The sequence below is a fragment of the Paenibacillus oryziterrae genome (assembly GCF_042610485.1).
In the GTDB taxonomy this organism is placed as follows: Bacteria; Bacillota; Bacilli; order Paenibacillales; family Paenibacillaceae; genus Paenibacillus_AQ.
Genome location: NZ_JBGJZO010000010.1, coordinates 126,509 through 171,181 on the forward strand (window position 1 = coordinate 126,509; position 44,673 = coordinate 171,181).

At 49.5% G+C, this 44,673-nt stretch carries 35 protein-coding genes and 1 other annotated feature (1 of these 36 running past the window's edge); of the genes, 8 read left to right on the forward strand and 27 right to left on the reverse strand.

The window, feature by feature from the left end; genetic code table 11:
• Positions 1 to 792: the start of an endonuclease MutS2 gene (locus ACAN55_RS13125; protein ID WP_379133191.1), read on the reverse strand. 1,575 nt of this gene lie to the left of the window's left edge; the window shows 792 of its 2,367 coding nt (coding positions 1-792); the start codon lies at positions 790 to 792; the stop codon falls past the left edge of the window.
• Positions 793 to 988: 196 nt separating this feature from the next.
• Here ACAN55_RS13125 and ACAN55_RS13130 point away from each other — a divergent pair, with 196 nt between their 5' ends.
• Entirely contained in the window at positions 989 to 1,336 is a 348-nt protein-coding gene (locus ACAN55_RS13130; RefSeq protein WP_379133194.1) for a phage holin family protein, read from the forward strand.
• 73 nt (positions 1,337 to 1,409) lie between these two features.
• Here the strand turns inward: ACAN55_RS13130 and ACAN55_RS13135 are convergent, their stop codons facing one another.
• A complete protein-coding gene (locus ACAN55_RS13135; RefSeq protein WP_379133197.1) occupies positions 1,410 to 2,546 on the reverse strand; it encodes a GGDEF domain-containing protein in 1,137 nt (378 codons plus the stop codon).
• A 194-nt stretch (positions 2,547 to 2,740) separates the two neighbouring features.
• Between ACAN55_RS13135 and ACAN55_RS13140 the strand changes: the two genes are divergently transcribed.
• Positions 2,741 to 3,133, forward strand: coding sequence for a cytochrome C oxidase subunit II (locus ACAN55_RS13140; RefSeq protein ID WP_379133200.1), 393 nt, complete (start codon positions 2,741 to 2,743; stop codon positions 3,131 to 3,133).
• Between the two features lie 93 nt (positions 3,134 to 3,226).
• Here the strand turns inward: ACAN55_RS13140 and ACAN55_RS13145 are convergent, their stop codons facing one another.
• From ACAN55_RS13145 to ACAN55_RS13190, 10 genes are all read right to left on the reverse strand, one after another.
• Complete coding sequence (locus ACAN55_RS13145; protein WP_379133203.1) at positions 3,227 to 4,420, reverse strand: sugar ABC transporter permease; 1,194 nt, start codon at positions 4,418 to 4,420, stop codon at positions 3,227 to 3,229.
• A gap of 2 nt (positions 4,421 to 4,422) precedes the next feature.
• Positions 4,423 to 5,934, reverse strand: a complete 1,512-nt coding sequence (locus ACAN55_RS13150) for a xylose ABC transporter ATP-binding protein (RefSeq protein ID WP_379133205.1) — start codon at positions 5,932 to 5,934, stop codon at positions 4,423 to 4,425.
• 79 nt (positions 5,935 to 6,013) lie between these two features.
• Positions 6,014 to 7,078, reverse strand: a complete 1,065-nt coding sequence (xylF, locus tag ACAN55_RS13155) for a D-xylose ABC transporter substrate-binding protein (protein ID WP_379133306.1) — start codon at positions 7,076 to 7,078, stop codon at positions 6,014 to 6,016.
• Positions 7,079 to 7,316: 238 nt separating this feature from the next.
• Complete coding sequence (locus tag ACAN55_RS13160) at positions 7,317 to 8,894, reverse strand: helix-turn-helix domain-containing protein (protein WP_379133208.1); 1,578 nt, start codon at positions 8,892 to 8,894, stop codon at positions 7,317 to 7,319.
• Positions 8,895 to 8,908: 14 nt separating this feature from the next.
• A complete protein-coding gene (locus ACAN55_RS13165; protein WP_379133211.1) occupies positions 8,909 to 10,354 on the reverse strand; it encodes a sensor histidine kinase in 1,446 nt (481 codons plus the stop codon).
• Positions 10,351 to 11,334, reverse strand: coding sequence for a sugar-binding protein (locus ACAN55_RS13170; RefSeq protein WP_379133214.1), 984 nt, complete (start codon positions 11,332 to 11,334; stop codon positions 10,351 to 10,353). Before ACAN55_RS13170 ends, ACAN55_RS13165 begins: the two co-directional genes overlap by 4 nt.
• Positions 11,335 to 11,484: 150 nt before the next feature.
• Positions 11,485 to 13,569, reverse strand: a complete 2,085-nt coding sequence (gene zapA / locus ACAN55_RS13175) for a cell division protein ZapA (protein ID WP_379133308.1) — start codon at positions 13,567 to 13,569, stop codon at positions 11,485 to 11,487.
• 154 nt (positions 13,570 to 13,723) lie between these two features.
• Positions 13,724 to 16,168 (reverse strand): phenylalanine--tRNA ligase subunit beta, encoded by a 2,445-nt coding sequence (gene pheT, locus ACAN55_RS13180; protein ID WP_379133217.1) that lies wholly within the window; start codon positions 16,166 to 16,168, stop codon positions 13,724 to 13,726.
• A gap of 307 nt (positions 16,169 to 16,475) precedes the next feature.
• Complete coding sequence (gene pheS / locus ACAN55_RS13185; protein WP_379133220.1) at positions 16,476 to 17,510, reverse strand: phenylalanine--tRNA ligase subunit alpha; 1,035 nt, start codon at positions 17,508 to 17,510, stop codon at positions 16,476 to 16,478.
• Positions 17,511 to 17,589: 79 nt separating this feature from the next.
• Positions 17,590 to 17,875: a binding site (T-box leader), on the reverse strand.
• A 175-nt stretch (positions 17,876 to 18,050) separates the two neighbouring features.
• Positions 18,051 to 18,185: a hypothetical protein gene (locus ACAN55_RS13190; protein WP_379133224.1), complete on the reverse strand. Its 135-nt coding sequence runs from the start codon at positions 18,183 to 18,185 to the stop codon at positions 18,051 to 18,053.
• Between the two features lie 20 nt (positions 18,186 to 18,205).
• Between ACAN55_RS13190 and ACAN55_RS13195 the strand changes: the two genes are divergently transcribed.
• The 3 genes from ACAN55_RS13195 to ACAN55_RS13205 all read left to right on the forward strand — a co-directional run bounded on the left by ACAN55_RS13195 (position 18,206) and on the right by ACAN55_RS13205 (position 21,029).
• On the forward strand, positions 18,206 to 18,466 hold the full coding sequence (locus ACAN55_RS13195) for an ABC transporter permease (RefSeq protein WP_379133227.1): 261 nt from the start codon (positions 18,206 to 18,208) through the stop codon (positions 18,464 to 18,466).
• A gap of 45 nt (positions 18,467 to 18,511) precedes the next feature.
• On the forward strand, positions 18,512 to 18,928 hold the full coding sequence (locus tag ACAN55_RS13200) for an ABC transporter permease (RefSeq protein WP_379133230.1): 417 nt from the start codon (positions 18,512 to 18,514) through the stop codon (positions 18,926 to 18,928).
• A gap of 487 nt (positions 18,929 to 19,415) precedes the next feature.
• Positions 19,416 to 21,029, forward strand: coding sequence for a diguanylate cyclase domain-containing protein (locus ACAN55_RS13205; protein ID WP_379133233.1), 1,614 nt, complete (start codon positions 19,416 to 19,418; stop codon positions 21,027 to 21,029).
• A 99-nt stretch (positions 21,030 to 21,128) separates the two neighbouring features.
• On the opposite strand, the gene pulA is transcribed toward ACAN55_RS13205, so the two are convergent.
• The 12 genes from pulA to ACAN55_RS13265 all read right to left on the reverse strand — a co-directional run bounded on the left by pulA (position 21,129) and on the right by ACAN55_RS13265 (position 37,774).
• Positions 21,129 to 23,531 carry a type I pullulanase gene (gene pulA, locus ACAN55_RS13210; RefSeq protein WP_379133235.1) on the reverse strand — a complete coding sequence of 801 codons (2,403 nt, stop codon included), beginning with the start codon at positions 23,529 to 23,531 and terminating at the stop codon, positions 21,129 to 21,131.
• A 319-nt stretch (positions 23,532 to 23,850) separates the two neighbouring features.
• Positions 23,851 to 25,563, reverse strand: a complete 1,713-nt coding sequence (gene ptsP / locus ACAN55_RS13215; RefSeq protein WP_379133238.1) for a phosphoenolpyruvate--protein phosphotransferase — start codon at positions 25,561 to 25,563, stop codon at positions 23,851 to 23,853.
• The gene (locus ACAN55_RS13220) at positions 25,556 to 25,831 is read right to left on the reverse strand and encodes an HPr family phosphocarrier protein (protein ID WP_379133240.1); all 276 of its coding nucleotides are present in this window, start codon (positions 25,829 to 25,831) and stop codon (positions 25,556 to 25,558) included. Before ACAN55_RS13220 ends, ptsP begins: the two co-directional genes overlap by 8 nt.
• 95 nt (positions 25,832 to 25,926) lie before the next feature.
• Positions 25,927 to 27,984 (reverse strand): glucose-specific PTS transporter subunit IIBC, encoded by a 2,058-nt coding sequence (gene ptsG / locus ACAN55_RS13225; RefSeq protein ID WP_379133242.1) that lies wholly within the window; start codon positions 27,982 to 27,984, stop codon positions 25,927 to 25,929.
• A 254-nt stretch (positions 27,985 to 28,238) separates the two neighbouring features.
• A complete protein-coding gene (gene glcT, locus ACAN55_RS13230) occupies positions 28,239 to 29,135 on the reverse strand; it encodes a glucose PTS transporter transcription antiterminator GlcT (protein ID WP_379133245.1) in 897 nt (298 codons plus the stop codon).
• A gap of 128 nt (positions 29,136 to 29,263) precedes the next feature.
• Positions 29,264 to 29,890: a YIP1 family protein gene (locus ACAN55_RS13235; RefSeq protein WP_379133247.1), complete on the reverse strand. Its 627-nt coding sequence runs from the start codon at positions 29,888 to 29,890 to the stop codon at positions 29,264 to 29,266.
• A 153-nt stretch (positions 29,891 to 30,043) separates the two neighbouring features.
• Positions 30,044 to 31,519 (reverse strand): flotillin lipid rafts scaffold protein FloT, encoded by a 1,476-nt coding sequence (floT, locus tag ACAN55_RS13240; protein ID WP_379133250.1) that lies wholly within the window; start codon positions 31,517 to 31,519, stop codon positions 30,044 to 30,046.
• The gene (locus ACAN55_RS13245; protein ID WP_379133254.1) at positions 31,519 to 32,055 is read right to left on the reverse strand and encodes an NfeD family membrane protein; all 537 of its coding nucleotides are present in this window, start codon (positions 32,053 to 32,055) and stop codon (positions 31,519 to 31,521) included. The genes floT and ACAN55_RS13245 overlap by 1 nt, the downstream gene beginning before the upstream one ends.
• A 169-nt stretch (positions 32,056 to 32,224) precedes the next feature.
• The gene (locus ACAN55_RS13250) at positions 32,225 to 33,388 is read right to left on the reverse strand and encodes an iron-containing alcohol dehydrogenase (protein WP_379133257.1); all 1,164 of its coding nucleotides are present in this window, start codon (positions 33,386 to 33,388) and stop codon (positions 32,225 to 32,227) included.
• A gap of 590 nt (positions 33,389 to 33,978) precedes the next feature.
• Positions 33,979 to 35,559 (reverse strand): UDP-glucose--hexose-1-phosphate uridylyltransferase, encoded by a 1,581-nt coding sequence (locus ACAN55_RS13255; RefSeq protein WP_379133260.1) that lies wholly within the window; start codon positions 35,557 to 35,559, stop codon positions 33,979 to 33,981.
• 48 nt (positions 35,560 to 35,607) lie between these two features.
• The gene (gene galE / locus ACAN55_RS13260) at positions 35,608 to 36,594 is read right to left on the reverse strand and encodes a UDP-glucose 4-epimerase GalE (protein WP_379133263.1); all 987 of its coding nucleotides are present in this window, start codon (positions 36,592 to 36,594) and stop codon (positions 35,608 to 35,610) included.
• Position 36,595: 1 nt separating this feature from the next.
• Positions 36,596 to 37,774, reverse strand: a complete 1,179-nt coding sequence (locus ACAN55_RS13265; protein ID WP_379133265.1) for a galactokinase — start codon at positions 37,772 to 37,774, stop codon at positions 36,596 to 36,598.
• 217 nt (positions 37,775 to 37,991) lie between these two features.
• Here ACAN55_RS13265 and ACAN55_RS13270 point away from each other — a divergent pair, with 217 nt between their 5' ends.
• A complete protein-coding gene (locus ACAN55_RS13270; protein WP_379133269.1) occupies positions 37,992 to 38,876 on the forward strand; it encodes an AraC family transcriptional regulator in 885 nt (294 codons plus the stop codon).
• A gap of 175 nt (positions 38,877 to 39,051) precedes the next feature.
• On the opposite strand, the gene ACAN55_RS13275 is transcribed toward ACAN55_RS13270, so the two are convergent.
• From ACAN55_RS13275 to ACAN55_RS13285, 3 genes are read right to left on the reverse strand one after another with little or no spacing between them, the layout of a single operon-like run.
• Positions 39,052 to 39,789 carry an NAD-dependent protein deacylase gene (locus ACAN55_RS13275; protein ID WP_379133271.1) on the reverse strand — a complete coding sequence of 246 codons (738 nt, stop codon included), beginning with the start codon at positions 39,787 to 39,789 and terminating at the stop codon, positions 39,052 to 39,054.
• Positions 39,790 to 39,822: 33 nt separating this feature from the next.
• The gene (locus ACAN55_RS13280) at positions 39,823 to 40,590 is read right to left on the reverse strand and encodes an HAD family hydrolase (protein WP_379133274.1); all 768 of its coding nucleotides are present in this window, start codon (positions 40,588 to 40,590) and stop codon (positions 39,823 to 39,825) included.
• 27 nt (positions 40,591 to 40,617) lie between these two features.
• On the reverse strand, positions 40,618 to 41,358 hold the full coding sequence (locus ACAN55_RS13285) for an alpha/beta hydrolase (protein ID WP_379133277.1): 741 nt from the start codon (positions 41,356 to 41,358) through the stop codon (positions 40,618 to 40,620).
• Positions 41,359 to 41,574: 216 nt separating this feature from the next.
• On the opposite strand from ACAN55_RS13285, the gene ACAN55_RS13290 reads away from it, so the two are divergent.
• Both ACAN55_RS13290 and ilvD read left to right on the forward strand, forming a co-directional pair.
• The gene (locus ACAN55_RS13290) at positions 41,575 to 42,594 is read left to right on the forward strand and encodes an acyltransferase family protein (RefSeq protein ID WP_379133311.1); all 1,020 of its coding nucleotides are present in this window, start codon (positions 41,575 to 41,577) and stop codon (positions 42,592 to 42,594) included.
• Between the two features lie 260 nt (positions 42,595 to 42,854).
• Positions 42,855 to 44,540 carry a dihydroxy-acid dehydratase gene (ilvD, locus tag ACAN55_RS13295; RefSeq protein ID WP_379133280.1) on the forward strand — a complete coding sequence of 562 codons (1,686 nt, stop codon included), beginning with the start codon at positions 42,855 to 42,857 and terminating at the stop codon, positions 44,538 to 44,540.
• Positions 44,541 to 44,673 lie beyond the last annotated feature (133 nt).

The following is a 44,673-nucleotide window of genomic DNA, read 5'->3' on the forward strand; positions in this document are numbered from 1 at the left end:
TTCTTCGGCAATATCGCCCACAAGCGCTGTCAGCCTGTGAAGGATAATTTCAATTTCCCGTTCTTCCCGCAGCCGCGTTTCGCGAAGTTTATTATTCATATTGACGATGGATTCCGGCTCGATAAACAGCGTTGCTCCAGAGCCAGACTGGTCATGAACGATACCGCCGAAATGTGCACGGTATTCCGCTTTAACGGGTATTACGAACCGGTCTCCGCGAATCGTTACCAGCTGATCCTGCAGCATCTTAGCCACAGAGGTGGAACGGATCATGGAGTCCAGCTTCTCGCGGATACGTGCTTCCCCTGTCCGCAGCTCGCGGCGGATAGCAGCAAGCTCCGGGCTTGCCGAATCCATGATATCCGCATTCTCGTCGATACAGGCACGAATGGCGTCCTCGACATGTTTCTGCTCAGAGACCAGGTCACTTAACGCGAACAGAATTTCGATCTTCTCCTCATCATGCAGCGCCGCCACAAAACGCTTCACTCTTCTCCCACCGCCGATCGTATTGCCGACTGCCAGAAGCTCCTGTGTACTCAAGATTCCGCCGATGGAAGCCCGTTTCAGGGCCGCTCCCACATCGGTGACACCACTAAAGGATGGGATGCCTTTCAGACGGTCCACAGTCGCTCCTTCATCCGTTGCCTGCAGAAGTTTCTTGACTCCCTCGAAATCTGCAGAAGGTCTAAGTGTTTCGGCCCGTTCCCGTCCCATCGGGGTTTGAGTATACTGCATCAATTTATTTAAAATCTTGCGATATTCAAGCGTATGCAAAATTTTGTCGTCCAATTACTGTCCAGCTCCCTTCATAGATGAAACCATTATACCGAATTTGTCCGTTTTTCGCTATTTGGATCCCCCAAGCCTTAATCACTTCAAATAACAGGTAATATGCTCAGTTATTATATATTGTCCAGAATAATAATCGATCGGTATTCCGGCTACAATAACAACTGCACATACTTGACTAAAGGAGGTTATTTCAGTGAGATTCTTAGGTCATGTAGTCCGCTTTATTGTAGCGGCAATCGTACTTATGGTTGTTGGCTGGATCGTTCCGCAGTTTACGGTCGGCGGCTTTGGAAGCGCACTGCTCCTGGCCCTTGTGATTGCTCTGCTGGGCTGGGTGGTGGAGGGAATCTTCGGTAAAAAAGCAACACCGTTTGGCCGTGGGATTGTCGGCTTCCTGGTCAGTGCCCTTGTCATCTGGATTGCCCAATTTATTGTGTCAGGGGTCAGCGTATCCATCCTTGGAGCCCTTCTGGCCGCTCTGGTTATCGGGATCATCGATCTCTTCCTGCCTGTCTCAACACCTTTTGAAGCCGCAAAATAACTGGTTGCGGTATGATCCGAAAGTAAAGGCCCTTGCTGCTTCGGATTTCCCGAAGGCAAGGGCCTTTGTCTTGTTAACCACAGGAAATAACTTGAGCTTCTCCACGGGAGGTCAAAGCGGTAACGACAGTGTTTTTGCCATTTTTTTTAGCAGTATACAGCGCATCATCCGCTTTGCGGAACAACGTTTCTTTGCCCATACCCGGCTCGTAGTTACATAACCCTGTACTGACCGTGACGGGTTTCTCCCCTGCATACGAATGCTCCATTCGTTCAATGCTTGTCCTGAGCTCCTCTGCACACATATAAGCCTCTGTCAGGCTTTTATCTGTAAAGATAATTGCAAATTCCTCACCGCCATAACGCGCCGCGAAATCATTCGCCCCGATCATCGGGCTGATTGTCGCCGCAACCTCTTTCAGTACGAGATCACCCACCCAATGTCCGTATGTATCGTTAACCCGCTTGAAATTGTCAATATCCAGAATAGCAATCTGCAATCGCAGACCATTGCTCTCTCCCTGCTCCAGCAGCAGATCCAGGTACTCATGAAAGGTTTTATGATTATACAGTCCTGTAAGGGCATCAATCTTCAAAAGCTTATCTGAAATAGCCCGCTCCACCATAAGCCCCTGCTCAGACTTGGTCAGTTGCTCCAGATGCTCCCGAGCCTCCCGTGCGCGGAGAATTACGGCCTGAGTCATCACAACAAATACGACGAACACACACTCAATGATCAGGAACTCTAGCAGCGGCTTGTGCAATAGAACACGTTCCAGGGTGAAATAAATCCCGGCATAAAAAAACAAACTGAATAATCCCATAATGTACAGCAATATGCGGTCAAAATAAATAAGCGCGACCATGATTGGCATCAAAAGTGTCATTTGCGCTCCGTCCACAAACGGTTCAATCACAAAGCACATCATATAGGATACCAAGAACCCGCAGCATACAACCGCCTGCTTGTGGTATTTCTTTTTAAACCGCAGCCATAACTCCGTTGAGAACATGCCGAAGAGGATCAGAAGATTAGAAGCAGAGAATAAGTACTTTTTATCAAATAGCAAGTTGTGGTCCATTTCACGATGGTGAAGCCCCAGTACAAATAACACCTCAAAAACCAGAAAAAAAGCCACAAGGACCCAGTACCCGTTCAAAATTCTCCGGTGCCATATTTCCGTGTTCAGCGTATCGCTAGTTAAGATCAAGTGGGTCCCCTACTTTTTCACCAAAATATAATAGCTCTAATTATAATGAATTTGAACTACTTGTGCATCATTTATTTCTTCACCAATATTTCATAATCTGCCGGGTCAGCCCTATTATTTATGAGGTATAGTGTTAACTGAATTGTCACATTTCACTTTACTGTATGATCAGCACAATGTGAAGGAGGATGAAGATGAAAAAAATATTCGCAATACTATTCTGTACCGTATTTGTTCTCATTCTCTCAGCCTGCGGAGGTAACGCGGGAAGCAATGGCAACGCCGGAACGAACGCCGGTATCACCGATCCGGAGATCACACCAGAAGCTGAACTCGTAATAAAAGCAACCAACTACAGCTTTGACCAGCAGGAATACCATTTGAAGAAGGGCGTGCCCGTTAAGATTGTTTTTGAGAATGAAAGCGGCAACCACGGTGTTCTGATTCCTGAATTCAAGCTCCAGCTAACACGTAAAGATAATTCCCAGGTGATTGTACCTGAGGAAGCGGGAACCTACGAAATGACCTGCGCCATCATGTGCGGCTCGGGACACAGCAGCATGGTGGCTAAGATCATCGTGGAATAATGAAATAACCTATTCATAGACAAACAGCCGGCAGTTGGGATGATCCCAACTGCCGGCTGTTTGTTTAATATCGGATGGTTCATTTCAACTCTATTATTTCAGCCCTTTGCTGCGGTTCGAAATATCCAGCCATACCGCGATGACGAGGATGGAACCTTTAACAACATACTGCCAGAAGGATTCCAGACCCATCAGAGACATACCGTTGTCCAGCGAGGTCATGACCAAGGCCCCAATCAAAGCGCCGATTACCGTTCCGGCTCCGCCCATCAACGACGTACCGCCGATGACGCAGGCTGCGATGGCATCCATCTCTGCCATGTTGCCGGCAGTAATGGTAGCAGAGGCCAGACGTGAGGTCAGAACAATCGAAGCAATGGAAGCGAGCAGTCCGCTGAGCACGAAGATCAGCATCGTTTTGCGTTTGATGTTAATCCCGGAAAGACGGGCAGCTTCAATGTTGCCGCCAATGGCATAAATATGACGCCCGAACGTTGTTTTGGTAGAGAGGAAATAGAAGATTGCCGCAAGAACGATAACGAAGATAATCGGAAACGGAATACCTTTATAATTGTTCATAACCATGATAAATGTGACAACTAGCAGCGCCAGAACGGCAACCTTCACGATATCTACGGCCAGCGGCGCTACCTCGAAGCCGTATTTCAGCCGGGAGCGGCGCTTGCTGAAGGAAGTCCAGAGAAGCAGAGCAACGGCCAGTACACCAAGAATGATACCAAAGGCCTGCGCGAAATACGCGTTACCCAGCAGCGCAATCACAGGGTCAGATACCGGAATTGTCATCGACTCGGTTACACCCATCAGTACCCCGCGGAATACCATCATGCCCCCGAGTGTAACGATAAAGGCGGGAATCATTTTATAAGCAACCAGCCAGCCCTGAAGCAGACCAAGTACAGCACCCGCAGCCAGTGTTCCCACAATAACGATAATCGCCGGGAGCTCCAGCCAGTTGCTGAGAATGGCTGCGATCCCTCCGGTAAGGCCCACGATCGAACCTACGGAAAGGTCAATATGTCCGGCTACGATAACCAGGACCATGCCGATGGCAAGGATCGAGGTCACCGACATTTGTGTAAAGAGGTTGGATAGATTCCGGGAAGTCAGAAAGGTCGGACTCAGAAAGCCGAACAGTACCCAGATTAATATTAAAGCGCCTACCATTGTATACGCACGCACGTCCATTTTGCCGAACAGGCTGCTCCACAGCGATGTCCGCGCAGCAGGGATATTCCCTTGTTCTTGAAGTTCCTTTTGAAGCTGCATAATTATTTCCCTCCTGTAGCGGCTAGCATAATATTTTCTTGGGTTGCCTCTTGCCATGTGAATTCGCGCACGAACGATCCCTCACTCATAACCAGAATCCGATCGCTCATCCCGAGTACCTCCGGCAGCTCCGAGGAGATCATAATAATGGCTACGCCCTGCTCTACCAGCTGATTCATTAAGTTATATATCTCATATTTCGCCCCAACGTCGATGCCACGGGTAGGTTCGTCCATAATCAGAATTTTCGGATCGGACATGAGCCATTTACCGATGACGACCTTCTGCTGGTTCCCCCCTGATAGTGTGCCGACCAACGTTTCCAGCGAAGCCGTTTTCGTCTTCAGATCCTGCACGTACCGGCGTCCCCATTTAATCTCTTCGTTCTCATTGATCACACCAAGCTTAGAAATTTTGCCCATTGCAGCCATCGTTGTGTTCCGTTTGACGTCCATCCCCATCACAAGTCCTTGCCGCTTGCGGTCTTCGCTTACCAGGGCAATACCCGCCTGAATCGCATCTGCAACAGAGCGGATCCGGACCGGCTTCCCTTCAATGCGGACTTCACCTTCCGCCCGGCCGCCGTAAGCTCCAAACAGGCTGCTGACCAGCTCTGTGCGTCCCGCGCCCATAAGCCCGGCGATGCCCAGAATTTCACCTTTACGAACTGAAAAGTTAATATCTCGGATGACTTTGTGCATACGCTTCTCAGGATGCCACACATTGTAATTACTGACCTCCAGCACAGCCTCACCCGGCGTATGCGGAACCCGCGGATAACGCTCGGTAAGCTCACGGCCTACCATGAGGGACACGACCTTGTCGTCATCTGTATCCTTCCGGTCGAGAGTTGCTACAGTACGTCCATCCCGCAGAACAGTGATGGAATCTGCAAGCGCAAAGACCTCCGGCATTTTATGCGAAATATAAACACAAGACACGCCTTCACTGCGAAGCTGATTTAAAATGCCCATCAGAATGGCAACTTCACTTTCAGTCAAAGCGGCTGTCGGCTCATCCAGAATAAGAATTTTAGTATGCTTTGATAAAGCCTTGGCAATTTCCACCAGCTGCTGCTGGCCGATACCGAGATTGCCGATTTTAACATCCGGGGAAATTTTCAGGCCAACTTTTTTCAGCCAGACAGAGGCATTATGATAGAGCTCATCCCACTGGATTACGCCTCTCTTGCGGGGTTCAGCTCCCAGAAAGATGTTCTCGCCTACCGTCATTTCCTTAACAAGCGCCAGCTCCTGATGGATAATGGCAATTCCGGCCTTTTCCGCGTCTGTAATTTTATGAAACTGCTTATTTTCGCCGCCGATGACGATTTCACCGCTGTATGTGCCTGCCGGATACAATCCGCTCAGTACTTTCATCAGTGTGGATTTACCGGCGCCATTCTCTCCGCACAAGGCATGAATTTCTCCCTGGCGAACCTTAAAGCTTACATGATCCAGTGCCTTCACACCCGGAAACTCCTTGCTGATATCTACCATTTCCAATACATGCATGATTTCCGCTTCCCTCCTGGCCTTTAAATCGGCGAAGCGGGGAATCCTCCGGGATTCCCCGTCCGCCATACTGACCGGTTTATTGTTTCGGCCATTGGTCCTTCGGAACGTTTTTGTACACATCCTCAAGCTTATGGAAGCCGTCTTTGATCAGAATATCCAGGTTATCCTTGTTCACAGCCATAGGATCTAGCAATACGGACGGAACATCAATTTTACCGTTGTTAACGGTTTTTTCGGTCGAAATAGTTTCGCCTTTAGCAGCAGCAACGGCCATTTCAGCAGCCTTAGTTGCAATGGCATTAATCGGTTTGTAGACCGTCATCAGCTGGGTTCCTTCCGCGATGCGCTGTACGGCAGCGAGGTCAGCATCTTGTCCGGATACTGGAATTTTTCCAGCCATGCCTTGTGCAGTCAACGCTTGAATCGAACCGCCTGCAGTACCATCGTTCGCAGCAACTACACCTTGAACATCATTGTTGTTCGCAGTCAGGGCATTCTCCATGTTCTTCAGCGCTTCTTCAGGCTTCCAGTCCTTGGAGAACTGATCGTAGACAATCTTGATGTCGCCTTTCTCTTCAAGCGGCTTCAGAATGTTCATAGCACCTTCTTTGAACATGTGAGCATTGTTGTCCGTGTCAGCACCACCAATGTAGACGATGTTGCCCTTTGGTGCTTTTTCGATTACGGCCTGGGCTTGGAATTCACCGACACGCACATTATCGAAAGAAATATAATAATCGACATCGGCATTGTTAATCAGCCGGTCATAAGCAATGACCTTGATGCCTTCTTTATGGGCTTTCTCTACGATCGGGGCGGTGGCTTCCGCATTGTGGGCGATAACGACTAGCACATCTACACCCTGAGAGATTAACTGCTCCGCCTGGCTCATTTGTGTAGCATCATCACCGTTTGCAGCCAGTACCTTAACTTCGCCGCCGAGTTCTTCCACTTTAGCTGTGAAAATATCGCGGTCTTTCTGCCAGCGTTCTTCCTTCAGCGTATCCATGGACATCCCGATCACAATTTTCTTGTCTCCATCTTTAGCACCCGTTGATTCCGAGTTCTTTGCGCTGTTGCTGTTACCGTTCGATACTACGCTACAGCCTGCAAGCGTTGATGTCAGCAGCAATGCTGCCATTCCCAGACGAATTACATTTCCGTATTTTCTCACTCTTTCTTCGCCCCTTTTCCCCAGTTAAGATGAATTGATTGCGCTTACAAACAAAGCTTAACATGAGGTGATGAGCTTCAGGGTGCCCATTGCCTGCATTTCCTTGTTCTCTGACCGCACTACATTGCCGCTTCTTGTAATGAAACTCATAACCGGGTTTTTCACAGGACGAATTGGTCATTAAACACAAAAAAGTCCTTGTCGGTTAACAAGGACTTTGCTTCTCCAGCTGCTGCCGGTATTCGCTGGGGGTCACGCCTGTTGCTTTTTTGAACACCCGGCTGAAATAATTCGGATCTTTATACCCTACCTCGTAGCAGATCTCTTTGAGACTCAGGCGTTCCTCGGCGATCAGCAGCTTCGCTTCGTTCATCCTCAGCCGGGTGACATAATCAATAAAGGTCTCTCCGGCATGCTGTTTGAACAATTTACTGAAATAGTGGGGACTCAAATTCACATATTCCGCGCTTTGTTCCATGGAGAGTTCTTCCTTGTATTTCTGGCCGATGTAGAGCAGTGCCCGCTTCATGACATGGGAACGGCTCTGCTCCCGCTCCTCCTTCAGCCCGTCAATCATGGACTCCAGTCTCGCCTGGGCTGCGTTTCTCAGTGACTCCGGGTCTCCCAGAAGGTTCAGGCTTGTAATCAGCTCAGCTCCTTCTCCCGACTGAATGCCGCGGGACAGGAACAGCAAGAGTCCAATGACCTCTCCGCGCAGACTGGTGAATGTTTGATTCCCTGACTCCAGCTGCGTATAGAGGACATCAAAACGTTCCGCAGTCTCTTGTTTATTGTGCCGCAGCAGCGCATCGAGCAGCTTCTTCTCCTCATCCAAAGAGATCATGGTTTGGCCTGAGCTTTGTATAATATCATCATAATGCCGGACGCCGGCCATTTCATGCTCATCCGCACAAGCCCTGACAGCCTCTTTGTACGAACGGCTCATCCCGTCCCAGCCTTCTCGGACCGAACCAATACCCACTGAAATCGGCAACTGGAACCGCTCCTCTACAAACAGCCGCAGACGTTCGCCCCAATCGAGGGAGTTGACCCGTTGGGAGTAGCCCGGTCTTCCCGGCGGTAGCGGAATAAAGAGCGCCATCTGATGCCCTACCACGGGGCCGGCGATACAGCCAAGACCCGGTTTGGCGAAATGCTTGACAGATTCATAGATCTCACGTTTGACCAGTTGAAGCTCTTCCCATTTCTTGATAGAGCTCCCCGCAAAAGATATTACCAACGCATAACCCTTGCTCCACTGCAGATCAAGCAGTCCGGCAAGCTGCGAAAGCTCCACCTCCTGGACGCTTTCCAGCATCAGCATCAGCGATAGCTCGTTCTCCGCCAGCGGCAGAAGCTGGGCCAGCTTCTCCTGCATCTCCAGACGTTCGTTCCGTTGCCGCCGTTCTTCTTCCTTCTCGGCAATAAGCACCTTAAGGACGTCGTGCACTTCATCACGCCGGGCTGGCTTGAGCAAATAATCACGCACCCCAAGCGCCAGACCTTCCTTGGCATAGGAGAAATAATCATGCGCTGTGATCATAACGATCTTAGCTGAAGGATGCTTTCCGGATATTTGCCGCACTGCCTCGAGACCCTGGATTCCCGGCATTTTGATATCCATGAAGATGAAATCCGGCCGCTCCTCCTCAGCAATTTGAATCGCCTTCCGCCCGTTCTCCGCATGCATAAAAGTAAAGGTATCCGGAAGGATATGCCGGATCATCAGCTCCAACCCTTCACGTTCCAGCGCTTCATCATCCGCAATCAGCAAGCTGTACATTGGTATTCCCCCGATTATCCTGATATTTGATGGACGGTGTGGTACGGAAGCCTAAACAATACCGCCGTCCCTTTGCCTTCCGTGCTTTCAATCTCAATGGCCTGTTCACCATCAAAAAATAAATGCAGCCTTTTAAATACATTATGTGTTCCAAGTCCTGTCGATTGACCCTTGCCCGCGAAGCGGGGAGTGTCTTCCCGGAACGACTCCAGCAGCACCATCACGGTCTCCCGGGACATACCCGCTCCATTATCTCTGATCTCAATCTCTATCGTATCACCGCGGTATCCGATGCTCAGCTGTAGTACAGCCCCTTCCTCCAGCTGCTCAATGCCGTGAACGAACGCATTTTCCAGAATTGGTTGAAGGGTCAGGCAGGGGATCATCCCGTCAAGCGCCCGTTCATCAATATCCATGACGAAGGAGATCCGGTCACGGAACCGCGCTTTCTGTATATTGATGTACTCCGTAACATGCGCCACTTCCTCACGCAGAGGTACGGCCTGATCCAGCTTTTGCAGATTATATCTGAGCAGCCGCGAGACAGAAACCGTAAGATCGCTGGTTCTCGCCGCCCCTTCGAGATAGGCCAGCTTGGCGATGGAATTCAGTGTGTTGAACAGAAAGTGCGGATTAATCTGACTTTGCAGCATCTTCAGCTCCAGCTCCTTGACGAGACGGTCTTTCTCCAGGCTTTTGATATTCTCAGCCATCAAGCTCTGGATATTGTCGATCATCCCGTTAAAGGCTCTACACAGAATGCTGATCTCGTCGTTATTAATGCTCTCCGGCGCCTTAGTGTCCATTCTGCCTTTCGATATTTGCTTGGCTGTGGCGACAAGGCGGCGGATAGGCCCGGTAATACTGCCCGATAGCCACACTGCCAGCAGAATACTAAGAACGGCAACGGTCACAACCAGAAGTGTGCCCAGCCGGTTCAGCTTCTCTGTAGTAGCCATAATCTCCTGGTAGATCGGCTTGTACTGTTCCAGCTCGATATCGACCAGCGCCTGGGCCTCTTCCCGGATAAAGCGTTCGGTCTGCTCAGCTTCAATATAGGCCCCTGCCATCGTATTGGAATCCTGGTCATCGATATCGGCAATCATCCGGTCCGCCTGCTCCAGAAAGGTATCAATGATATTCCGGTAATTCACCAGAGGAAGATCCGTCCCGCCAATCGTCTCCAGGCCATCCAGCTCCCGGCGTAGCTCACGGACTGCCTTCAAGTGCTTCTCCACCTCCGGGAAGCTGTCCTCGTCCACCTGCATGATGAACCGGTTCATCGAGCGCATATTTTCACCGACCTCATAGGAGACTTCCTTGTACAGCAGAATCCGGTTCATCATCAGGTGGTAGCTTTCCTGCACATTCTTACCGCTTTCGAACAGAAAGAAGGAGACCGAGCTCATCAGCAGCACAAGCAGCGGGATGCCGAGCAGCAATTTTCTGCGGATACTCATAAACTCTCTCCTTCCCGGGCGTTGCTCTGGTCAAGCACTTTTACCTCTGTATAATATTCCGGATTAAGGACTTGCCCTTGAAAATGCTCATTCAGCAGCCTTACAGCCATCTCTCCCATTAGAAAGGGCTGCTGGGCTACAGTAGCCTTAATCTCGCCTCTACCGATCGCCGCAAGCATGTCCGCCTGATTGTCAAAACCTATGATGGTGAGCGGCCCTCGTTTAAGGCTTTTGGCCGCCTGCAGAACGCCCAGCGCATCGGTGGAACTTGTACCCACCATGATGTTGATCTCCGGATGGAGACGCAGCATGTCAGCCGCTTGCTGGATCGCTTCCATATGCGAAATGTTGGAGCTGCGCACATCCACAATATGCAACCCGTTGTACTGCTTCACGATATTCTTCAATCCATCCAGACGTTGAAGCTGATTCTCAGCCACATCACTGCCAATAATCACACCGATGTTCCCGGTAGCCCCGGATGTCTGCACGACTAATCTTCCCAGCCGCTCTCCTGCAGCCAAATTATCAGTCCCCACGTAGGCCAGCCGTTTGCTGGAAGGAGCATCCGTATCAATCGTCACCACAGGTATTCCGCGGGTCACGGCCTTATCGATAATGGGCGTGAATCTTTCTTCGTTCAGCCCTTGAACGATGATGGCATCCACTCGTGCAGCAATCGCTTTTTCCAGCAGATTAATCTGTTCGTCGATGTTATTACGCACCGGACCTGCGAATTCCATGTCTATTCCGTATTTCTCAGCAGCTTCTTTCGCACCTTTCTCAACCATTTCCCAGTAAGGATGGTATCGTTCCTGTTCAATAAGCACAATATGATAACGGTGGCCGGTATTCCCGGAATGTCCACGCAGCTCCTGTACAATATTCCCCATCTTACTGGACTGATGGGCAAAACCAATAAACAGATAAGCCAGCAGCCCGAATAATACAGCCACCAGGGACAGCCATTTTTTATCCATCCTTCATTCACCTCAATACTCATCCTACCTTTAAACTGAAAACGGTTGCAATATTATTTTGTTGGGAGTCTCATAATGGACACAAATACAGGGCTGTCCCCAGGCGGATTTCTCCGTCTGAGGGCAGCCCTGCGGCTAACTCTCCGTTATTCAGCTGTCCTGTTCGATCAACTGAATCCATTCATTATATTCCACCTGAAGCTTGGCATATTCCGATTGAAGCTTGCCGTGTTCTTTAGTTAACCGTTCCAGCTCTTCCTGCCGCTGATCGAACTGTGCTTGAAGCAAACGCAGTTGTCCGACAACCATCTCATAATTCTCGCCGATGTCGGCTAGCTGTCGGAGTGCATCGCCGTGTTCGCGGTCCATTGCAGTACGGGATTGTTCAGATTCCCCAACTTCTTGCTGCCACAGCTCAATCTCCTCACGCAACTTGCCTTCGGCTTCTTTCCATTCCTGCTGCAGCGCTGCAAGCTCTTCGTATTTCCGCTTCCAGTCTGCTCCGTATTCCTCAGCTTCTCTCACAGCTTCACGCTGATCTGTTACAGCGGCTGCTGCTTCACGGGCCGACTCTGCCAGCTCTTCCAGACGCATCGCTGAGGTTTCACTTTCTTCCACCAGCAAGTTGTAACGCTCCTGAAGCTGTTCTCCGTTCTGAAGTACCTCGTCATATTGCATAATTAAGGCCTCATAACGTTCTTGCAGGGCAGACAGCTCTCTACCCGCTTCGTTCCCATTCGCCTTTAGTGTTTGACTCTCTTGCTCCGCTTTATAACGCAGCTCTGACTCCTGCTCCAGCTTCTGCACCAGGCCGTCCGCCTGCCCGTGTAGGATATTAATCTCCTGCTGCAGGGCGGAGGAACGGTCTTCCGCCTCCAGCAGATTCATCTCCAGCTCATTGATATCCTCCATGCGCTTGCCGGCTAGTTCCTGCCAGGAAGCGGCCTCGGATGCCAGCCGTTTGAGTTCAGTCTGAGCCTCTTGAAGACTGCTGCTGCTGTCTTCAAGAGAATTCCGCAGGAGTGTTGCCTCATTCTGTGTTTCCTCCAAGCGCTGCCGAACAACTTCGAGTTCACTGCTAAACCGTGTACTCTGATCCAGAGCTATCCGCAGCTCAGTTTCAAGCTGCTCTTCGCGTCCCACCACAGACTCGTATTGGGACAGGAGCGTTTGGTGTGCTTCCCGTTCCGTCTTGAGTGCCGCTTCAGCTGCACGCAGCCTGGATTGAAGCTGCCCGGTGCCTCCGCGCAGCTCAGAGAGCTGCTTCTCAAGCTCTTGCATCTGCTGCTTGTGCCGGTGCTCTTGTGAACCCTGGGACTGCCGCAGCTCCTTGTTTCGGGCCAGCTCCCGCTGCAACGCCTCACGTTCTTCTTCAAGCTCCTGGCTCAAAGAAGAACGGGTCTCCGTTAGTTCCTGCTCCAGTGCAGATTTAGTCGAAGCAAGCTCATGCTCCATAGAAGACCGGGTTTCAGCGAGTTCCTGCTCCAAGATTGTCCGCGTCTCTTCCAGTTCCTTGCCCAGCGACTCCTTCGTCCGGGCAAGTGTGAGTTCGAGTGCTGCCAGAGAATTCATCTTCTCCTCGGTCAGTGCTTCGCGGAGACTCTCCAGTTCCTGAAGATGCGCGGCCTTCAGCTCTTCTACTTGCTGGATTCGGGCTGCTTCGGCATCTGCCAGCACCTGACGGTGATTCTCCCGGCTGGCTTCCTGCTCATGGGCATGAAGACTCTGCTGCTCTTGAATCTCCCGGGCGCGCAACTGAAGCTCGGATTCCAACTCCAATCGCAGCGCAGCCCCGGCCTGCTCGGATTGCTGCAGCTGTTCCATATGCTGGAGCTGCTTCTGCTCCATCTCTTCCGTATGAAGCTTACGTTCTTCCTCAACAAGCCTGATGAGACGCTCTGCCTCTGCTTTAGCTGCAGCATCCAGACGCTCATATTCCTCCTGACGCTCCCGCTGCACATCCAGCAGGCGTGCGACTTCTACCCTCAGTTCACTGCGTTCTCCGGTCAGCATGTTCAGCTCGTTCTTCATATCCTGAACCTGAAGAGCCTGCTCCGCCATGTGCACGGCTGCAAGCACAGCAATCCTAGGGGTATCAAGTCTCGCATGGGATTTGGAGATCGTCCGCATATGCTCATCCACGTAACGGGCGACTTGTTTCATATATTCAGTACTGCTTCCAACTAGTTTATAGGAAGTGCCGTAGATCTCAACGGCGACACGTGTCCGGTCCATAGCCACAGTTGTGTCCTCCTTTATATGTGTGCGGATTCTAAGCTGGTTTCCCTGCTTGCATTATCTTCACTCGCAGAACTTCTTCACTTGAGAGAAAAAGCCGCGGCGAATCTCTGTTTCTAAAGGGATTCGCTGCGGCTTTACACAATTCCTGCTATTTTCTTAATTCCGCGCCAAAACTTTGCTGGAGGGCTGCCAGAACCTTATTATGAACTTCTCCAACTTCTTCATCGGTCAGCGTATGCTCTGCATGGCGGTACAGCAGGGAGATAGCGATGCTCTTCTTGCCGCTCTCCATCTTGCCGCCCGTATAAACATCGAATACCTGAACCGACTGCAGCAGACTGCCGCCATTCTCACGGATAGAATTCAACAAGTCTCCGGCTTGTACTGTAGTGTCGACTACAACAGCGATGTCACGTTCCATACCCGGGAAACGCGGCAGCTCATTGTACTGCAACCGGCTCCGGGCTGCTTCATAGAGCGGCAGCAGTGCAATTTCGGCTGCATACGTATCCTCAAGATCCTGTACACGCTGCAGATCCGGATGAATCTGACCCATCGTACCGATCTTGACGCGTCCGTTCTCACCGTGCAAGTACAGGGAAGCGGAACGTCCCGGATGGAATCCCTCTGGACTATCACCTTCATAACTTACAACGTCTGCAAGTCCCAGATGTGCAAAGACCGTCTCCAGCGCACCCTTCAGATCAAAGAAATCGACCGGCTGCGGATCAACATTCCACTGCTTGGTTGCACGGCTACCGCTAAGCAGCAGGCCCAGCACCGGAAGTTCATGCGGCTGGCGGGTCAACTGCTCTTCTTCGGTATAGAAAATATTACCGATTTCAAACAGCGCCAAATCACTCTGGCGGCGGTTCGAATTGTACTGGGCAATATCCAGAAGCTGCGGCACCAGACTCGTGCGAAGGATACTCCGGTCTTCACTCATCGGCAAGGCCAGTTTCACTGCTGTTCCGCCTGCAGTAAGGGCACGGAAACGTTCACCTTGTTCAGGCTGGATGAAGGAATAACCGAGCACTTCCTGATAACCGCCATGTGACAGCAGACGGCGCAGCTCACGGCGCAGTGTTTGCGGTCTGGTCAGGGCTCCCGGTGTGGTAGGACCTTCAATTGGTGTAGTCGGAATATTATCATATCCGAACAGTCGCGCAATCTCTTCAATTAGATCAACATCATAGCTGATATCGCCGCGTCTTGTCGGCACTTTTACTTCAAGATGACCATGCGCTCCATCTCCGCACGGGAAGTGCAGACGTGCGAACAAGGTTTTTACTTCCAGCATAGACAAATCCGTTCCCAGATAACGGTTAAGCTTGTCGAGTGACAAGGTGAGAACCTTCTCGTCTACCGCATCGGTTCCCGCTTGAACGATACCTTGCTGAACAGCTCCGCCGGCATAACGGGCTATTAGTGCTGCAGCACGGTTCAATGCCGGAATTACGGAACGCGGGTCCACTTCTTTCTCGAAGCGCAGGGACGCTTCGGAGCGCAAACCCAGTTGACGTGAAGTCTTACGAACGGTTCCTCCGTCAAATCGGGCGGATTCCAGCACCAGATTTACCGTTCCATCCGTTACCTCTGTAGCCAGTCCGCCCATGACTCCGGCTAAAGCTACTGGTTTCACAGAATCGGCAATGACGAGCATTTCCGGTTCAAGCTTACGTTCCTGGCCGTCGAGTGTCGTCAGCGATTCACCCGTACGAGCGAGACGAACCGACAAATGGCCACCTTCAATGGTGTCCGCATCAAACGCGTGAAGGGGTTGCCCATATTCCAGCATGACATAATTCGTAATGTCTACAATATTGTTGATCGGGCGGACACCCGCCGCCATCAGGCGGTTCTGGATCCACAGTGGAGATGCCGCAGGCTTCACATTCGTAATATAGCGGGCCGCGTAATGTCCGCAGTACGCTTCATCCACAATCTTGACGGAGATAGTATCTGCAGCAGCACCATGAACCTCCATAATGTCATTTTCCGGTTTCGGCAAGGAGAGTTCACGTGCAAGAATCGCACTGACTTCATACGCCGCACCGATCATGCTGAGACAATCCGAACGGTTAGGAGTGAGGTCAAATTCAAGTACCTCGTCACTGAGTCCCAATACTTTCAGGATATCCTGGCCGATCTCAGTACCTTCAGGCAGAACTAGAATCCCTTCCTGCAGCTCTTTCGGCAGCAGCTTGTCGTTCATGCCCAGTTCTTTGGCCGAGCAGATCATCCCTTGGGACAATACACCGCGCAGCTTCGCTTTTTTGATCTCCAGGCCTGGCAGTTTGGCTCCCACGAGCGCTACCGGAACCGTCTGTCCGACAGCCACATTTTTAGCACCGCACACGATCTGCAGGTCTTCACCTTGACCGGCATCCACGATGCATACATTCAATTTATCCGCATCCGGGTGTTTCTCCTTGGATTTCACATACCCGGTCACAACTCCGGTAATCCCCTTGTCCCGGCGCTCCACGCCATCGATCTCGATGCCCGCAGCGGTAATCTTATCCGCCAACTCCTCAGCGGTTACTCCATCTATTGATATATAATCAGCCAGCCATCCAGTTGATACTTTCACTTCCGCTCACTTCCTTTTCGTAAAAGGTCTCTATTATGTGCAGCCACTACAAGAAATGTTTGGACTTCCGGCCGCTGTTGTCTCCCGATTTCTTGATTTAAACCGCTGTTCGCGGTTGAAATCGTGCGACAGCTTATGCTTCCGATGCTAGTTTTCCTACGGAAAACTTTCGGGCGGACGCTACTGCTCCTCCAGCTCCAAAATTTCTCTTCGTTCCTACATTCATATTCTTTGAACATTCTCAAATCCAAAACTCTATTTCCGACCCTAACCCCTACCGGAAATTTTGTTCCGCCGATTAACTATCCTAAACTCCCTTAAACTGCTTCACGAAGCTCATATCGTTGATATAGAAATTACGGATGTCGTCGATGCCGTATTTCAGCATTGCGATCCGCTCTACGCCCATACCGAAGGCGAATCCGCTGTATTCAGCCGGATCATATCCGCCCATCTCAAGCACGTTCGGATGAACCATACCGGCACCGAGGATTTCCAGCCAGCCGCTTTGTTTGCACAATCTGCAGCCATGGCCTCCGCATTTGAAGCAGCTTACGTCAACTTCAACACTTGGCTCAGTGAACGGGAAGAAGCTTGGACGAAGGCGAATGCCGGTGTTCGGCCCGAACATTTCCTGTACAAATTGCTGAAGTGTGCCTTTCAAATCACTCATGCGGATATTTCGTCCGATGACGAGGCCCTCAATCTGATGGAACTGGAAGGAGTGAGTCGCATCGTCGTCATCCCGCCGGAATACCTTGCCGGGGCAGATGATTTTAACAGGCGCTTCGCCAGCCATCGCCTGCATGGTGCGGATTTGTACCGGTGAGGTTTGGGTGCGCATCAGCAGATCCTCAGTCAAATAGAAGGAATCCTGCATGTCACGGGCCGGATGGTTTTTTGGCAAATTCAGAGCTTCGAAGTTGTAATAATCCGTCTCCACTTCCGGACCTTCAGCCACACGATAACCCATACCCACGAAGATGTCTTCAATCTCCTGTACCACTCGGGTCAACGGATGAATTCCGCCCTGCGCCATACGGCGGCCCGGCAAGGTAACATCCACTTTCTCTGCCTGCAGGCGGTTCAATGTCTCCTGCTGCTGGAAGGCTTCCTGCAGCCCGCTGATCACAGTCTCAATCGCAGCACGCACATCGTTTGCCACCTGACCAATAACTGGACGCTCTTCAGCGGATAGTCCGCCCATTCCTCGCAGTACCTCTGTCAGATCGCCTTTTTTACCAAGATATTTCACACGTAAATCATTTAGTGTCTGCTGATCTTTCACGTCCTCCAGCTTCGCCAATGCCTCGATCTTCAACGCTTCTAATTTCTCTTTCATGGCCGTGTACAGCCTCCTTCAACTCGTTGTCAATTCATTAAGAAACCCTGCTAAAAACAAAAAAGGCCCTTCCTCCCGGTAAAGGGACGAAAAGACCGTGGTACCACCCTTGTTAGACAGCTATGTCATCATCTTCAGCAACTAAATCACTGAGTCACGACAGAATAAACCATCTCACTTTATGCAGAACTAACGGTCTGCTGCCGTTACCCCCTACTCATCCACCTGAAACTGTCTTAGGAGGACTTCAGAGAACTGCTCCGGAGTGAACTTCAGCAGCTCTGATTCGTAGAAACGCTCTCAATCAACGGCGTCTCCTCCCTGTAAGTCAGGCCCTGCTTACTCTTCTCCATCATTGCATTTTATCAATAAAAACATGTCTGTCTATTATATGCAAAAAATGAATCTTTGGCAAGACGGACAACATTTTAAGCAGAATTTATCTGTCTATATGCTGGTTTTAAGCTTCATCGTCGTTTAAAGGGCAAACGTTCAGCTTGCGTTTAGAGATCTTTGCTATTTTTCAGATTAATGCGTTTTTTATTCAAGGAGGTCATTTCCTTCTACCGGTGCATCACCAGTCAAATCAGTAGCGGCATCAACTGCCACATTCACACTGGAGAAGTTGGGGTCCATCACCCTGAGGAGCAATGTCAGCGTAAAGCTGGCGGACATCAACCTGATCTCCCAGGCAAATGGTAATATATTTGTTTGGAACAGATGACCCTATCGGCCAGAAGGTTCAGCTAAACGGAATCAGTTACAAAGTCGTCGGTCTGCTTGAGACCAAAGGTTCCAGCCTCGGAGGCTCCAACGACGATAAAATCCTGATCCCGATCTCCACTGCCGAACGCCAGCTGCAGAGTAAAGGAGTCCGCTCTATTACGGTCGCTACCACTTCAGCCGACACTGGAGCGTCTGCTAATGAGAAGCTGGAGAGCAATTTGAATGCCTAATTCAATAATGCGGATAATGCTTTCACCGTATTTGATTCGCAGGAGATGCTGTATACCGTCAACTCTTCTACAGACACATTGTCCCTCGCACTTGCAAGCATTGCCGGCATTTCTCAGTTCGTAGGAGGTATCGGCATTATGAATATCATAATCGTATCCGTTAATGAAAGAACGAGGGAAATCGGCGTCCGTGAGGCGATCGGTCCCAAAAAGTTCGATATCCTGACCCATTTTATAATAGAATCCTTGGTGCTTAGCGGTCTGGGAGGAATTATTGGCGTAGGCATCGGGGTGGGAGGAAGCTGGCTGCTAGGCAAATACTCACCTCATACCGTATCCATCGCCTGGGACATAGTATTTGTATCTTTTATCTTTTCATTGCTGATCGGTATTATCTTTGGTATGATGCCTCCCAATATAGCAGCGCGTCTGCGTCCGATTTATGCCCTTAGTAATGACTAGCAGTACCTTATCTTGATTTATCAGATCATTCGACTGTTCAGAAACTGCCCTTTTATAGCCTTTTGACTGAGAAAAGGGTAGTTTTTTATGCTTCATACCGTAAAAGATAAAAATTTTTATTTCAATATTGCTATTTTAGGAATAAAGACGGTATCGTTTGTTTCAAGAGTGGGTAATAGGTTTTAAGGTTTTGAAATAGAATAAAGATGTAACCATACATAACTATTAAATAAATCTTTACTTATGCAGTTGTTCACCTGTCTCCTTTATCGGATTTCCGGGCGGCTTAGGCCTTATTCACCCGTGTTTCCGCTTATAGGAGTCTGTTCCGGTTAGGGGCCGGAATGGATCCACGGCTGATAGTTATTATTCTAGCAGTAGGCAATACGGGAGAAATACCTTCATATCTGATTAGCAAACTCCTCCATTATCTTTGCAACTGTGGGCTGAGAAATCCTAATTTGTTTTTCATGGGGAGAGGATGGCAGTGGCTGTTTTTTCTGAAGTTAAAGTAACACGCAGATTAATCCTTTTATTCGCAGTAATATCCGTTTTACTTATCGCAATCAGTGTTGCTTCATTACTCTACCTGAATTACACGATCAACAAATTATCCCATTCCCTCTACAACGATGTATATCAAAACTCTGAACTGATACTAAATGCGGACCGGGATCTTTATCAATCTTCCTTGGCACTTCACGCGGTAATGAATACATCCAGCACTGAACAGGAACGGGATCAGTTCGCACTCACATACGAGGACAACATCTCTCAGGCGAAGGAACGCGTTCAAACTGCACAGGACAATCTGTCGCTCTTAGCACAACCTTATTCACAAAGTGAACGTGCCGGATTACTGCTGAAAGAGTTGAAGAATGAGCTGGCGACATTTGATAGCACATTCACCGATTGGCATAGTATGGGACGAAATTTAATTACAGAACGAACAAAGAGCGACTGGAACCCTGAGAAGTTCTCAAGCACATTGTTTGATGCACAGTTGAATGAAACCCGGGGGAGTCTCGACCGGTCAGAGGAACTGATTGACGACTACGCCAAACAAGTTACCTCGGTATTTAAAGATCAAAAAAGCGCATTGTTCGCCCTTTACTCCCTGCTTTTATTCCTGCTTATCCTGTTGATTATTTACCTGGGACGCAAGATTATTGTTCTGCAAAGTGAAATGCTGGAAGAGCAATCCTTGTATCAGTTAATTGGTGAAACCATGTCCGACTTTATCGTGCTCACCGATCTCAACGGTCTAATTCTGTACGCATCGCCTTCGCATTCTACAGTTCTGGGATATGTTCCTAAAAAAGGGGATCCGCTGTCGAATTACATCCGCGAACCGGAAATCGCCTGGGCGAAGCTGAAAAGTGTGGTCAAAGGCACCCCGCGCATGTCCGAGCTTCGAATGCGTGGAGGGGATGGTCAATGGGTCTGGCTGGAGACCAGAGTCTCCCCTATTAAAGGAAGCCGGTCATTCCCGGCACAGTTCATGCTTGTGTCCCGTGAAATTACGCAGCGTAAGCAATATGAGGAGCGCCTGCATAAGCTGGCCTTCTATGACCATTTGACCGCAATTCCCAACAGAGCCCATTTCAAAATGTACATGGAGAACCTGATTACACAGCCGGAAGAACGGCGTCAGGATATCGCCCTTGCTCTCCTCGACTGCGATAGATTCAAACAGTTGAACGATACGCTGGGCCATCTGGCGGGTGACGAATTCCTCCAGTTACTCTCCCGGGAATTGCAGCAGACAGTGAAAGGAGCCGGCCAAGCATTCCGGATTGGAGGCGATGAGTTCGCTGTCGTATTACACCGCTTCACCACACCGGAAATGCTAGATGAGATGTTGAATCGTCTGCTCCAGCTCTTTAACAAATCCTGGTCTGTCGATAAGGGGGCAAGCTTCCACACATCCGCAAGTATCGGTGTCGCCTTGTATCCACAGCATGGACAGACGATTAATGATCTCCTCCGTGCTGCCGACCTTGCCATGTACCGTTCAAAGAGCCAAGGAGGAAATGAATTCAATCTCTACGACCAGAGGATTGATGAAGGGTTTCCGAGCCAGAAGAGCAGCCGTTCCTGAATCAAAAGCGTTTAAATCCTTCACACTTGACCGGTAAAAAAGGCTGTTCCCGTTCATCAGTTGGTATTCTGATGCCGGGAGCAGCCTTTTTAGATGCCATCAACTTGTTAATTGCCAGTGATCTTCAGGTGTTTGACCTGTAAGAGAATCCTTATCACGAATGAGAAACTTTATATTTTCTTGATCCGGAGGGCAATGAATATAGCAGTCACCGCTCCCTTCCTTCTCTTCCCAATCGTTCAGCCGGAGAATATATCCGACCGATGTTATTTCCGGCAGAACTTCTATGTTGGCAACCGCTCGGCCGTCTAACATATACCGGAAATCATATTGTCCATCCTGGATTCCCGTCCCCCAAATCCATAAATTCCAGCCACGATATTCTCCGTCGGTGCGCTCATAATGAACTTCAATCGTCTTAGCACGAGGTTCCGGTTGACTACAGGTATCGTATAGCACCATCATCGACAGCGCTTCAACTTGGACCTGTGCTCCTTCCACAGACCTGAACGCCTCTGTTCCCGCACGGCTGTGATCTACAACGACATGCCAGCGGTTCGCATTCAACGGAAGATCCACGGATACCGGCCAGGTATTGGCATTGAATATCACAAGGATATTATTCCAGGCATCACTGCCTGCATTGTTCTTCAAGATATAAGAAACTACTCCTCCATCACAGCGGAGAAACTCCAGAGAACGCTCAATTACCAGCCGACCATGAAGCCGGAATGCCGGGTGACTTCTCCGTAGTTCAATCAAACCCTGATAATAGTCGAATACAGGTCTAAATAGCTTTTTATTATTCCAACGGATAGCATTAATGACATCACTGCTCCGGTAGCTGTTATGGTCACCATATTTACTGCGCAGCAGTTCATCCCCGGCATGAATGAAAGGGATACCTTGAGAGGTCAACACAATTCCGTTAGCGAGCAGGGAACGTCTTACCGTTTCGTTATTCAGGATATCTTTTTCCAGATGAACATATGGATTCGCACGTGCAATTGCCTCCTCCACAGTACCGCCATCACGTAGTGATCCATTCTCCAGCTCAGGGAATCCTGCTTCCTGGCGCAGGCCACCGGCAGTCATTATTTTATCCCACAGATTCAAATTATCATGAGCCGTAACATAGTTGACAGTCTCTACAGGGGAATCCGCGAAATCATGTATGGCTCCTTTGATCCCGGCGGCAACTGCACTCTCTTTGCCAGGTTCGCCCGTCACAAATCCTCTTCCCCAGCCGTCGCTGTCACCCTTAATGGCAGAACGGAAGTTGTCATTAAACACAGCATATCCTTTGCCCCGCTGAACTCCCTTCAGCGTCTTGTTGATCAGCGGAGAATCCCCTCCTGTCCAGGGCTCACCGTACAGAAGGAGTCTCGGATTGACCTCAAGTCTCAATTCTTCCGCAATCTCCTGCATGGTTACCTGATCGATCAGGCCCATAAGGTCAAATCGGAAACCATCAACATGGTACTCTTTGGCCCAATGGCGAAGCGAGTCCTTAATATATTTGCGTACCATCGGACGTTCTGTAGCCAGTTCATTCCCGACTCCGGACCCGTTAGATAGCTGTCCACTCCAATCATGGCGGTAGAAGTAACCGGGAACCAGCTGTTCAAAAGGGCCTTTCTCAACGGAGAAGGTATGGTTGTACACCACATCCATAATTACGGATAATCCATGACGGTGTAAGCTCTGAACCATTTCCTTAAACTCAACAATGCGGACGCACGGATCAGCCGGGTTGGTGCTATATGAACCCTCAGGCACATTATAATGCTGCGGATCATAACCCCAGTTGTAGCCTGTGAAATAAGGTTGATCCGGCGTTTCTCCCTCAACCTCATCTTTCATCTCATCTACTGTCTGATAATCGAATACAGGAAGCAGATGCACATGAGTTACTCCAAGCTGGGCCAAATGGTCAATGCCTAGCGGGTTACCATCCTCATCTTTAATCCCTGTCTCAGTGAATGCTTTATACTTCCCTTTATGAAGCATACCTGAGCTCTCATGAATGGAGAAATCACGTACATGCAGTTCATACAGCAGAACATCTGCCGGATGCAGCGGAGCCGGTGAAGAATCCTCTGCCCATCCTTTCGGATCGGTCTCCCGAAGGTCCACTATTGCCATCCGTACACCATTGGCAGATACAGCAGTTGCATAAGGGTCGGAAGCTTCGGTTACTGTCCCGTCGCCAAAGGTCACGCGAAACATATAATATTTGCCGGCCAAATTCTCATTAAGCTCAATCTGCCATACTCCGCCTTCTGCAGGCAGCATATGCACGTTACGACCTCTTTCCGTAATTCCAATGGATTTCACCGCATCATCATTGTTACCGCCATTCTCATAGAGCACAAGAGACATCGCCATTGCGGTAGGTGCCCATACTTTAAATAAGCTGCGCTGTGGTGTATAGGTCAAACCGAGATCGCTGCCTTCATAAACTTGAATTGCATATTCAGCATTTATATAATTGTTGCTCATTTATAATCACCATCCTATCATTTCCGGCGAAAAGCCCGAGAAACTATTAGATTCATATATTCCCATACGGTCAGGTATTCATACTCTCTGCTACCATAATATGTAACAATTTGTTCGCAGGATTGGGTTCTTTTATGAATAAAAGTCCCCTCTCATACTTATTATCGGCTTGCAATCACAAGCATTTTAGACTTATGAACAGAAAGTTGCTTTTTTTTAGAAAGTATATTCAGCAAAAAAAACCGGTTCCCTAAGGGAACCGGTAATAAATAGTTGGAAAAGTGGATTGCCGAAAAACGGTTTGGTGCTAAATGAAGAACTATTGACCGATGCTTTGCACCAGTGCAGCTACTTCTTCAGCAGTACCCATTTGAAGAGCCTTGGCAGCAAGTTCCTTCATGTCGGCAGCCGAAAGTTTAGAAATTTGACTGCGCGCCGGCAGAATCGAAGTGGCACTCATACTGAATTCATCCAGACCCAGACCGAGTAAAAGAGGAATAGCTGTCGAATCTCCAGCCATTTCACCGCACATCCCTGTCCATTTGCCTTCGGCATGAGCCGCGTCGATAACAATCTTGACCAGACGAAGGATTGCAGGATTATATGGCTGATACAGGTAGGATACTCGCTCATTCATACGGTCTGCAGCCATGGTATATTGAATAAGATCGTTGGTTCCGATACTGAAGAAATCAACCTCTTTGGCGAATTGATCGGCCAATACGGCTGTAGAAGGAATCTCTACCATAATTCCAAGCTGGATATGGTCGGAAACTTCTTTACCTTCAGCAATAAGATTAGCTTTCTCTTCCAGCAGCAAATCGCGGGCTGCACGGAATTCTCCAAGCGTTGCGATCATTGGGAACATAATACGCAGATCGCCATGTACACTCGCTCTGAGCAATGCACGCAGCTGTGTGCGGAAAATGTCCTGACGTTCCAGACAAAGGCGAACCGCACGGAAGCCCAGGAATGGATTCATCTCTTTTGGCAGATCAAGATAAGGCAACTCTTTGTCGCCGCCAATATCAAGCGTACGTACTACAACCGGTTTGCCGCCCATATTCTCGATAACGGAACGGTAAGCGTTGTATTGAACTTCTTCTGAAGGAAGCTTGTCGCGTCCCATGTACAGGAACTCGGTACGGTATAGGCCTACGCCTTCCCCGCCGTTCTCGATTACACCATTCACATCGTTAGGTGTACCGATATTTGCAGCCAGTTCCACGTGCTTGCCATCAGCGGATACGGTTGGCAGATCGCGAAGTTTTTTCCACTCAGCAATTTGCAGGTCGTACGCCGCGCGCTTTTGCGTGTACTCCGCAACAACCTCTTCGCTTGGATTAACAAGAACTTCACCGCTCAGACCGTCAACGATAACCAGATCGCCTGATTTCACTTCGGACAGAACGTTCTTAGTACCAACAACCGCCGGGATTTCCAGAGAGCGGGCCATAATGGCCGAATGGGAAGTACGTCCGCCGATATTTGTAGTAAAGCCTTTTACATATTGACGGTTCAGTTGTGCTGTGTCCGATGGAGTCAAGTCCTCAGCAATAACGATCACTTCTTCACTGATTTCCGCAGGGCTCACGTATTGAATGCCTAACAGGTGATTCATTACCCGCTTGGTCACATCGCGCATATCTGCAGCGCGCTCTTGCAAGTAGGCGCTCTTCATATTTTCGAACATTTCGATAAATTGAGCAGCTACTACATTAAGCGCATAGTCCGCATTAACAGACTCATCACGGATTTTATCAACCACAGGGCTAATCAATTCCGGATCTTCGAGAATAAGCAGATGGGATTCAAAAATCTCAGCTTTCTTCTCACCAAGTTCGGCTAATGTACGTTCTTTGATGGCCTGCAGCTCAAGCTTAGATTTAGCAAGTGCGTCATTCAGCTTCGCTACTTCCGCTTCAACGTCACCAACCGCAGTCTTCGAGATCGTATAATCCGGGTGTTCCAGGATAAAGGCACGGGCAACCGCAATCCCTGCCGAAGCCGCGATTCCTGAAATTTTAGTCATTCAGCTCTCCCAGCCCTTCTTTGATCATGATCTCTTGAAGTGCTGCAAGTGCGTCTGCTTCTTCACTGCCTTCAGTAATCAAAGTCAATGTGTCGCCAGCTTCAAGACCCAGGGAAAGAACGCCCAAAATGGACTTCAAAGTAACTTTTTTACCTTTTGCTTCTGCAAAAGATTCAGTTCCTTTGAACTTTGTAGCTGTGTTAACCAATGCTGTTGCCGGACGTGCGTGGATTCCATCTTCGTCAATAATTTTGAAAGTTTTTTGCATAATATCCAACCCGCTTTCTATTCGTATTATTTGTTTAAGGTAAAAGTTTTGCGCTCCCTATTTATTATAAAGGAAGCGCATCACCTTTGCACTTTTTACCGAATTTCAATGATATCCTTGTCACCGATAACTACTTTTCCCGGTTTCTTCAAAGTAACGGAAGAACCTTCTGGAAGATTGGAGAAGATCACAGGTGAGATTACCGATGGGGCATGAGCTTTCACATACTCCAGATCAACTTCCATAATCGGTTGACCGGCTGCTACCAGATCGCCTTCTTCAACAAGGACATTAAAACCTTGGCCTTTCAGCTTAACCGTGTTAACCCCGATATGCACAAGCACTTCTTTGCCGCCGTCAGACATAATGCCGATGGCATGTTTGCTTGGGAATACGTTGAATACCTTGCCGTATACCGGTGAAGCGATCTTGCCGTCATCTGACAGGAATGCGAAGCCGTCGCCTGTCATCTTCTGCGAGAATACTGCATCCGGAACCTGAGTGATATCAAGCAGCTCACCGTTCACCGGCGAAACGATATCTTCAGGGATAATCGCTGTCTTTTCTTCTCCAGCGTGTTTCTCTTCAACAGGGGAAGGGATTGGGGTTGGAGCTGGAGTTCTGCCGTTCATAACATCTTGAATCTGCGACTTAATGGTATCGGAACGTGTGCCGAAGATCGCCTGAACATTGTTGCCGACTTCCAGTACGCCGGAAGCACCTAGCTTCTTCAGACGGTTCTTATCCACATGCGCTTTATCTTTAACCTCAACCCGAAGACGTGTAATACATGCATCCAGGTGGGCGATATTGTCCTTGCCGCCAAGAGCGGACAGAATGTTGCGTGGAAGATCGTTGTCAGTAGCAGAAGCAATACCTGTGCTACCATTGTCATCGTCATCATCGGATGGATCTTCACGACCCGGTGTTTTAAGGTTGAATTTCCGGATAACAAAGCGGAATCCGAAGTAGTAAATAACCGCGATTACCAAACCTACCGGAATTACCAGCCACCATGCTGTACGGTTCGGAATGATACCGAAGAGCACATAGTCGATAAAACCACCGGAGAAGGTCATACCGATTTTTACGTTTAGAAGGTGCATTGTCATAAACGACAAACCTGCGAACACCGCATGCACTGCGAAGAGCAGCGGAGCCACGAACAGGAAGGAGAATTCCAGCGGCTCAGTGATACCTGTCAGGAACGAGGTAAGAGCTGCGGATATCATCAAACTGCCGACGAACTTTTTATTCTCGGGTCTGGATTCATGGTAAATCGCCAAAGCTGCTGCCGGAAGACCGAACATCATGAACGGATATTTACCAGTTGTAAATGTTCCCGCTGTGAATTCAGCACCGTCGCGAAGCTGCTGCATGAAGATCCGTTGGTCACCGCGTACAAGCTCGCCCGCTTTGTCTACATACGTTCCGAACTCATACCAGAACGGGGAGTAGAAAATATGGTGCAGACCGAATGGAATTAGTGAACGCTCGATCAGACCGAAGATAAAGGCTGCCAGCGTCTTGTTCGTATCGATCATACTTTGAGACACATAGTTCAAGCCATGTTGAATTGGCGGCCAAACAATTGTCAATGCAAGACCGAGAAGCAGTGAAGTTACAGCAGTCATGATCGGTACAAAACGTTTACCCGCGAAGAAGCCAAGGTAAGACGGCAGTTCGATTTTGAAGAACCGCTTGTACATGGCTGCTGCCAGGATACCGACCAAGATACCGCCGAACACACCGGTCTGGAGTGTTGGAATACCCAGTACTCTGGAATAAGAGAAATCCCCTTGGCTAAGTACGTAGTTGTTGACACCGACTACAGTTCCCATGGTTACGTTCATTACCAGGAAACCGATGATCGCCGCAAGTCCAGCTACGCCTTCTCCGCCTGCCAAACCAATCGCTACCCCAACTGCGAACAGCAGGGCCAAATTATCAAATACCACTTGTCCTGAATTCATCAAGACATTGGCAATCGCCTGTACGGTATTATTCTCCAACGCCGGCACGTACTGCAAAAAGTCCGGGTTGACGAACATGTTCCCGATTCCTAGTAGAAGCCCCGCCGCCGGGAGGATTGCCACCGGAAGCATCAAGGCCTTACCTACTCTTTGCAAAACGCCAAAAAGCTTTTTGAACATTCATGTCACTTCCTTAACTTTGATGTGATTACAAAACAGTCAACAAAAAAAGCATGAGCAATTTACAGTATGTGTTGTAGTCTAACGCTAACGTTAGATTACCCCGAGATAGGGGAATACAACCAAAATACTGTAAAACACTCATGCCTGATCGAATCAGTTACACGTTGATATTCTGTTCTGCTAATTTACAGAGCCCATTGTATCATCGTTTTTTTTATGTTGCAAGCCTGTTTTCAAAAAATATTCAAAGGCTATACATTCTCTTCCGGATTTGCTTTCGCCAGGGCTTCTTTCATGTCTTCCTCGTCTTCCTTCTTCTGCGCTAGGCGCTGCAGATGCACCGTCAGATAGCTGACTTCTGCCGGATACACAGGAATATGCAGACGCTGTTCCATTACCTTCGTCAGCTTCCATGCCAGCGTATACATTTCGGGATACTCTCGTTTCATCAGGTTATCCAGTGAAGAAATTTCTCTGACTGCTTCTCCCCGCCGGAGCCGTTCGAGAACAAACCTCAGATGGGTAACCAGGCGTGAATAATCAATGGAGTCCCTTGGAATCCGGTATTCCAGATTATTTTCTACGAGACCGACCATATCACCGATCAGTACCGAATGCTCTTTCACCTCAGTGATGTGGCGGTTGCTGAGCGCACTGACAATATGCAGTGCCACAAAACCAATCTCATCTATGGGCAGGGACACCCCCATAACCTCATCGATCCGCTTGATTGCATATTCGGCCATTGCATACTCTTCGGGGTAGATCTCCTTAGTCTCATATAAAAAAGGATTATGGATCGGAATATTCTGCTCCTGCCGCCGGATCGCGAACGATATATGATCGGTAAGTGCGGTATGGATATGTTCATTCAGCGTCTCACGGCTGTGCTGCAGAATATAGAGAACAATCTCCTGAACAGCCTCAATCAGCTTCTCATCCACCTGCGGAACCAGCTGTTTGTATTGCTCCTGCTCTTCCTGGCTGCGGAGGATAAACATTTTCTCCACGGAGGACAGTTTTATACGATCACGCATTTTGCGGTTAAATCCTATTCCCTTACCGATCACGACAACCTCGGCATACTGGGGATGCTGAGCGATGATTACGTTATTGTTAAGTACTTTGGCTACTGTTATGCTGCTCACTTTTGACACCTCTTTGATTTTCGAATTCCTGATTCCGGGCAGCAAGCCCTAAAGCGAAGCGGCACGAATAGATTATACATGGGCGACTACCCGGACAGCAAGAATTCAAAAATAAAGATGTTTGTTTTTTAGAAAAATAATCCGATAAGCACCACTAGCACAACCATCAGCACAACTAACATCAATGCTGGAAGAATCATGCAAATAAGGGCTTTCCATGCCGAGAAACGGTGAGCTTCACCTATTGCCTTGAGACCAACCACCATCGCCCACACGCCAAATACCAATTCTACAAAGATACAAAGCAAATATAGAACCAGGATCAGTATATTTGAGTCCATATTCGGAGTCTCGGCTGTAAAGAGTTCTTTGCCCACCAGCAGAAGTTCCGGAATCCACATCAGGGCAATAAGAACGGACGGCATAAATACTCCTCTTGCCAAGGCCACCTTGATTTCAGGTGTAGTTCCTTTACCACCCAACCAGCTGCCGGTAATCCGGAGCAAAGGACTTCCAAGATAGAACATCAGCAACCCGCCGATACCTCCGCCTATCAATGACACCAGCAGTATCATTAATAACGACATATCATCACCAGTATTATTGGATGATGCCCGGTTCAGTGAATAGCTAAAGCCTGCAATAATACTTAACCATAAGGCATTGCGCCCCGGATCGGAAGATTCCAGATAGCTTCTGATGGTTCTTCGCGGCGCGGTCCAAACCGTCAGCCAGGGTGATGTTTTGTTCTCCATAACTTAAACCTCCCGATAATCTCTTGAGGAAATGATTTCCTATTAAAGAGTATACCGGAAAAAGTCTGGTTAAGAATAGTCTGAAAATGCAAAATATTGCCTAAACAGCCCGGCATTCGTCGCTGCCGGGCTGTTTATGTCATAGAACCTCGATTATTGGCTGGTTTTTTCCGAGAAATCGCGCGTGAGTCCCTTGATCATACCCTCCACATCAATGCCCGACACATTCTTCAGCATGGCTGGAGCGGTAGACATCAATTGGGTTACATAATTGCTAACCCGTGCCGCACCTTCACCATTCCCAGTATCCACCACTGTCAGTTTATCAATCGATGCGAGCGGCTGGGCGATACGTCCGGCAAGCTCAGGCAGCATTTTCACAATGATATCGAGTACCGCTGCCTCCCCGAACTTCTGGAATGCTTCTGCCAGCTTCTCTTTAGCCTCGGCTTCCGCCAAACCGCGCAGGCGTATAACTTCAGCATCTGCACTACCTTTTGCCAGCTCCGCATCAGCCACCGCCTTGCCCTCCAGCCGTTTTTGCTCCGAAGTCGCTTTGGCCTGAGTTTCAATGCTGTACTGGAGTGCATCCGCTTCCCGCATTCTTCTGGCTTTGTCTGCCTCCGCCGCCTGTTCGACCGCATAACGGTCCGCTTCTGCTTTCTTCTTCACTTCTGCGTCGTATTGCTTCTCACGAACCTGGATTTCTTTATCCTGCAGGTCAATCTCCCGCATTTTGCGGACAAGCTCCACCTTCATCTGTTCCTCGACGACCATCTGCTTGCCTTTGGCTTCTTGAATAAAGTATGCCTGGTCCGCTTCTGCCTTCGCCGTGTCCTGATCACGCTTGAACGCAGCCACCTTCAATTGATTGTCTTTAGACGCCTCCGCGATATTCGTATCCCGCAGCAGCTCAGCTTTCTGCCCCTGTTCCTCTGCTGCCGCTTTCTGAATGCGAGCATCGCGCATCGCTTCAGCTTCGGCGATCTCCGCATCCCTCTTGACGGCGGCAATCCGTGGCTTACCAAGCGCCTCCAGATAACCGTGTTTGTCACGCACATCCTTAATGGTGAAGGATACGATTTGCAGCCCCATTTTCTTAAGATCCCTTGCGGCTACACCCTGTACCTCCTGCGCAAAACGGTCGCGGTTTCGATATACTTCCTCAACGGTCATTGTACCCAGAATCGCTCTAAGATGCCCTTCGAGCACCTCCTGCGCCTCACTTTTCAAAGATTCAATCGGTTTGCCCATAAACTGCTCGGCTGCAGTAGCCACATCCTCAGTGGAACTGCCCACTTTGATAATGGCAACTCCGTCTGCAATAACTGGAACCCCCTGCTCCGTGTACACTTCAGGAGTAGTTACATCCAGCTTGTGTGACAGCAGTGACATAAACTCGGCTTTTTGAAAAACCGGAAGAATAAACGCACCACCTCCGCGGACAATTTTGATTTTACGGCCGGAACCATCATCGGAAATATGATTATTACCCAGGAATGATCCCGTAACAATCATGCCTTCGTCCGGTCCTACCGTCTTAAAGCGAGCCCAGAAAGCGAGCCCCAGAACAAACAGAACGGCTACGACAACTGCAGGGATGAATAAAAAATCAGGAAGTTCAAACATCAAATAACCTCTCCTTTTCTCTCTTCGAATTCAGATACGAGCGCGACTCCTTCTTTCACGTCCACGACAACCACCTTACAGCCTGCAGGTATAAGAACTTGATCAAAGCTGGCGGCTGTATGCAGGCTATGCCCTGCACCAAATTTCACCATGATCTCACCGAACCCCATCGCAGGGACGGGCACCATTACCTCTCCGAGCTTGCCTGGCAGATCTGTCATAGAGAAACCTGTAGAGACTTCACTTTTCTCCATGGGTCTTACGAAACCAAGATACATCACCACTCCCATGAAGGAGGCCGTGAGCAGAGATAATACAATAACTGCTCCGTTCTCCAGCTCGGTGTACCGGGTTAGAAGAATCCCTGCTCCGCCAAACACAGTCACTGCCCCCGCTATAACGGTCGGACTCAAAAAATCGATAGATACGATATGGAACATTCCGCCTAGCGCATCTCCAATCAGATCCCCCACCAGCAGGCTGACCACAGCAAAAATAACCCCTAGTGCCAGACAGCCCAGATACAGCGCCTCCATACCTTTGTCCTCCTGTCATTTACTAAAAAATTACCATCCTCTTTATACGAAATGGGTATGTCCTTAGTTTCACAATCTTGGGATATTTCCCCATGGCGCTTACTATTCAAAATAACGCAAAAACAGCACGTTCCCTGAGTATGGGAACGTGCTGTTTGTTATGAATTATTTACAACGACATAGTATAGATTTCTACTACATCCTGGTGGTCCAGCTTCCGGAAGTTGCCGAACGGACCAAAGCGGACAGCTTTATCCGCCATAATGCCAAAGTTTGCGTCATCAATTTCATAGTCACCCAGGCGGCTTGGCGCTCCAATGGAATCCCAGAAGCGGCGCAGCGCCTCGATACCTTCAAGACCGGCCTGTTCATCGGATTTACCGGAAGGATCAACGCCAAATACGTTAACCGCTAGCTTGCGGAATCGCGCAGGGTTGCTATTCAGATTGTATTTCATCCACTGCGGGAAGAGAATCGCAAGTCCTCCGCCATGCGGAATATCGTATACTGCGGATACTGCATGCTCAATATTGTGAGTTGCCCAATCGCCGGCGTAGCCCATGCTTACCATACCGTTCAGCGCCATCGTTCCGCAATAAAGAATCGTCTCACGTAGCTCGTAATTCTCCAAATCCTCCACCAGTTTCGGCGCAGTTTCAATTACAGTACGCAGGAGCCCTTCGCAGAATTCATCCTGAACCGGCGTATTAGTATCCAGGTGGAAGTAATGCTCAAGTACATGAGACATGATGTCTACCATACCGTATACCGTCTGGTCACGCGGCAGAGAGAAGGTATGCTCCGGATCAAGAATGGAGAACGCCGGATAGGAGTACGCGCTTCCCCAGCCCATTTTCTCCTGGGTCACTTCATTCGTAATTACCGACCCGTTATTCATTTCAGAGCCAGTCGCAGCCATTGTAAGAACTGTACCCAGCGGAAGAGCCGCTTTAGCCACCGCTTTGCGCTCTACGAAATCCCACATATCTCCATCATACTTTGCTCCAACGGCCACAGCTTTCGCACAATCCAGCACGCTTCCGCCGCCGACAGCCAGTATCAGGTCAATTTCGTGTTCACGGCATAGCGCTACACCTTTATGTACGGTGGACAAGCGAGGATTCGGCTCCACGCCGGACAGCTCGGTGATATTAACATCGAGCGAACCCAGCAAAGAGACGACTTTATCATAAAGGCCATTGCGCTTAATGCTGCCTCCGCCATACATCAGCAGCACGTTTTTTCCGTATTTAGGCACTTCTTGCTGCAAGGCCGACAAGGTACCTTGTCCGAAGATCAGCTTCGTCGGGTTATAGAATTCAAACTTACGCATAGGTGTAGCCCTCCATCAATCTATATTATATCGCACCTGCTAATTATATCCTGATGGGTGGACGCATTCAAATCGTAAACGAGTGTAAGCTGCGAGGACGGGATGGGGATTCTGGCGGGGGGGACGCTCCGAGGACGGGTATGGGGATTCTAGTGGGGACCCGCTCCGAGGACGGAACGATGCTCCATCGCTGTTGTCTCCGGATTTTCTGAATTTACCTTATCGGTAAAAATCCGTAGACAAAGGCGACCGCTCCGATTTACGCTATCGTTCCGTCCTCTCCGCTAACTGCCTGCGGAATCGTCTTAAAAACACCTAAACCATCGTTCCGGCCTCTCCGCTACTTCCTGCGGAGTCGTCTTAAAACACCTAAACCTTCGTTCTGGCCTCTCCACTATTATCAGCGGAATCGTACATCCTTAAAACCTAAACCATTAAACCGGCATTCTCCCGCATTCCCCTGGGAAATTACCTTTAACCCTTAAACGCTAAGCAAAAAAGCACGCCTCCCAAAATGGAGACGTGCTGGTCTTAAATTATTGATGTTCGCCTTACGTACAAGTCAAATTTGTGTGCTAAGCCTTCGAACTTTATAGCGCTCCGATGCTGGCGACAAAACGGCGGAAGGCGGATTGGCCTTCTGCGGTGCGTTTGTACACGCCGGCATGCTCTAGGATGGCTGTGAATTTGATGCCAACCTCGTTCTGCACGGCTGCTATAGCTTCGTCACGGTTCATGGAGGTGCCAAAGCGCTCTACTAGCTCCTGCACCCAGCTTGCATGTAGTGCAAGGGCGTGGGAAGGATCCCCTTGTACAGCCTCCAGCAGGCTTGTATCTCCGGCAAGAATTCCGGCGATGGCGTCGAGCTCTTCCTTGAGGCGTCCCGGCAGAATCGCCAAGCCCATCACCTCAATCAAGCCGATATTCTCTTTCTTCACATGGTGCATTTCCCGGTGCGGGTGGAAGATCCCTTCCGGGTATTCCTCGCTCGTACGGTTGTTGCGGAGCACCAGATCCATCTCGTAGCCGCCGTCTTCTGCTCTGCGCACAATCGGTGTGACGGTGTTATGAGGCACCTGCTGCCCGTCAATTTCTGAAAAAGCCAGTATATCCACTTCTGGATCATTGTACTGCTTCCAGCTTTCATAGATGGTATTACCGCATTCCAGTAGCACCTCAGGGGATGACGCGTTCATCCGCAGCACGGACATCGGCCATTTCACGATGCTGATTGTAACGCCCGGGTAATCTTTATGGGTAAAGGTATCCTCCTTAGGCGCTTTCTGGATAGGGAAGGTATGACGCCCGCCCTGAAAGTGGTCATGCGTAAGGATCGAACCGCCTACAATCGGAAGATCTGCATTGGAGCCGATGAAATAATGCGGGAACGACTCCACAAAGCCAAGCAGACGTTTTAGCGTATCCTTCGTCAGCTTCATCGGCACATGGTCATGATGGAATACGATGCAATGCTCGTTGTAGTATACATAAGGCGAGTACTGGAAGAACCACTTCTCTTTGTTCAGCTCCAGCGGAATCACGCGCAAATTCTGACGCGGCGGGTGATTGACCCGGCCTGCATACCCTACATTCTCGCGGCACAGCTGGCATTTGGGATACACTGGCGGCGGAAGCAGACGAGCCATAGCAATTTCTTTCGGGCTTTTCTCGGGCTTGGACAAATTGATCGTCATCTCGATATTGCCGTAGGGTGATTCCTGCAGCCAGTAGACGTTCTTGGATATGCGGTCCATCCGGATATAGTTCGAATCAATGCTCAGCTTGTAGAACCGGTCAGTCGCAGCTGCAATGCCTTTCTCGGCGGTTAATCTGGCAAATTCTGCATTAACGTCGGAAGGACGGGCCATTAACAGACCCATGATCTTCGCATCCAGCAGATCGCGGTAGGTGTCGGTATTCTCAGGAATAAGCCCGATTTCGAAACCATAGTCGATCAAAATATCCAAAGGAGCCTGGGGACCCTCAAGCTCGATCTTATCCACTTCTCCGAAAAAAGGCTCGCTGAAGCCAAACTGTTCCAGCAGCACATTACGGCTATAATCCACATCCGCGGCTTCAATCAATCCACGGCGCTCTGCAAAAAGTGTAAGCTGCTCTATGGCCTGCAGCGCATTCAGTTCTGCAGGCGTTGTTTTATTCTCGTTGTCCATCTTGATTCTCCTTCTTGATTCTCCATGACAAGGGTCCTTGCTGATCTCTTAATTCCCGTATCCCTGCGGATTAGCAGAATGCCAGTTCCAGGCGCTTTGAATAATGCCTTCCAGATCGGCATGTTGCGGATTCCAGCCCAGAATAGAGCGGGCTTTATCAGAGGACGCTACGAGCACAGCAGGATCTCCCGCACGGCGGTCCTGAATGACCACCGGAATGTCGAGTCCGGTAACGTTCTTTGCGGTTTCGATGACCTGCTTCACAGAGAAGCCGGTTCCGTTGCCAAGATTGAAGACGCTGCTGTCACTGCCGCTGCGCAGGTAATTTACCGCACGGACATGGGCATCGGCCAGATCACTAACGTGGATGTAGTCGCGCACGCAGGTTCCGTCTTCTGTAGGATAATCTTCACCGAACACAGCGATGCTGTCGCGTTGTTTCAGCGCGGTTTGCAGCACGAGCGGGATCAGGTGGCTCTCCGGACGATGGTCTTCGCCGATTTTGCCGCTGGCATGCGCGCCTGCTGCATTGAAATAACGTAGGGCTACGTATTTAATTCCAAGCACTTTATCGAACCAGGCCATCATGCGCTCCATGGTCAGTTTGGTTTCGCCATAGACATTGGCAGGTTCCGTGCGGTCGGTTTCTTCAATCGGCACCTTTTCCGGTTCCCCGTAGGTTGCAGCCGTAGAAGAGAAGACGATCTTGCTTACGCCTGCTTTTTGCATCGCTTCCAGAAGGCATTGAGTTCCGTATACATTATTGTCGTAATATTTCACAGGGTCTTTCATGCTTTCGCCAACCAGAGAGCTCGCGGCAAAATGGATAACGGCATCGATCTCATTCTCGGAGAACAGCTTAGCCAGCAGCTCTTTATCACGAAGATCTCCTTCATAAAACTTGCCGCCCAAGAGAGCCTCGCGGTGCCCGGTCAACAAATTGTCGATAACCACAACTTCCTCACCCCGGTCCAGCAGCTCCGCTACTGTATGGGATCCGATATAACCTGCTCCACCCGTTACCAGAATCGCCATCCTAGTTCACTCCCTTCAATTCTTCCACACCGTTGCCGATGCCGCACACGTAGAACTCACCAACCAGCCCGGATCGTTTGGTATAAGCTTCTCCTACTTCAGTGATAAACCGTTCGATATCATCCTCATGCACCAACGAAACCGTACAGCCGCCAAAGCCTGCTCCAGTCATGCGTGAGCCAAGTGTTCCCGGAATGCGCTGAGCTTCTTCAACCATGATATCAAGCTCATCGCAGCTCACTTCGTACAAATCACGGAGTGAAGCATGGGAGTCATTCATATAGGAACCGAATTGCTTCAGGTCGTTGTTTCGGAGCACTTCCACGGAGTCGAGTACACGCTGGTTCTCTTCCACAACATGGCGTGCACGGCGTTTAACTGTTTCATCCGTAATTTTGTCCTGCAGCTCTTCAAATTGTTCAGGCTTCAGCTCTGCCAGATAGGACAGGGAAGGAAGCTCCTTCTGCAAAATAGCCAGTGCATCGTCACATTGCTGACGGCGCTCATTATATTTAGAGTCTACAAGACCTCTCTTCTTGTTCGTATTGCCGATGATAAGCTGATAAGCACCGGTCACAAATGGTACAAGTTCATATTCCAGTGTGTCGCACATGAGCAGAATCGCATGATCACGTTTGCCATTAGCTACCGCGAACTGATCCATAATCCCGGAGTTCACTCCGACATATTGATTCTCCGCACGCTGCGATAAAAGCGAAATTTCAACGGTGTCCGTATCCCCGCCTTCAAGCGTCAATAAAGCAAATGCGGTAACTACTTCAAGCGAAGCCGAAGAGGACAGACCGGAGCCGTTTGGGATATCCCCGTGGAACAGCAGATCATAGCCGCGTGAGACAGGAGTATCCTTCTTCCCCAGTTCAACCATTACGCCGATTGGATAATCGATCCACTCTCCGCTTTTGGAACTACCGATCTCGGTGTAATCAATGGATGCTTCAAAGGGAAGGTTCGTGGACGCGAAGTTCACTTTACCGTCACTGCGCGGGCGCACAATCAGTGTGGTACCAAATTCAAGCGCAGCGGGAAGCACGTAACCTCCGTTGTAATCCAAATGCTCGCCAATCAGGTTGACCCGGCCCGGTGCATAAAATACCCGCACCTCTTGTCCGCTTTCACCGTATTTCTCGATAAATTTCTGCTTCAGTTGTCCAGTACTCATTAATGTCACTCCATCCTTTCGCTGCATATGCTTGTGAAATCAAAATCGTCTTCCTGTATGCTTATATTATAATAAAACCAGACTGCTTCGGGTAATGCAATCATGTGTGTAATGTATGGATAAATGTGACTTTTCCCGATATACTAGTAGCTGAGTCTATCCGTGTGTATTTACCGGTCCGCATAGCTAACGCCAGATTCAGAAAGGAACACGCACCATGAATGATCACCATGAACAAATCAACCGCGAACACACCTATTCAGTAGCGTCCAATCCTGTCTACTATGAGAAGCAGAATCTGCATGTGCTGTTTGCAGGAAAAAGCCAAACGCTGCCCCAGCATCAGGCCGGGCCCAAAATATACGACTATTATCTCCTCCACTATGTAGAGGGCGGTTCAGGCACTTTCCGAACCGAGCAGAGAAAATATGAACTGGGAGCAGGAGACTGCTTCCTCATTCATCCCGGCCAACTTGTCAGCTACATATCCGATACCCATCAGCCTTGGGAGTACAGGTGGGCGGCCTTTACCGGACATGATGCCGACAAGCTTGTACTGCAGGCCGGATTCACCCCTGAGAAACCGGTGTTATCTACTGCGGAAGGCAGTGTAATACCAGGCAGCCTGTCCGGTATTATGGAAGCCTTTTACGGTAATAAAGAGAGTGCACATTTAACGTCGCTTGGATTTCTGTATCTCATTATCGGAGACGCCGCTCAGCAGCACTCTGAGGATTCACGGCTCCCCGGAGCCGGTTCCCAGGTGAAACGGACTGTGAAACAAATGATTCACTTTATGGCCTCCCAATATGCCCACCCCATTTCAATTGAACAAATGTGCGACAGTTTAGGATATAACCGTGCTTATCTTTCCCGTGTATTCAAGCAGGAAACCGGATTATCTCCCGTCACCTATCTACTGAAGCTTCGGATTGAGAAATCCCGCCAGTTGCTGAGAGAGCGGCCTGAATTATCCGTGGAGCAGATTTCATCCTCTGTCGGATTAACAGACGCCCTCTATTTCTCACGGCAGTTCAAACGCTTCTGTGGACAGTCACCTACAGCCTACCGGATTCAAGTGCTGAGGCATGCCGATTATTAACTGTCCTTCTGAAGGTTGCCCCGTTTATACAACAGCAGCCCGTCCTCGAAAGGGGCCGGGCTGCTGTTGTTCTCATTTCAAAAGGCGGACCTAAGTTATCGGCTAGTCCAACTAATCTATTTTTAACCACTAAAGGCTATTGTAATCGGACAACCGGGAATTCCCGGAAAAGGGATCAAAGCAAATCTTTGACCTTCCCCATTGTCTCTCCAATCCGGCTGGTAATAATCAGATTCGCATGCGTGTCATAGGGAGTCGGGTCACCGTTTAAAAGTGCGGTATGCCGGCCCCGGAAATAGGTGATAAGGCTGGCGGCGGGCTGAACGGTGAGCGAGGTCCCGCCGATAATCAACAGATCCGCATCTGCGATAGCTCCAACAGATCTAACAAGAACATCGTGATCCAGTTCCTCTTCATAAAGCACCACATCCGGTTTAATGATTCCCCCACAATCCGGACAACGGGGAACTGTGTGAATACTGCCGGTGATGGCCTCAAGGCCAAAGTAACGGGAACATTTCATACAATGGTTGCGGTGGATCGAGCCGTGCAGCTCCAGAACATTGCGGCTGCCCGCCAACTGGTGCAGACCGTCGATATTTTGCGTAATGACGGCTTTCAGCTTGCCTGCCTGCTCCAAATCAGCCAGCAAGGTATGGGAAGAATTCGGTATCGCGGATGGATGAATCATTTTATTGCGATAGAAGTCAAAAAAAATGTCCGGCTTGGACATGAAAAAGGTCCGGCTTAGCATAACCTCCGGAGGGTAGGGAGAATTCTTTTGATCCACATATAGCCCTGCAGCCGAGCGGAAGTCAGGTATACCACTTTCGGTTGAAGTCCCTGCTCCGCCAAAAAAGACGATATTATCACTTTCTCTGATCCACGAAGCCAAAGTCTGCAGCTGATCCATCTGAGCAGTTCATCCTTTCTATACATACTATTATCAGGTGGTAATCATTAGTTCGGTGTAATCCGTTATTACGACATCGGCATCGAGCAGATGGCTGCTGCTGCCGCTGCTTGAGGTAATACCCACTGTCAGGCAGAGACCTGCGTTCTTCCCCATCTGCATGTCGGCGTTACTGTCTCCTATTAGGACTGTCTCACCAGGAGTCAATCCCAGCTCCCGGCAAGCTAGTTCAGCCATATCGGGTGAAGGTTTGCCTCGGCTTACTTTGTCCCTTGTGATGACCGAGCCTAAAACGCCGGATAATCCCAGCCAATCCAAGTGTTCAACAGTCGTTGTACTTTCATCCGAGGTGACGACACCAAGCTTAACCGAAGCTCCGGCGCACTGCTGCAAAAAATCCAGCAGACCGGGTAAAGCCAAAGCGCCCCGCCGTTCACGTACTTCTGCCATCGCCTGTCTGCTGATCTCCCGAACAGTAGTCAAGGCCTCATTCCAGGGCATGCCTGCGTAGTACAACTGCCAAGCAAGAAGACCATAGGTTTCTTCCATCGTTGCCATAGACAGCGGCCCTGCCGGATCATACCCGGTTACCTGGCCAGCTGCATTATGCACAGTTCCAAGCAGTTTTGTTCCATCCATCAGGTGCCTTGAACCGATATCCGTAAGAGCAACGTTGATGCCGCTCAGGACATTTTCCGCCCAAGTTCCCCAGAGTGCTATGAAATCAAGCAGTGTTCCGTCTTTGTCAAACAATATGCCTTTGCAAGAATATGATTGTCCATTGACATGCAAAAATGCCATCCCGGTCCCCTCTCTTTAAAAGCCGCCTTAGCGCAGATTTCCAAGCCAGTCGAGCATGACCGTAACCGTCCGGTTCTGCTGCTCATCTGCAGAGATTTTGGCGTCCCCATCGCCTTTCTGTATCCCGTAGCTTCCGAACTGCGCATGGTTGCCTCCCTCCAGGGAGTAATACACAGTATTATCCGGCAGATAGGTGCGCCCTTTCCGGTAACTGTCTTTATCTATAACCTCATCCTCTGTACCCAGAATCGACAGCACAGCCAAGGTTGTCCCCTTCAGACTTCCCTTCTCATCCGGATAGGAGGCAAGAAAAAAAACGCCTTCCAGCTGGTCGGGGTGTTCTGCCGCGTATCTTGAAGCCATTACACCACCAAGTGAATGCCCTCCGAGAACGAAGGTGAACTTGGGATGGACACGGATAATTTCTTCAGCAGCATCTGCTTTGGTTACAGGCAGGTTGAGCGGCATTTGAGCAATATATACAGCATGTCCGGCTGCCGCAAGACGTTTAGCCAGAGTCGAGTAGGCTTCAGCCTCCACAAGTCCTCCAGGGTACAAAATAACCGCTGCCCCTACAGTGTACGCCGGCTCGAAGGTAATCCAATTGTCATTTTTCTCAACGATAACACCATCACTTGAAATCATGGCAGATTCCGCATTACTTGCGGCTTGATACGGGGTTAAATATCTCCAAACGAGCAGTACTGCAACGATCAGAACTGCTGTAATAATTAGTGCGAGATTGCGTTTAATTGCTCTATTCTTCAATAGGGTCCACTCCCAAAAGTAGCTGTATGAGCATTCTGCTCTTACTATTAAAAGTATAATTTAATCAGAGTATTCAAACAACCTTCAACGTATTGGCACAATTATGGGCTATGGTAACGCTTACTAATGTGATATTTTTCACACTGCACAAGGAGTAAATTTAGTATTTTAAAATTAAAGTATTGCAGTAGGCGAAGGGAGTTCATGGCCTTGGATATGGAAGCACGTGGAGAGACTTTTTTTCTTAATCTGCGTTTTATGCTGATCGTCACTGTTTTTGCCAGCAATGCCATAGAGCCTCTAATAGGTACAATGAGCGGTGCCCACTCGCTATATATGTGGATTTTCAGTTTTCACATGCCGCTGTTCGTGCTGGTAACCGGGTATTTCGCCAAAAAGAGTCTGCACGGCTCTGCGGGCCGCAAGCTACTGATGCAAATTGCACTTCAATATATCCTCTTTCAAAGCTTGTATTCCACACTTGATGTGACAATTTTCCATGTAAATGGCATACATCATTCATTCTTCTCTCCTTATCTCCTGCTCTGGTTCCTGGCGAGTCACGCCTTTTGGCGGCTGCTCATGCTGGGTATGAATAAATGGAAACCGTTGAGCCAAATGGCCTTTGCCGTTGTATGCGGGGTAGCCGTGGGTTATCTCCAGCTTGACGGTGTATGGTTCAGCATCAGCCGGACGTTTGTCTATCTGCCGTTTTTTGTGGCGGGATATCACTTCTCGTTTAGCGCATTTACCCGTCTATATACAAAATGGATCAAAGGTATTGCAGTTGCTGCTTCCCTGTTCCTGTTCGTTCTTCTTATGGTGCTAGGGAGTGAGCTTCCGCTAGGCTGGCTGTTTGGCAGCATGACCTTTATGCAGCTTGGACATCATGAATGGTATGCCGGACTTTACCGTTTGGCCATTTATGCCCTGCAATTAACTGCCGGACTGGCATTTCTGGGCTGGGTGCCGATGAGAAGCAGCCGGATGACCGATTGGGGCAAGCGTACCTTATACGTGTTTCTGCTCCACGGCTTTATCGTCCGTCTGGCAGCAGTCTCCGGCCTGTATACCCATCTAGGAAACATGGCAGGACTGTTAGCACTGCTTGCCGCGGCCATCACCCTGACGGTACTGCTGGCCCAGCCGCTCGTTAAGCAATCTCTCCATCTTCTGGTAGAACCTTCTGTCAGTTGGGTCATGACACTGCAGCGCGCTGTACTGCGCCGTTCCTGAATACAGATAACCAAATCCCGTCCGGTGTTCCGGTACGGGATTTTTTTGCATACCATTCCTATAGACTCACGGTAGATAACTGACATACACGCGGTAGAAAAAACAAACCGTTTATGATAGACTCACTAATAACAATGGCAGGCTTTCTGCAAAAGAGACTACTGCCTTTCGTTCAAATTCATATTCGCAGCTCTTCACAGAGCATTGCGTTAACGCGACACAATATGGAAGCACAACTTATTTAGGGGGGAAATATCATAATGGCAGCCAAGAAAATGCGTTCAGACATGATTAAAAAAGGCTTTGACCGGGCTCCGCACCGCAGTCTCCTGCGGGCCGCCGGTGTAAAAGAGGAAGATTTCGGCAAACCGTTCATTGCGGTCTGCAACTCCTATATCGATATCGTGCCGGGCCACGTTCATCTTCAGGAATTCGGCAAGATTGTGAAGGAAGCCATCCGTGAAGCAGGCGGCGTACCGTTCGAATTCAACACCATTGGTGTGGACGACGGCATCGCGATGGGGCACATCGGCATGCGTTACTCGCTGCCAAGCCGTGAGATTATCGCTGACTCTCTGGAAACGGTAGTCTCCGCGCACTGGTTTGACGGTATGGTCTGTATCCCTAACTGCGATAAGATTACACCGGGAATGATGATGGGCGCTCTGCGTGTCAATATCCCTACTATATTTGTAAGTGGTGGACCGATGAAAGCCGGAGTGGACAGCAAAGGCAATAAACTCTCCCTTACTTCCGTATTTGAAGGCGTTGGTGCCCATCAGGTAGGCAAGATCAATGATGCAGAACTGCTGGAATTAGAACAATTCGGCTGTCCAACCTGCGGATCATGTTCCGGTATGTTCACCGCGAACTCCATGAACTGTCTTGCGGAAGCACTCGGTCTTGCACTACCAGGAAACGGGACCATCTTGGCTGTGGCTGAGGAACGCAGAGAATTCGTCCGCAAATCGGCAACCCAGCTCATGGAACTGATTAAGATTGATCTGAAACCGCGTGATATCGTAACCAAAGAATCACTGGATAACGCATTTGCCTTGGATATGGCGATGGGCGGTTCCACCAATACTGTACTGCATACCCTGGCATTAGCCCAGGAAGCTGGCATTGACTACCCGCTGCAGCGTATTAATGAAGTGGCAAACCGCGTGCCTTATCTGTCCAAGCTTGCACCCGCATCCGATATCTTCATCGAAGATGTCGACCGCGCAGGCGGCGTCAGCGCCGTGCTGAACGAGCTGCTTAAGAAACCGGGCGCATTGTTCGGCGACTGCATGACGGTTACTGGCAAGACGCTTGCTGAGAATGTTACCGGTCATGAGATTCAAGACACCACGGTCATCCATACACTGGATAATCCGTATTCCGAGATTGGCGGACTGTCCGTATTGTACGGAAATTTGGCCCCTGAAGGTTCCATCATCAAGGTCGGAGCTGTCGATGCTTCTGTAGGTGGCTACCATAAAGGACCTGCTATCTGTTTCGACTCCCAGGAATCCGCTCTTGAAGGCATTGCGAACGGTAAAGTCAAGGAAGGCCATGTAGTCGTTATCCGCTATGAAGGTCCAAAAGGCGGCCCAGGCATGCCGGAAATGCTGGCACCGACTTCACAAATCGTCGGTATGGGACTCGGCGCCAAGGTTGGCCTGATCACCGATGGCCGTTTCTCGGGCGCTTCGCGCGGCATCAGTATCGGCCATATCTCTCCCGAAGCTGCTGAAGGCGGTCCGATCGCTTTCGTAGAGGACGGAGACCTCATCGAGCTGGATCTGAATAACCGTAAGATCGAACTGCTGGTTGAAGAAGAAGTGCTTGCTGTGCGTCGCAGCGGCTGGAAAGGCTTCGAGCCGAAGGTTAAAACCGGCTATCTGGCCCGTTACTCCAAGCTCGTTACCAATGCCAGCAATGGCGCTGTATTGAAAATTTAATTCATGCATCTAGATGCGTATACTAAAAAGGGCTGTCCTCATCATCGAATGAACTGCACCCCGTCAAGTAGACAGTACAAAAAATAAAAGATAGCTAAGCGGTCTTGGTCCTGAATTCAATGGGACTGAGGCC

What these genes read in the sequence shown, in the direction of transcription:
- ACAN55_RS13290 (WP_379133311.1), top strand. Translation starts at nt 41,575, where the DNA reads ATGGAAGCACGTGGAGAGACTTTTTTTCTTAATCTGCGTTTTATGCTG.
- ACAN55_RS13145 (WP_379133203.1), bottom strand. Translation starts at nt 4,420, where the DNA reads ATGCAGCTTCAAAAGGAACTTCAAGAACAAGGGAATATCCCTGCTGCG.
- ACAN55_RS13160 (WP_379133208.1), bottom strand. Translation starts at nt 8,894, where the DNA reads ATGTACAGCTTGCTGATTGCGGATGATGAAGCGCTGGAACGTGAAGGG.
- ACAN55_RS13250 (WP_379133257.1), bottom strand. Translation starts at nt 33,388, where the DNA reads ATGCGTAAGTTTGAATTCTATAACCCGACGAAGCTGATCTTCGGACAA.
- floT (WP_379133250.1), bottom strand. Translation starts at nt 31,519, where the DNA reads ATGTTTGAACTTCCTGATTTTTTATTCATCCCTGCAGTTGTCGTAGCC.
- xylF (WP_379133306.1), bottom strand. Translation starts at nt 7,078, where the DNA reads ATGGCAGCATTGCTGCTGACATCAACGCTTGCAGGCTGTAGCGTAGTA.
- ACAN55_RS13170 (WP_379133214.1), bottom strand. Translation starts at nt 11,334, where the DNA reads ATGGATAAAAAATGGCTGTCCCTGGTGGCTGTATTATTCGGGCTGCTG.
- ACAN55_RS13275 (WP_379133271.1), bottom strand. Translation starts at nt 39,789, where the DNA reads ATGGATCAGCTGCAGACTTTGGCTTCGTGGATCAGAGAAAGTGATAAT.
- ACAN55_RS13165 (WP_379133211.1), bottom strand. Translation starts at nt 10,354, where the DNA reads ATGAGTATCCGCAGAAAATTGCTGCTCGGCATCCCGCTGCTTGTGCTG.
- ACAN55_RS13200 (WP_379133230.1), top strand. Translation starts at nt 18,512, where the DNA reads ATGCTGTATACCGTCAACTCTTCTACAGACACATTGTCCCTCGCACTT.
- ptsP (WP_379133238.1), bottom strand. Translation starts at nt 25,563, where the DNA reads ATGACTAAAATTTCAGGAATCGCGGCTTCGGCAGGGATTGCGGTTGCC.
- ACAN55_RS13140 (WP_379133200.1), top strand. Translation starts at nt 2,741, where the DNA reads ATGAAAAAAATATTCGCAATACTATTCTGTACCGTATTTGTTCTCATT.
- ACAN55_RS13265 (WP_379133265.1), bottom strand. Translation starts at nt 37,774, where the DNA reads ATGAGTACTGGACAACTGAAGCAGAAATTTATCGAGAAATACGGTGAA.
- galE (WP_379133263.1), bottom strand. Translation starts at nt 36,594, where the DNA reads ATGGCGATTCTGGTAACGGGTGGAGCAGGTTATATCGGATCCCATACA.
- ACAN55_RS13150 (WP_379133205.1), bottom strand. Translation starts at nt 5,934, where the DNA reads ATGCATGTATTGGAAATGGTAGATATCAGCAAGGAGTTTCCGGGTGTG.
- ACAN55_RS13270 (WP_379133269.1), top strand. Translation starts at nt 37,992, where the DNA reads ATGAATGATCACCATGAACAAATCAACCGCGAACACACCTATTCAGTA.
- ilvD (WP_379133280.1), top strand. Translation starts at nt 42,855, where the DNA reads ATGGCAGCCAAGAAAATGCGTTCAGACATGATTAAAAAAGGCTTTGAC.
- ACAN55_RS13235 (WP_379133247.1), bottom strand. Translation starts at nt 29,890, where the DNA reads ATGGAGAACAAAACATCACCCTGGCTGACGGTTTGGACCGCGCCGCGA.
- ACAN55_RS13220 (WP_379133240.1), bottom strand. Translation starts at nt 25,831, where the DNA reads ATGCAAAAAACTTTCAAAATTATTGACGAAGATGGAATCCACGCACGT.
- ACAN55_RS13195 (WP_379133227.1), top strand. Translation starts at nt 18,206, where the DNA reads ATGGTAATATATTTGTTTGGAACAGATGACCCTATCGGCCAGAAGGTT.
- ptsG (WP_379133242.1), bottom strand. Translation starts at nt 27,984, where the DNA reads ATGTTCAAAAAGCTTTTTGGCGTTTTGCAAAGAGTAGGTAAGGCCTTG.
- ACAN55_RS13280 (WP_379133274.1), bottom strand. Translation starts at nt 40,590, where the DNA reads ATGGCATTTTTGCATGTCAATGGACAATCATATTCTTGCAAAGGCATA.
- ACAN55_RS13255 (WP_379133260.1), bottom strand. Translation starts at nt 35,559, where the DNA reads ATGGACAACGAGAATAAAACAACGCCTGCAGAACTGAATGCGCTGCAG.
- pheS (WP_379133220.1), bottom strand. Translation starts at nt 17,510, where the DNA reads ATGAAAGAGAAATTAGAAGCGTTGAAGATCGAGGCATTGGCGAAGCTG.
- ACAN55_RS13190 (WP_379133224.1), bottom strand. Translation starts at nt 18,185, where the DNA reads ATGTCCGCCAGCTTTACGCTGACATTGCTCCTCAGGGTGATGGACCCC.
- ACAN55_RS13245 (WP_379133254.1), bottom strand. Translation starts at nt 32,055, where the DNA reads ATGGAGGCGCTGTATCTGGGCTGTCTGGCACTAGGGGTTATTTTTGCT.
- zapA (WP_379133308.1), bottom strand. Translation starts at nt 13,569, where the DNA reads ATGGACCGGACACGTGTCGCCGTTGAGATCTACGGCACTTCCTATAAA.
- pulA (WP_379133235.1), bottom strand. Translation starts at nt 23,531, where the DNA reads ATGAGCAACAATTATATAAATGCTGAATATGCAATTCAAGTTTATGAA.